This is a genomic window from Rhizobium sp. ZX09 (assembly GCF_017357485.1).
GTDB classification, from domain to species: domain Bacteria; phylum Pseudomonadota; class Alphaproteobacteria; order Rhizobiales; family Rhizobiaceae; genus Agrobacterium; species Agrobacterium pusense.
This window is the reverse complement of sequence record NZ_CP031363.1, coordinates 2,080,879-2,137,413: the sequence shown is the minus strand read 5'-3', so window position 1 is coordinate 2,137,413 and position 56,535 is coordinate 2,080,879. Positions and strand designations below refer to the sequence as shown.

Sequence of the window (56,535 nt, the reverse complement as noted above, 5' to 3'; positions counted from 1 at the left end):
TGGCCGACGCCGGCGACGGCTCCCGGCTGGTGAGCCATCGCCACTTCCTGCACCTTTTCCAGAATGCGGGCGGCGGCAAGGCCGGCATTAACGCGCATGGCCATCGGGGTGGAGCCGGTATGGGCTTCCTTGCCGGTCAGCGTCACTTCCAGCCACCACAGGCCCTGGCAATGGGTGACGACGCCGATCTGCTTGTTTTCGGCCTCCAGAATGGGGCCCTGTTCGATGTGATATTCGAAATAGGCATGCATCTTGCGCGCGCCGACCTCTTCCTCACCCAGCCAGCCGATGCGTTTCAGCTCCTCGCCATAGGTTTTGCCGTCGGTATCCGTGCGGCTATAGGCGTAATCGAGATCGTGAATGCCGGCGAAGACCCCCGACGCCAGCATGGCAGGCGCAAAGCGGGCGCCTTCCTCGTTCGACCAGTTGGTGACGACAATGGGGTGTTTCGTGCGGATATTGAGGTCGTTCAGGCTGCGCACGACTTCCAGACCAGCCAGCACGCCAAGCACGCCGTCATATTTGCCGCCGGTCGGCTGGGTATCGAGATGGCTGCCGATATAAACGGGGAGCGCGTCCGGGTCCTCGCCGGCGCGGGTGGCGAACATGGTGCCCATGCGGTCGACGCCCATCGTCAGGCCTGCCGCTTCGCACCAGCGCTGAAAAAGGCGGCGGCCTTCCGCATCCTCATCCGTCAACGTGCGGCGATTATTGCCGCCGGCAATGCCGGGGCCAATCTTCGCCATATCCATCAGACTATCCCACAGACGGTCGCCATTGACCGTCAAGTTCTTACCCGCCGTCATGAAGTGTCGTCCTCACCTGTTTTGTTTTTATCAAAGCAAAGCTTGTGCCGTTCCCTTTTTTGCCGGTTAAGATAACAGCCATTGCCTTGTGGCGGCGATGATGGATAAATTGACCGGCTGGTAAACATTGCAAATTCGCGATGGCGTCAGCAAGGGAATTTGTGACGAAACGCAGTAATTTTGCCTAAGCTATGAACGTCGATTATTTTTTAAGCATACTGTAGCGGCAATTGCATTGAAAAGAAACAGAGAGCTGAGAATGGCCATACCGCGCGCAGCGAAAACACAGAAGCGGACCCGCATTCAGGAGGAAAAGCAGGAAGCGATTCTTGAAGCCGCGCTCAGTGTTTTTTCCACGAATGGGTTCCGCGGCTCCACCATCGACCAGATTGCGGAAGCGGCCGGCATGTCAAAGCCGAATGTGCTTTATTACTTCCGCACCAAGGAGGCGATGCATCGTGCGCTGATCGAGCGGGTGCTGGACACGTGGCTCGACCCGCTGCGCGCTTTCGATGCCGAGGGTAATCCTGAAAGCGAGATCCGCTCCTATATTCGTCGCAAGCTGGAAATGTCGCGCGATTTCCCGCGCGAAAGCCGGCTGTTTGCGAACGAAATACTGCAGGGCGCGCCGCATATCGAGGATGAACTGAAGGGCCCGTTGAAACAGCTGGTGGATGAGAAGGCCGAGGTGATCCGCGCCTGGGTGAAGGCCGGGCGGATGGCCAAATGTGACCCTTACCACCTCATTTTCTCGATCTGGTCGACCACCCAGCACTATGCCGATTTCGATGTACAGGTGCGGGCGGTTCTGGGCGACAAGAATGGCGGCGAGGGACGTTTCGAAGACGCGGCCCGCCATCTGGAACAGCTTTTCATGGGCGGGTTGCGGATAAACGGCTGATCGGCCTGCTTCTCGCGATTATGTGATAAGCCCTCCGCATAAAAACATGAGGAAATTTATCACCTTTATACTTTACTCCAAAACTCATCTTTATTATGGTGCCGGCATCCCGAACGTCGGGGCCCGATATCGGGGTATCAAAAACCAACCGGCAGGTGAGGGAATGGCACGCAAGGAAAAGAAGAAGGCCGAACGTGGCGGTAAGCAGGGCAAAGGCGCTCCCCAGACCGAGCGGGACGTGGCCGAACAGCAGCTTTCCGGTCCGAAAAGCTTTCTTTATGTCGGCGGCCGTGACTGTCAGGTTGCCCATCTTCGCCAGATCGCCAGCAATTTCGGCGCCGAACTGATCCACCACGATGGCGGCCTGCGTGAGGCGGTTTCGCGCATCGATACCGTGCTTCCTTCCGTCGACTGCGTTTTCTGCCCGATCGACTGTATCAGCCACGATGCGTGTCTGCGGGTGAAGTCCGGTTGCAAGAAATTCGGCAAGACGTTCATTCCGCTGCGCAATGGCAGCAAATCCAGTCTGGAGCGGGCGCTTCAGACGATGAATGAACGGAGCCCCAGCGATGAGCGACGAGCGCAATAATTTTCCCGACGAGCACCGCACGGCGGACAGACCGTGTGGTGTGGAACTGCACAAGATGGCCGAACAGGCGAGCGATCCGGCCACGACGGAATTTTATGACATCATCGGCGAACGCGAAAGACGCAGCCGCGTTGCCGGAAGCGGCGGCAATGTGGTGACCTTTCCTCATCAGCGCGCCCGCCAGCCGGGTGAAACGACGGCCTTTCAAACAGGTGTGGCGGCTGAAAAAGGCCGCAACATTCTGCCGTTTCGCTGGACGCGTGGTTAGCGTTAAATCCTTGCCGAGAGGGCAAGATGGCGCCAGGTGTGAGGGAGCTCCGCTCGCACTCCGGGTCACGATGCAGATGCCCTAAAACAATCAGCCTTTAGGCTTCAAAAACGCTCCCGCGCACAACACCAGCCAACCCGCGATCATGCCGATGCCGCCCAGCGGCGCAGCGTATGGAAACAGGCTATGGCCGGAAAAATGCCTGATAACGAGATCGCCGGCGAAGATCGCCGTGCCGAGACCGAGGATCAAGCCCGCCGGAATGGCGGTCCTGATGCGATCCGCACCGATATGGAGCGCGATAAGAACCGGCGCATGCGCCAGCGCCATGGCGGAGGCATTACCGAGCATATAGGTTTCGCCGGTATGGGTGGCAGCGGCGGCAAGCATGACGCCGGCAGCACCCAGCAGGCTGCCCAGCAACAGAATGAAGGCCCGTAATCTGGCCCCGGGCACGGTCGCTATGGTCGCGTTCTGCGTGGTCATTGGCTGTCCGCCTCCCGGTTCTGCATGTGAAAGGCGAGCCTCTCGATCGGGGGCCATATGATCTCGCGCAGCTTCGGATTTTCGATCGTCTCCTCCATGGCGCGGCGGAAGCAGAGCAGCCATTCATCCCGCTCGGCAGGGCCGATGGGGGCGACGAAATGGCGGCGGCGCAGCATCGGGTGGCCGTGCTTCTCGACGTAGACCGGCGGTCCGCCAAGATATTCGGTCAGGTAATCGTAGAACTTCGCTTCGCTGCCTGAAAGATCGGCCGGGTGGATGGCGCGGCAGCGGGCTGCTTCCGGCAGGGTATCCATCAGTTGATAGAAGCGCCGGGTGAGCGCCCTGACGGTCGCATCGCCACCGATCGCTTCATAAAGGGTAATGGTTTCGCCGCTCATAATCCGCCTCTCGTGGCCCTCCGGCTCTTATCGCTCCGTGGAGCCGGAAGAGCAACAGGCACGGGCAGGGTGCGACATTTGGGACAGATTAAAAAGGGCAGATGCCGGGCTTGCCCGGCATCATCCAAAAATCATCCAAAATTTCGGATAAGGTCGAGCCCCTTGCTCAAAAGCGTCTCGGCCTCATCCTGATTGGCAGCTTCGACGTAGCAGCGCATTTCCGGCGCGTTACCGGAGGGGCGGAAGTGGATGGTGCTGCCGTCGCTCAATGACACGCGCAGGCCGTCGATGTCGCTCAGGCCTTTCACCGTGCCAACCGGGGCGAGGAAGGCTTCGAGATTGGTGCGCGAGGCGCGCAGATGCGCCATCAGGGCGGCGCTCTTTTCCTGCGCGAAATTTTCCAGGCGGTCGGCGGCGGCGACCGGAAGGTTATAGGCGGCGGCGATTTGCGACAGCGGTTTTTTCTGCTCCGACGAAAGAAGCAGCACGGCAAGAACGGGCAGGAAGCTGTCACGCGTGGGCAGCGGCGAGAGGGGCCTGCCGTTGAGCGTGAAGGAAGAGGCCGTCAGCAGGCCGCCATTCGCCTCGAAGCCCATCACGCCGTTCTTGCCGGCTGAAAGGGCGTCTGCCATACCGGCAATGACGAAAGGCGAGCCAACCTTCGTACGAACGACCTCAAAGGAACCATTGGCCTCGATGCCGGAATTGGACGTTACAGGGGTGACAACGACGCCTGCGCCAAGGAAATTGGCGGTGATGAGGCCAATGAGGTCGCCGCGCAGCGGTACGCCCCTTTCATCGGCCAGAAGGGGGCGGTCACCGTCGCCATCGGCGGAAACAATGGCGTCGAGACTGTGCTCAGGAGCCCATTTTTTGAGAAGCGAAAGCGTCTCCGGCGAGACCGCCTCCGTATCGACGGGGATGAAGGTCTCCGAGCGGCCGAGCGGAACGACATCGGCGCCGTAATGGGCGAGAACGTCGACAAAGAGATCGCGCGCCACCGTGCTATGCTGGTAAACACCGATCTTGAGGCCTGAGAGAGCCTTTTCCGGCAACAGCGCGATGTTGCGTTCGTAGAATAGTTCGGCTGCGATGGCGGAATGGTCTTCGGCAGTCGCCGATTCGTCGCTGATGCCTTCCGCTTCGATTTCGGCGGCGAGGGCTGCGATGGCCGTCTCGTCCTGCTTGTCGATTTCGCCATCCGGGCGGTAGAACTTGATGCCGTTGCGGTCGGCCGGGATGTGGGAGCCCGTGATCATCAGCGCGCCCGCCTTCAGCGACAGAGCATAAAGCGCCAGAGCCGGGGTGGGCACCGTGCCGCAATCGAACGGCGTGAGGCCTGCCTTTTTCAATGCCGCGATGCAGGTGGCGGACACATCGGGGCTCGAATCGCGGAAATCGCGGCCAACGAGAATGGGGTCGCCCGCCTTTGCCTGGCCCGATGTGAGAAGGTGCCTCGCAAATGCCGTGGCATAAACGGCCGACGCTTTTCCTTTCAGATCGACGGAGAGGCCACGAAGGCCGCTCGTTCCAAATTTCAGGCTCATTCTCAACTCCGCTTCCGTAAAATCTTTGAGGGCCAAATGGATAGTTCAAAAATGTAACGCTTGAAAGAACCGTATCGATCCATTCACGTCAATCCTCCCCTTCCCTGGAGGCCGCGAATAGGCGATGATGACGGCAATGATGCGGGTAACCTAAAATTCACCCGTCATATTTAAACTTGTCCGTCGATAGCGGCTATGGCGACGATGAGGATCATCGGTTGCCGGCTTTTTTTGGTTCGTTCGAGTTGGATTGGCTGATGTACAGGCTTCAAAAGGCGGGACATAAGCAGGTACGTCCGCTCGATGAAAAAACGGCGCCGGCCGCGAAAACTCATGGTTCCCTGCTGGATGATCTGGTGGATGACGACGAGGTTTTCGAGCGCACGGTGCTGAAAGAGCATCTCGAGCCGAAACCGGCCGCGGCTGCCGTCGAGCCCGCTCCGGCCGCGAGACCGGTGAAGGCGTCGTCGCCCAGCGGAAGTCTGGCCGCAGCATTGCCGGGCCTCAGCCATATCGACAGGATCGGCGTTGACGACGTCCTCATCTGGCTTCGCAGGGGCATCGTCTGGATCGTTCTGGCAATCATTCTCTGCGTCGCGGCTGCGCTCAGCTATGCGTATATGACGCCGCCACGCTACACGGCCTATACGGATATCGTCGTCAATCCCTCCAATCTCAACGTTGTCAACGACGGCGTGTTCTCGCCGAACCAGCAGCGTGACACGCAGATTCTCGAAGTCGAAAGCAAGCTGCGCACGATCACGTCGCGCAACGTGCTGGCGCGGGTGGTGGAGGAACTGAAGCTCGATCAGGATCCGGAATTCATCAGCCCGCCGCCGCTCGCCCGGCTGAAGGCGATGTTTTCATCCAGGCCGGAAGATGGCGACAACCGGCTCGGTGCACTCCGCTCCCTCGGCGACCGGGTCGCAGCGGAACGCGACCCACGCTCCTTCGTGGTGACGCTTTCCGTCTGGACCAATGATGCGGACAAATCCGTGACGGTCTCAAAGGCCATCGTGAAGGCGTTTGAAACCGAGCTGTTCCAGACGACCTCCGACAGCAGCCAGCGTGTCGTCGACGATCTCAGGAAGCGGCTTGAGGAAATGCGCGAGAATGTTACTGCGGCTGAAAAGCGGGTGGCCGATTTCCGTCGCGAAAACGGCCTGCAGGAGAATAATGGCCAGCTTGTCAGCAACCTGGCCTCCGGTGAGCTCAATGCACAGGTTCTCGCGGCCCAGCAGCGCGTCATCCAGGAAGAATCCCGGCTGAAGCAGATGGAGGCGGCAATCGCGCAGAACCGCACGCAAAGCGATGCGATTTTCGATAGCCAGACCATGAACACGATCCGGGCGCAATACAGCACCCTGCAGCAGCAGATCGGAGCCATGACGCTGACCTACGGCGCGCGTCATCCGCGGCTGGCGACTGCAGGTGCGGAACGGGCCATGCTGGAACGCGGCATGGCCGACGAGGCGCGGCGCATTCTGCAGGCAGCCAAGACAAATGTCGCCGAAGCGCGCTCCTCGCTCGATGCGCTGCGACTGAAAGCCGTGGCGGAGCGTGCCAATGTCTTTACCGATAACGAAGCGCAGGTGCGGCTGAGGGATCTTGAGCGCGACGCCCGCTCGGCAGCGGCGATCTATGAGACCTATCTTACCCGGTCACGCCAGCTCGCCGAACAGCAATCGATCGATTCCACCAATGTCCGCGTTATTTCGCAGCCGGTTGCGCCGAACTCCAGAAGCTGGCCGCCGGGCAAGCTGGTCTTCCTCGTCGCTGGCGGCGCGGGCGGCCTGTTTCTCGGCCTCGCCATTGCAATCGCACTCGGGCTGTGGGGTTATCTGCGCCGGGACGATCATGCGGAAGCCGCGGCGCGTTAAATCTGGGACCCCGCGCCGACTTATTCTTCCGAGATCAGGCCATCATAAACTTCAAGGAGAGCGGCGGCGATGGCCGCACCCAGCGCATTGCCGGCATCGCGAATGCCTGCCTCGTCGCCATCACGGACGGAAACGGCGAGATCGGACGCCTCGTTGGCAACGATTTCCTTCGCACGTTCTATTGCCCAGAGGCCGAAATCGCCGCGGTTGTCGATTGAAATGGTTTCCATGGCCGGGACCTTTGTCATTGATGTTTCCGTCCATTAAACCATCGGACGCCAAACGGGAATAGGCGAGGGGAAGGTCATTCAACCAGCGGGCGTGCAATTTCCCCGCCTCAAGCGGAGGATTTATAAAAATATTAATGATAGTTCTTCGTAGTGTTTGAAGCCTTCTATTTTATGCATATGCGTGCCCATAACAATGAAACGATGCCTATCTTGGACGCCGGACAGATTATGACAGGGAGAGAGATGCCGCAGACGGAGGAGACTGGTCATTCCTGGCCGGTCATTTCTCTTGCGTCCCTACCCATTACTGACGCAACCATCGATGAAACCGCGCGGGATTTCATCCTGCGTGCAACGACGGAGCGTACGCCGGGTGCAAGGCCGTTTTATTCGACATCCGCAAACGGTCAGGTCATCGCGCTCTGCCACCACGACCGCGAATTCGACGCCATGCTGCGGCAGGCGGACCAGATTCACGCCGATGGCATGTCGCTGGTGATCTTCTCCCGCAAGTTCTGTGCCCGGGCCTTGAGAGAACGGGTTGCAACGACGGATCTCGTCCATGCGGTGGCCAAGCGCGCCGAAGAGACGGGCAGCCGGTTTTATTTCCTCGGCGGTTCCGAAGAGGTGAACTGTGCGGCGGTCGAGGAAATGCAGAGGCTTTATCCGCGCCTCGTCTTTTCGGGACGCCATAATGGTTATTTCAGTCCGGGTCGCGGGGACGAAATCATTGCCGATATTGTCGCCTCGAAGACCGATATTCTTTGGGTCGGCTTCGGCATTCCGCTGGAGCAGCGCTTCGTTTCGCGCAATCTGGACAGGCTTTCCGGCGTCGCCGTGATCAAGACCTGCGGCGGCCTTTTTGATTTCATTGCCGGCAAGAACAGCCGGGCGCCGCAGTGGATGCAGGATATGGGGCTGGAATGGCTCTACCGGGCGATGCTTGAGCCGAAGCGTCTTGGAAAACGTTACCTGCTGACCAATCCGATCGCCATATATTCGCTGCTGAAGTATCGCTTTGGCGCTTCGGGGCAGAACCGCTAGATCATTGCGCCGTCTTGCCCGATAAATGTAAGGTTTTTCTAACTTATTGAATCAGCGCGCTACGGCGCCGAAACCCGTTGCAACTGCGAACGGGTGCGCTACACTGCACAAATATTACAAATTTATTCGAATCAGAGATATTTCGAGGCCACCAATGGTGATTACGTCCATTTCTCTTTTCATATATGGAATTGGCACCGTTACCTCTCTCGCCATGACCTATATTGAAGGCGCCCGCCGCGACAAGAGCTGGGATTTTTATCGGGTAACCGGCATTGTCCTTTGTTTTTTCTGGCCGGTGCTCGTACCGCTTCTCGTACTTGCGACGGCCTTTTCGTCTTTCGGTTTGCAGAAACGGCCCGCGAACCCGATGTCGTTCGGCAGGCAAAAGACACTGGGTTAAACGTGACGGTAAGATCGGGCGTCAGCTCTTCTTCGCCGGCGCCTTATAGGGGGTGAGCGTGATGCCGAGGCTCGCCATCACCCGGCCCACGGACATGAGGGGCGGATGGGTGGCGGGCAGCAGCGAACCGGTTTTCAGCAATGCGGAAACGGCGCGGAAGAGCGACAGGCACAGGCTGACGGCATTTTTGGCGGCGAGCAGCAGTCCGCCCTTCAGGCCGGGGCGGCGGGCGCGATCGATGCTGTAATTGATGATGCCGGTCCGGAGCGAGCGCTCCATGATCCAGCGCGGCACCATGCGGCTTTCCGGCACGTATTCGATGATGAGGGCGTTCGCATTCCAGGCGAATTTGAAGCCGGCCTTGCGGCAGCGTGTGAAGAAATCCATGTCGCCGCCGCCGAGGAAGTTGAACCGCACGTCGAATTCCGGCTTCGGCAATGTTTCGAACACTCGCCGTGAAATCAGGCAATTGCCCGAGCCGTGGATCTGGTCGACCGGACCGGTCGGTGCTTCTATGGAACCGAACAGCGGATGCGAAAGAACCGCCCTGGAAGCCGGGGCGTCGAATTCGCGGTTGACGGGTCCGCCGACGATATCGGCGTCGAAGGATTTCGCCGCCGAGACCATTTGCCCAAGCCAGACGGGGGAGGCGGCCTCGTCGTCATCGATCATCAGAAACCATTGCGCCGAAGGATAGCTCTGCCGGGCGGTGCGGAACGCCGTGTTGATGGCGTAACAATTGCCCTGTGTCGGTTCTACCAGGGCCAGCCCGGCCATGTCGTTTTCGGCAAAAAAGGCGCGCGCAACAGCAAGACCCTGCTGGCCTGCACCATCATTATCGACCACGACGACCGCGAAGGGAAAATCGACCTTCTGAGTTGCAAGCGATGCAAGTGTCTTCTTCAGGCCTTCCGGCCGGCGGAAACTGGGGATGCACACCACCGCTTCCGGCATGATCTCGGACATGGAAACTCCTAAATTCCGGCAAGTGCTGCGGCGGAAAAAACGACGGCCCGGAGGCTCTGGCGCGGGCGATGGATGACGGTGTCGGCCAGTGCCGAAAAGGCTTCCCGGTAACGGCGGGCACGAAACGCCTGGGCAACGGTATAGGCGTTCATATGGTTTTCGGATTTGCGGCGAAGCCGTCCGAGCTCCTGCGGGGGTATGGCTGCGACGATGGCGGGATCGGAAAACACGGCTTCGATTGCCGGTTCGCAATCGCGGAAGGTCAAGAGCCGGTTCATCATAACGCTCGTCCGGTGAACCCGATAATCGAGGACGTGGCGGCCGGGAAGATAAACAAAGCGGCCCGCGGCGGCTAGCCTGCACCAGCCGTACCAGTCTTCCGCATACCGCAGGGTCTCGTCGAAGCCGCCGAAATCCTGGAAGATTCGGGTTCTGACCAGCATGATGCCGCCATTGACGATGAAGTTTCCGCCGAGCAGCGGCCGAAGGATGAAGCCGTCAGGCTTTTCGCGGCGACGGATGAGGTTGCGACGGCCGATCTTTGCACCGTTTTCATCGATACGCTCGTAATCGCCATAAACGGCAACGACATCCGGGCCGGTGACGCCGGCGCAAAGCGCCGCGACGGCGCCAGGCTTCAGGCGGTCATCGGCATCGAGAAATATCGTCCACTCGCCACGTGCCTGCGAAAGACCGAAATTGCGAACCGCGGAAACGCCCTGCCGTCCCTGCGGCCGGGCAAGCAGTTTAACGCGCGGATCGGAAAAACCCTGCACCTTTTGCGCCGTGCTATCAGTGGAACCGTCATCAACCACCAGCACCTCGCAGACGGTTTTGCCCTGAAGCAATGCGCTTTCGATCGCTTCCACGATGTAACGCTCGCCATTGCGAACGGGGATGACAATCGAAACGGATATCAAGCTTTAAACTCCGTGAGGCATGGGCCAAGAATTCGCATGGCGAAGTTACTACCGGATTAAGCGGCGCTGGCCAATTATGACGTGGTATAGCGGCGGTTAACCTTGCAAATCTTTAATATCCTTTTGGCATGATCAGAATGTTATGTTTTGAGAATGGAGCGTGCCGGGTCCATCCGGATGTGCGGAAACGCTCCGACATTTTGGGCTGCGCATCGTTGCTGGCGAAAATCGATCCCGGTTTTCCCTCGATGCGCCGGGGTTGTGGAGGCGGATGAATGCGGATCGGGCGGCGGAATTTTCTGGGCGGTGCGGCAAGCGCGGGCCTTTTGCACGCCGTGACCGGCACAGCCTCTGCCGCGCAGAAAAAAACCTCGACCAAAACCGCCCCTTACGGCGCGGCCATTTATCTGCCTGACCTCACCGCCGATAGCCGCATCGGTGAGGCGATCGTGAAATATTGCTCGCGCATCACCCCCGTGACTGAAATGAAATGGGAGGTCATGCGGCCATCGGAAGCGGTGTTCGATTTTGCGCCCGCCGATGCACTCGCCAGCTTCGCGCGCCAGCACAAGCTTTCCATGCATGGCCATCCGCTGATCTGGTACGCCTCAAATGCCCCCTGGATTGCCGGCATCGGTGGCAGCGGCAAGGTCGAGAAGCTGATGGAAACCCATATCGTCAAGGTGATGGAGCGTTACGGGGATGTGGTCCATAGCTGGGACGTGGTGAACGAACCGATCCCGGATGTTCCCGGCAATGTGCGCGCCCGGCGTGACGCCTGGTATTACGGCGCCGGGCCGGACGCCATCAAGAAGGCCTTCGATATCGCCCATCAGGTCGATCCGAAAGCGCAGCTAGTTCTCAATGAATATGACGTGGAATTCGCGGTCGAAAAATCGCCGGCCAAGCGCGAGGCGTTCCGCAATCTCATTCTCGAGCTTCTGGAAAAAGGGGCGCCCATCAACGCCATCGGTCTGCAGGGGCACCTGCGCGGCGGCTGGCCGATCGCCAAGGACGAGCTTGCCGCCTTCGTGACGGAAATGCGCGGTTACGGCCTTGCCGTTCTGGTGACGGAGCTTGATGTGATGGACCAGACGCTGCCCGGTCCGGAAGCGGAACGCGATTTGCTGATCAACGGTCAGGTCCGGGATTTTCTTGAGGCGGCCTCGGCCGGCGGCCCGCTTTCCTCGATCACCACATGGGGTATTTCGGACCAGTATACCTGGATCCGCTGGGCCTATCCGCGTCGCGACGGCACGGCGAACCGGCCGTTGCCGCTCGACTGGAGCTTCAACGAAAAACCCATGATGGCCATCATCAATGAATTCCGGAACCGTGGTGCGTGACTATGAATGCTGAAATGCCGCTTCCTCCCGTCCAGAAAGCGCTGCAGGTCAATCTGCATCCCTTCGACGCTCCGCATGCCGCATTGACGTTGCCGCATCAGCTACGGGTCTGGGGCGGACAGGTGGACCGCATTCTGCTGACGGTCGATACCGGCCAGGTGGGGGCCGGTCGCTACAAGGGCAAAGGCTTCGAAGCGTCGCGCAAACGACTTTTCGACATGCTGGAGGAAATGCAGATCAACTATCCGCATCTCGTCGTCGATATCGTCGATTACAGTGATGAGGCGCGCAAGGCGGTGTCCGAGACCTTCTTTTCCCGGTCGGCGGTTCCCTATCCCGCCAAGGCTTTCGACGGCGGTCCTTTCCACGTCTATTTCCACGGTCTTAAACGGGCCAACGCCCGTTACGTACTGCACATGGACAGCGACATGATGTTTGGCGGCGGCAGCCAGAGCTGGTTTTCCGAGGCGATCGCGCTGCAGAAAGCCAATCCGGATGCGCTGTGCATCACGCCGTTTTCCGGGCCGCCGACAGTGCGGGGCGATCTCGATATTTCCCGCCATGTCGGCATGCCCGGCGTGAAGAACATTCCTGAGCCGCGCAAGTTGCCGTCGCGTATTCCCACCTGGCGCTTCGCCACCGTTTCCACACGTCTTTTCATGATCGACATGGAACGCTTCGCCAAGCGGATCGGTTCGCTGGAACTACTCAGGCCCGATGTCAAACGGCGCATCCGCTCCTATGCCTATAATCAGCAGCCCATCTCGATGCCTGCTGAGGAGGTGTTGAGCACCAACATGATGCGCCGCGGCGTCTACAGGCTGGATTTTCTCGGTACGGGTAAAGGCATGTATTCACTGCACCCGCCTTATCGCTCGCCGGAATTCTATTCGGCGCTCGCTTCCATCGTCGAGCGGATCGAAAAGGGCGATATACCCGAAGGTCAGCTCGGCGATTTCGATATCAACGGATCGATGGTGGACTGGACCAGCGCGCTGGCGGCCAAGACACGCTCCAAACGTTACGCGAAGGCCCTGCGCCATCTGATATCGGCCAATGTGGGGCGTTTTACCAAGGCTTGAGGCGGCGGCCCGGCTGGTGCCGGTCTGCGCGGGGCCTCAATAATCGGTGATGAGTTTGCTCCAGCTCTCCGAGCATAGTCCGCCTATATAGATATCCCCGGCCAGCGCCCTTTCCCTCAGCAGATCGTCCCGGGTGGCCATGCAGAAATATCCGTCATGGCGGAAGCTCATGTGGTTCTGGCGGTAAAGCGCGTTGATCAGAAAGGGCTGCGCCATGCCAGTGACATGGGCGTAATTCTCACCGTCAAAATGGTGGAACAGTGTGTTGAGGACATCGTTTTCGCGGCCGGCATCACAGACGAGATTGAGCACATAGGCGGTTCGCGCCGGCTGGCCGAAAAACAGGGCGGCTCCCATGACATGACCTTCGGCCGTCTCGATCGCCAGGCTTTTCAGTTCGCCCAGGCTCTCATTCGTCCTGCTCATGCCGATCAGCCAGTGAAATTCGTCATGGGACCATTCCGGGCGGACGGAAAAACGCTCGATCATCGGCAGCGCTGCGCGGCGGAAGGTTTCGAAATCCACTTCTTTTACCCTGGCGCCCGGAGCCTGCTGCGGCCTTAGGCCTTTTTTCCATTTGCGCAGGACGCCGTCCACGAAGCCGAGCGCCGCCAGGGCAAGCGTTGTCTTGGCCAGTTTCGAACGGCGCGGCATGCGCAGTGCGATGGTTGAGAAGGGCTTCAGCGCCTTGTGCCATTGCAGGCTTTCGATGGGCAGCATGTTGCCGCCGGTCGCAACCCAATGGTCGGCGCTGACAGGCGAGGCTGTATCCGAAAACAGCATGTCGTGTTTCGATGCCCGCATGCCGCGGGACAGACGCGCGGCCCCGAGTGCGCCAAGTTTTCCATCCGACGCGAAAGCACAGAGCAGGCGCGCCGTGACGGTTCTTCCATTGGCGACAAACCGCATGGGCACGGCCAGAATGACGCTTGTCACACCATTCTCTCCCGCATCGTAAACCACGCTGCCGTAATCCGGATCAAAAACGGGGCTGCTGAAGAACAACGTCTCTACATAGGAACGAAAATCGAAGCTCGTCGTGGGCCCTGTCTTCCTGAATGCGCTGTTCAACACCCGCTCGACAGCCGGCACGTCGTCCCTGCGCATGGGGCGGACGCCGGTTGAGCTTTGCGGCGCCGGGCATCGCGTCAACTGACCGTTATCGCTATCGTCCGTCCTGGTGTGCCTCGGAACGTCCACCCTGGGTCTCCAGCCTATGCGCATTTACGAAATCAACCGAAAGATATATCTTGAGTTGTTAATATACGCTAAATAGAGTATCTGCTGGCTGCGTGAGTATACCTCCGGCATGCGAAGACGGTTCTCTTGTCGTGCAAGTAAAGTCGGACTTTCCGGGCAGGAATTTCGTGGTAAATATTAAGGAAATCAGCGCATTAAATTTTCGATGCGAAGTTAACGCCTGAGAGCCGTTCTTCAGGGCGCAGCTTCTTTCCCGGCAGTCCTACTCCGTTTCTCACTCTTTGACCTCGTTCCGGAAGCGCAGCCGGAAATGACGGAATTACTATTCTTCCGTGCATTATATATAACTAAAAAATAGGATTTTGGGAGGATATTCGGGTAACCGGATGAAGCATCGGACGGGATGCCGAGGCGGTGGAAAGAGGAAGAGAAAAACCCCTTATGGATGCACCGCATGACGGACAGGGGCGTGGCTACTGGCGGGACGCATTGTTTTATGTGACGTTCCTGTACTTCACAGTCGGTTTTTCGCCCTATATCTCGCTCTCCTCCACCTATCTGGGCTCCGCCATGGCGGCCGGGTCCAACCTGCTCAACCAGCTCACCGCAGTCATCCTGCTCTGCAGTTTTGTGGCATTCATGGCCAGGGAGCGCTCGTTCTCCATCATCCTTGCGCCGCGCCTGCTGACAGCGGCAATTTTCGGCTGGTTTGCCTTGACCTCGCTTCTCGGTGAAGCACCATCGTTTTCGCTACGTCGGCTTGTCATGTGCGCCATCATCTGCGTGCTCGCCGGCGGGTTCCTGCAGCTGCCGCGCACCGAGCGGCATTTCACCACGCTGCTCGCCACCTGCGTCCTCATCATATTGTTCCTGTGTTATTTCGGCGTCGTCGCCCTGCCTTCGCGGTCCATTCACCTGGCAAGCGATGCGCTGGAGCCGCTGCTGGCCGGCAACTGGCGCGGGGTCTTCCAGCACAAGAACGAGGCCGCATCGGTCATGGCGGTGCTGATCATCGTGTCGATTTATCTTTGCAGGCGCTGGTCCTTCATCGGCGGCCTCTCGGTGCTGCTGCTTTCGGTTTTCTTCCTGGTCAAGACAGGTGGCAAGACGGTGCTCGGCCTGATGCCGATCATCGTGGCAACCGGCTGGTTCATCGTTCGCTGGCCCCGGTGGCGTTATATGGTCGTGACCCTGCTTCTTTTGTTCTGCGCGGCCGTGACCGTGGGCACCACGGTAGACCCGGTGTTTTCACAGATGCTGACGAAAATGGGCATCGACGCCAGCTTTACGGGCCGAACCGATATCTGGGCTGTCGCCATCGATTACATCCGCAAAAGCCCGATCCTCGGATATGGCTACCAGGCCTTCTGGCGCAGCGATACGCTGATGTCGAGCTTCACCGAGGACAATAGCTGGGCGACCACCGCGCCGGCTTCCCATAGCGGCTATTTCGACCTGCTGCTGGAAGGTGGCGTTCCGGGGCTGGTTCTGGTGCTGATATGGATTTATCTGCTGCCGCTCCATAATCTCGGCAAAATGGACAGCGCCACGCGCAACAGTCCGTTGACGCGGCTTTATGTCGGCGTCTGGCTTTACGTCCTGCTATACGGCTTTCTGGAAACGCTGTTTCTTCTGAGCGCGGGTTTCGTCTGGTTTTTCCTGCTCGTCGCGATGATGGGCCTGCATCTGCAGGCCCATGCCAGCCTCGTCGAGGAAGAGGCGGAGCGGGAACCCGGCCAGTCCGGCGGCCCCGTGCGCAGTGCAGCGAAGCCGGGCGGGCCGCCTGCCGCACAACCGCAGGTCCTGCATTCCCGTTGACGGTTCGAGATGCGCCGCCACCGCCGGCCGCGCTGCGTCGGGTAATGATGCAAGATCACTGCTCCATACTGGTTCCGTCATTTGATATCGCGGGCAGCAGCTGCACCGCGAATCCCTGTCGGAACCTGCAATTTTTCGGCGTGAAGAAATTATAAAGTTTTTTATCATAATTATTTTGCGACAAAAGGAATCGCGAGCAGCCCATTGATCGGCTCTGCTCAGCTTTTCCTCAAGATGCGGCCTGGCGCCTGGCCTTTCAGGGGCGCCATGCCACGGGGGGAGACGACCTGTGCGTATTGCAGGGACAGGCCCGGACTTTCTTCGGCGTATGCATGATGCAGAGGCAATCCCAGCCGATGATGCGGCTATCGAAGCCCTGATGACCGGGGTCCTCGACGTGCCATGCCAGCCTTGCCGAACACCTCCTGTGGCACGGGGAAGGAGCGGTTTTTTCATGACGTGAGGTTTCCGTGTCCTTTCTCCAGAACGCCAGCATCCGCACAAAAATTCTTTCCCTCATTCTGCCGATCTGCATCGTCGGTCTTGGCGCCACCGGCTTCATGTCCGACCGCTACAAGCACGCGGACACGGCCTATTCCGATTTTATCGCCAAAGACAACGCCGCCCTGGTGGAGCTTGCCCGGGCAAACCGAAACCTGCAGTCCATGGCCTATGGTGCGTATCAGATCATGGTTTATGACGCCAATAGCCCCGACTTTAAAATCGTGAAGCAGGAATATGCGGTGGACAGGGCAGAGGTGGTAACGCGGCTGGACGATGTCAAAGCCATTTTTCCGGAAGAGACAGCAGCACTCGACAGGCTGTTGCGAGACGTCAAGGCCATTATCGCCATCACGGACAAGGCCGTGGAATTCGGTTCGGCCAACCGCAACCAGGAATCCGCTGCGGAGCTTCTGAGGGCTGACGTTGCCATGCGCGCTACGGGCGCCGACATCGCCAATCTTCTTGACAGGCTTGCCAAGGGTGTCGTCAAGGGAAGCGACGACCTGACCGATCAGACCAATTCGACCATCCTCACCTCGCTGATGGCTGTCGGCGTTGCTTTCGCGGCCGGCATTATTCTGGCGCTTTTCGTGGCTTCGCGCGGCATCACCACGCCGATTGCCCGCCTGCGCGAGCGCATGGTCTCGCTGGCCGCCGGTGAAACGACGGCGGAAATCGACGGAATGGCACGCAAAGACGAAGTCGGCCAGATGGCGCAGGCGGTTCAGGTTTTCCGTGAAAATGCCATCGAGCGCATTCGTCTCGAGCGGGAAACCGAAGCGAACCGCAGCCTGTCGGAACAGGACCGGATCGACCGTGAGCAGCAGAAGGCGAAGGAAGCGGCCGACGTCAAATTCGCCGTCGACAACCTCGCTGCCGGTCTCTCGAAACTCTCCGACGGCGATGTCTCCTACCGCATCCGCGAGCCGTTCACGACAACGCTCGATACCGTGCGCAACGATTTCAACACATCGGCGGAAAAGCTGCAGGCAGCCCTGACCCGTGTTGCGCAGAACGCCAACGGCATTGGCGCGGGGGCAAACGAAATCAAATCGGCCGCCGACGATCTGGCGAGACGTACCGAACAGCAAGCGGCGGCCGTGGAGGAAACCGCTGCGGCCCTGGAGGAGATAACCACGACCGTGCAGGATTCCACCAAACGCGCGCAGGAGGCGGGCCTGATCGTCAGTCGCGCCAAGGCGGGCGCGGAACAATCTGGCGAAGTGGTGCGCCGCGCCGTGGTCGCCATGGAGCAGATCGCCAATTCTGCCAATGAAATCAGCAATATCATCGGGGTGATCGATGAGATCGCCTTCCAGACAAACCTGCTTGCCCTGAATGCCGGCGTGGAGGCCGCCCGCGCCGGTGAGGCCGGCAAGGGCTTCGCCGTCGTGGCCCAGGAGGTGCGCGAGCTTGCGCAACGCTCCGCCCATGCTGCCAAGGAGATCAAGGCGCTGATCACCACCTCGAACGATCAGGTGCAGCAGGGCGTGCAGCTGGTGGGTGACACCGGCAAGGCGCTGGTGACGATCGTATCGGAAGTGCAGGAAATCAACCGCCACGTGGTTTCCATCGTGGAGGCTGCGCAGGAGCAGTCCTCGGGCCTGCAGCAGATCAACACCGCGGTCAACCAGATGGATCAGGACACCCAGAAAAACGCGGCGATGGTCGAAGAAACCAATGCCGCAAGCCACAGCCTGGCCAAGGAGGTGGCCTCTCTCAACCAGTTGCTGTCGCAATTCCGCCTCGGCGACAGCGCCTATCAGCCGCAGAGCCAGCCCGCGCCGGTGCGCACCGCCGCCGGCGGCGAAAGACCGGTAGCCTCACCCGTGCGTGCGCTCGGCCACAAGCTCGCTGCCGCCTTCGCGGGCAATGCCGCCGTCGACAGATCGAGAGATGAATGGCGTGAGTTTTGATCCTGCGACTTCATTCGCCTAAAACCAGCGCCCGGTGCTTCGACCACCGGGCGGCTTTTTGCCTCTGGGTTGTCGAAGAACGGATAGCTTATCTCAGACCACCACTGATCCGCCGCCGCCAGCCTCGCCCATCGCCTTCAATGCTTCAGTAATATCGATCGGGACGGAGTCTAACGGCGTTTTCGGGGAGGACTGTTGCGACGCGCAATTGTCAAGCACGCTGCCTAGGGGATGCGGCAACGCCATAGGCTTCCGTCAAAAAACGAAGAGTGGCAATCCGGGGTGATACGTTCTGCGTAAAATGGCGCACCCGACAGGATTCGAACCTGTGACCTTTGGAATCGGAATTGGGAGACTATGGTTGTAAGTCCTTGATATTGCTTCTTCCAGTTCTCGGGTGCGCTACGACTGTGCTAAGTTACATACCTCGAGCTATTCGCGAAAAGCAGTGATAATGCTGCGTTCTGGGGGTGAGTTCTTTCCGTTCTTTGACAACGACTCGTCTCCTACGGATGCCTTTCGCGGTTTCAAGTCGCTGTGTAGATGCCACTCATCATCGGCAACTATGTTGAAATCTCTGAGTGGGGCCTCATCGTCTCTCGCAATCTGCCCGATGTGGGAATTGAGGTAGCCGATGAATGCCTTGTCGGCATCTGAGGCAATAGAATTCCGGCCCAGTTCGATCGCAACGCGTGTCGTCACGCCACTACCCGCAAAGAAGTCGAGTACCGTTGAGCCGGGATATGACATGGATTTTACAATTCGCTCAATCACGGCCTTCGGTTTCTGCGTAGGATGCCCGACACGCTCCTTGGAGTTTCCATTCAGACGTGGAATTTTCCAGACGTTTGTCGGGTTTATGCCCTTCTCTAAATTCTCCGGGTTGAGGCGTTTGTCTTTCTTGTAGGCTGCCAGTGTGGCTGGGTCGAGCTTTTGTCGTACAGCGTCGAGATCAAAGTAATACTTATCGGATTTTGCAAACCACGCTATTTCCTCGTGCCGATTTGCAAAGAAACGCTGTGCGCCCATTCCATTTGGGTAATTCCAGATAATCAGGTTCGCCAATAGCATGGCGCTGTTGCGCCTCATCCAAGCGATGAGGCTTAACAGGTCCCCCGACCCTGCCTCGCCTTGGTACTGAAGGCCACCGAAGAGAACGAAGTTGCCCGTAGGCGTGAGGACGCGCTCAACCTCTCTGATCCACTGTGCGGCCCAGTCCACATAGTCGGTCATGTCGTCCCAAGTAGCCACATTGATGTTGTAGGGTGGATCGCAAACAACCAACTGAATCGATTTGCTCGGTATTCGACGGAGTGTTTCCAAGCAGTCGCTTACCGCGACGAAATGCTTTGTATCGCAGATGTTATCCTCTTTGATCTGAGACACAGACGAATGCTTTCGACCGTTTTTTTTCAAGCTGTTCATGCCGATGTGGCCGGCATTACGGTGTGATCGATTAGACATCAGGTTCCGATCTCAAATACTTCGTTAATGTGATAGGCTTCGGTTAGAAACGTAGTTCCAAACAGCTCGCGAAGCGATGCCTTTTCTGCCGGTTCAAGAGATGGGGCATGCGCGTTCCACTCCCCGATAACCGTCCTTATCGTTGTGGTGCTTGCAGCTACGGAGCCAGCATCCGCCGCAATAAGGTCTCCCGAGAGAGCAAGGCTTTGTAGATTTATTGTCCTCGGGGTTTGCGTGAGCACACCACAACTTTCCAATATGTTCAACAAGAAGGGGCAACGGTGCCTTGCGGCTTCTTCAGTCGCGGGCTCGATGCCCATCTCGTCACAAAAGTCCAATACCGGCTGGAAATCGAAGAAGCCATCATAGATATCGGCTTTTGGGATCGAGGCGATACGGTATTCAAAGTATAGGTATTGCAGCATCTGCTTCGCAGCAGGCATGTTTAGGAATATCTTTGTGTATAGTTTTCGAAGATCTTCAGATTGTGGTAATGCTGAGGCTATAAGCTGATTGTAAAACGGCGCCCTGTGCGGAGTTTCGCTTGAGTATGTACCGTCTTCGTTCGCTGATATTTGAATGTCGGCAACATTTATGAAAGGTTCGAACAGATCCCATAGCCTCTGGCCATCTTGCGTCAGTTCAGGGATAAAGTTTGCGGGATTCTCAGCGAGGCGGATATCAGTAAGAAGTCCAATTTCGATAGCGGCAAGAATTTTATACTTGACCTGTCGCCGATACCCCGCAATGCGTCCTGCCCCAAATCCTCCGGCTAATTTGATATAGTCATCTGCAAAGGCGCTGCCGTCTCTTCCATTGGCGAAATAGTATAGAATGGACAGCAGGTGGCCTAAGTGCGTACCTTGCGGATAATGAAAACTGGCCTCCGTCGCACGCTGGAGTTGGCTGGTTTGTGGTGCAGACAGCCCACCAAAGCGGGCTACGCGACTTGAGACAACATTGCTGCGCTCGGCCGCCCAGCGAACTTTTACGAGCGGCTTTAGCCGCGCGCCTGTCAGATTGCGTTCGCCACGCACTGCTGCCCCTTCGGCACCTTCTCCGGGGTCGGCTGGAAGGACAATTCTTTGTAGGGCGAGAATTCCCGAAGTGGTCAACTCGTCTATGTCTTGCTGGCTGCTTACAAGGCTGATGCCGGGTTGTTGTCCGGTTAGCCATTGATCTATCTGCTGCGCAATACCAGCGAGGACTTCATCGTTGTCCCCATCGTCGGTATCCAGAATAATTCCGGCTTCAATGTTAAGCCCCGAAAGTCCAGGCCCGGTAAGGTTCGAAGAGCCGATGTATGCGCTTTGACGCCCGTTGGCGAATTTGAAATGATACACCTTGGGATGAAACAGTGAGGTGTCAAACGCAGCTATGCCGATGGCTGCATGTTCTCGAGGAAGAACCAATGCGTCTTTCAACATTCGCACATGATCAGCCAGAGTCGCTCCCCGGTTTGAACCGATTACGAACCGAGAGACACCGTTGTTCTCGGCGCACTTCTTGAGAGCTGGCAGCAAAAGGGAACTGCCTTCAAATGTGTAGTAGCCCGTTTGGCAACGAACTTCATCGATGCCCGCCGCTACGGCCTCATTCATCCATTTCGCCACCGTTTGGTTGGCGTCTCTAATTCTCGAATCGATGTATCTCATTCTCCCATAAGTCAGGACCTGTGCCATCTTGACAAGCTCAGACCGTTGCTCCAGCTCAAGGTAAGTGTGCAAAACGAAAATTATAGACGTTGTGACCTTCGGCTGCGCGCCATTGCTTTGGCCGACCACCTTGGCATCGCGCTTTCCGCAAGCTCCGCGAAATCGTGCCTCGATATGCGTACAACTGATTGCTGCAATCGAGGAATCACGTGACAGCCAGACATGCCAAGACAAGCCCGCTGAAAGCATCGGCGAGAGATTTGACGCTCGGTGTCGCCGTTCCGCTTGTGGGTGTCTGCGTGATGATCGCGTGTTGGGCCCTGTACGTGGAGCTATCGGGAGTTCCACCGTATATCCTTCCGGGACCGGGCACCGTTGCTGCGGCGCTCACCAAGGATTGGTATATTTTGCTGGCGGCGCTATGGGTGACCGCCCAGACCACCTTTGTGGCGCTATTCCTCGCCGTTGTCGGAGGAGGAAGTGCGGCAGTGGTCTTGGCACAATCCCGATGGATAGAAACCCTCCTGTCGCCGGTCATGGTGACGCTTCAAGTAACGCCAATTGTCGCGATAGCACCGCTGATCCTGATTTACGCGCCGACGCCGTGGACTGCGCAATTAATATGCGCGTTCCTCGTTACCTTCTATCCGATCATGCTGAATACGCTGCAAGGCTTGAAGAGTGCCGATCGAAATCATGCTGATCTGATGAAGACGTATAGCGCGTCCCGTTGGCAGACCCTCATTTATCTAAAACTACCTTCGGCACTACCGAGCTTCTTCGCTGGTCTCAGAATCGGAGGCGGGTTGGCGTTAGTGGCAGCTGTTGTCGGAGAGTTCGCGGCAGGGCAGGCCGGTAACAACGCGGGCTTGGCCTTTCGACTGCTGGAAGCGCAATACCGGCTGAATATGCCGCGCCTCTTCGCTTCGCTCGTCTTGCTCGCTATGCTCGGAGCGATCATCTACGGCCTCACTTCCACGCTGTCCAAGCTTGCCCTTCGTCATTGGCATGAGAGTGAGCAGAAATAGCCGCTGCGTAGCCTACGCAAATCAGAACCTCACAAAACGCACATTTTCTGACGTTTGCGCTCTGGATGGCGCTGACGCCTTGATCCCATAGAGCAATTTTCAACCTGCCAACAACGCTCGCCCTTCCTGCTCATCGGCAACATAACGAACGGCATGGAAATGCTTTTTTTTGTGAGGTTCTGATGAAACAAGCGCGCGTTTTGACGGATGCCGAATATAAACGGCTGCTGGCCGTGGTGGCACAGATGAAGCATGCGGGGCGAAATAGGCTTGCGTTGATGCTGTCGCATCTCGCAGGGTTGCGCGTAGGTGAGATTGCTGCCCTGACGGTGCGCGATGTTCTCGACAGCGACGGGAAGGTTCGCGAGCAACTGCGGCTGCGGGCCGAGATCACCAAGGGCGGTCATGCTCGCGTGGTCTTCCTGAATGAGAAGCTACGCCGGGAGATCGAGCGTCATAGAGAGGACTGGTCAGAAAATCGGGATGCCGATGCACCTCTAATGTTGACGCAGAAGCGGACGGCGTTTTCCGCAAACACGCTCTGCCAATTGATGGGACAATTATATAAGAGCGCCGGTCTCGACGGGGCGACCTCGCATAGCGGTCGCCGCTGGTTCATCACCCGGCTTGCTCATTCCGGCGTTAGTCCAAAGGTCATCATGACGCTCGCGGGGCACCGGAACCTGACGACCACACAACGCTACATTGATGTTCGCGACGAGATGATGAAGGCGGCAGTCGATTTGCTTTGACCGCCGCCCATTCTGGCACGGCAAAAGTTCGCTCAACGAACTTTTCTGAGGAACACTATAGGGGCTTGGCGACCTCGATCCGTTTCGGTTTGTCGCGCCAGCAGGCGGTCTCGAAGTCCCTTTTGTCGAGGGAATGGGAACCGGCCTTCATGCGTAATCCGAACTGACCGAATCTCGCGACGAGCTGTTCATGTCCCTCGCGCATCTTTTCCGTCCGGTCATCATCACCGTTTGCGAACGTGCTTTCGCCCGACAGCTCTTCCAGAACCATGTTCCACGAGGTCATGGTCGAGTAGCCGAGTGAGATGGCTTGCAACACGAGATAGGTGTCTTCGCCATGTGTGCGGAAGCTGGAATCGGGAAGTAACGGTTTCCGCCCCTCTTTCTCGAAGTTTCGGACAACGATCATGCTGCCTTTCAGGTCCGTGCTCTTCTTGAAGACGTGATTGTTCGTATACGGATTTCCTGGGGCATTCAGCTCCTTGCTGAAAGGAGCCTTCCTCCCATAGATCGGGGCAAAGACATCAACGCCGCCATAGGCATCTTTTCCGTTCGCTGCCATTTCCGCAAACAGGCGGTAGCTGCTGTTATGGTTTTCGTCCTGCATCAGCACTGCGTCGTCATCCATGATGATGCCCCAATCGAAATCGCTGGCATATAGCTGCTTAAGGCAGTCGATGCGGTTTTCGATCAGGATGCGAGGACCGACGCGCTCAATGTCGGCGCCATGCTCGGCAAGCAGACCAAGCTCCTTGCTCGCGGCAATTTCTTCGTCGGTCCAATTGGACGCAATGACGTGAACCGGAATATCCGTCATCCGCCGCCACCATTCGAGTTGCCATTCGAAATCGAATTTTCGGTCGGCTCGGTGTTCGGCGTCGTCAGGTAAGAAACTCGTCATGAAGGCACCGAATGCGCGGCCGCTGGAGGACGGCGTGGCCGGAAACGTCGTTTTTGCCCGCCTGTTCTTTTCGATCAACGCATAGTTTCGGGGGCGATGATTGGGAGCGGCTGTAGCACGCGTAGCAGTGCTTGCAGGAGCCGATTTCGCTTTCGTTTTGCCAGAAGATCCGCCTGGGCTTCCCGATTGCGTTGAACCTTTCGATCCCTGCGGCGGCGTTTGCGGTGCAGGCGGCGTTGGTACGGTTGCCGGAACGAACGGTTCGCAAATCTGCGTCGGGTCCGTCTTCCTGCCGATGATCAACGGCGATCTGTATTCGACGGTATCGCCATTGACAAAGGTATGTTCGATGCAAAATGCAGCGTCTTCGACTTCGCCATGCGCGATGTACCCGCCAATGTCTTCACCATAGGCCAAGAACGAATTCCAGACAGCCTGCGCGTCGGCAAGCAAAAGCTCGTTTTGAGGCAACGTGGTTGCCGCGGCCTTGAACACAACAGACGGATAGTTGGTGTTCATCATGCCCGACGTCTGTTCGAAACCGAGTTCGATATGCTTGCCGTCAAACACCCACTGGAATCGCTTTGGTCGCGAAAGGGGCATCGTCCTTTGCGCGTTCGCCTTATGAAACAGGGTCATCGCGATATCGAGACTTTTGCTGTCGCGCTGCATCGCGTCCAGCGACATCGTGAAATGCCGTGTGCGCAATCCGAGTTTGCGACCCTGCCGAAGCTTTCTATCTGCGTAGTCAGACACCGGCAACAATGTCAGACGCATGGGGGATTTAGCGTTGTCGGCCAAGATCAGCCCACAATTATCCTCGCGGATTGTCCAGGCAGTGTCCTGCTGGAACTGCTGCCGGAAGATATCGGCATCGGCCAGATCGAGAATGAACTGTCCCTTGCCGTTCAATTCGGGCAGCGCATGGGCCAGCGTGACGGTGGCATGCGTGAAGCTGTAGGCGTCGGAGAGAAAGCGGAGTTTTGTAACAGGGCCGTTGCCGGCATCCTCGTTCCAGATGGCAATGTATTGCAACTGACCTGCCGATGACGATTTGCAGGTGCCGGAAATCAGATCGACGGCGCGATACAGAGAGAACATCGGCTTGTCAGCAAGCGGATGAGTGGTGACGGCCCTGTCACCTATCGCTTCCAACAGGTACTTTTCGATTGTCGCATCGCTGTCGTCTTCCCGGATATCGACAAGAAAGGTTTGGCCACCCTGCGAAAACAGCATCGACCGATGAAAACCATCCGGCAGGCTAACACCCGGCAAGGCGTTTTTTACAATCGGCTTGCGCTTCAATTCTTCCGATATCGTATTCAACCGGATCGAGCGAAGCTTTTCGGCCTTGGCTGTCGCCGGTCGCGCAAAGTGCTGGACGGCAAGAATGTAACAGCCCGACACGCCGCCGTTGCTGACGAGCCAATCGACAAATTGCTGATCGCCGATTGTTTCTGCCGCGAGAGCGAGAACATTGCTCATTTGGCTGCGCCACGATTTGCTCCACTCACCGGAGAAGGCCAGATCGACAAGGGCATTGTAGGGATTGGCTTTCGTTACCTTGTTACAGGCTTTTCCGTGATCGCTAAGGAAGCTTTCGAATGCCTGCGCGTCTTGGCGGATACTTTCACCGAGTTCGAAAATCTTGTCCAACGCGACATGCAGCAGGTTTTCTGTCTTGCTCTCGTGCTGCTCGAATGCGGCGGCGGCACTTTTGATCGTGGCGAACTGTGCTTCGTAATAATTTTGGTCGCGAATTGTTTGTTTTTTAACCGCTATTCCCACTGGATGCCTCACGCATTTTAATCAACGTGGCGCAATCAGACGATGCAATCCTTAAAATTTGCAGACGATCCCAATGCGAAAATCCTTTGACGGACGACATGTTTAACAAGCCCTCAAAATACGCCATCTACACCCCCGCGATCAGTCAGGAATTCGCGAAGCTCGGATATTCGCAGCACCTCAAGCGCAGCTTTGCGTTTCTGGAAACCGACCTGAACTTTCTCGACCCGAAAAGCGGTCTGTTTCACTACCCCTATGCGCTCTACAGTGCGGGTCAGGCCGCAAAGACGGCGAACTCGGCGCTCGAAGACAACATCGTGAAGTTGCGCGACCGGAAGGCGACCACTGTCATCGGTGATAGCGGCGGTTTCCAGATACAGGGCAACAGGATCAAGTTCACTGGCGATCCGACATGCGAACGCATGTTGCGCTGGCTGGAAACACATTCCGACTATTCGATGTCGCTGGACTTCCCAACCGGCGGCATCACGCCCGGCAATGTCGCCATGCATGCCGAACGGCTGATAGCTGAGGGCCATAATCTCGATACGATGTGCGCGGTAAACGGTCTGTCACTGGATTTTAATGCCTGCCTGAAACAGTCTTTGCTCAACCTGGATTATTTCGTGCAAAATCGAGAACCGGGGGCCACGGAACTCCTTAACGTCCTTCAGGGCCGCAACGAGGCGGAAAGCAAGGCATGGTATGAGGCCGTGAAGGGTTATGGCCTCGAAGGCTGGGCATTTGCAGGTGCTCACCAGAACTCCTTTTCGTTGCTGCTCAACCGCCTCCACGACATGCGCAACGATGGCCTGCTGCAAACCGCGAAGTGGATACACATATTGGGCATTTCCACGCCCTCTATCGCCTACCTGTTCAACGCGCTGCAACGCTGCGTGACCGAAATCAATCCCGATCTCCAGATCACGTTCGACACGGCAGGCCCGTTTATTTCTGCTGCGAAGTTTCAGGCGCTGATGACCCACCGGCTGGATAAGGCCGGATGGACGTTCTCGACGGTATCCATGCCGAAAGAAGGCAGCCCCTCGGATACCCGCACGCTGAATGAGCTTGCATGGGAAATTGCACAACGTCGCCCGAGGGCAAAGCGGGGCAGTAAAACCATGCACGACGAACAAACCCTCTACGCGATCCCTGCGTCAACGACGGTCGGCGCGCGGGTAAAGATCAGCGAAATTTGCGCGGGGTCGGGCGGCTCGTCCGATCTCGACAATGACAGCATCATGATCCTCATGAACCATAACGCCGAAGCCTATGTCCGTGTGTTTCAGCAGGTGAACAGGATTTTCGATAATCCCGAGGAATACGAGAATGAAGTCCCCGTAACCCTGAAAGGGCTTCGGTTTGCCATCGAGGATATATGGGCCGATCCACAATCCAAGACGACCGCTTGGGCGTCATTTCTCGACACGCTGGCCGCGGCGTGATCGACAGTGCCCTCATAGATGCGGCATGGTATGTGTCGTGCAGTCTGGTGGATTGTAGCGTAGCGATCACGAGGCGTCGCCAATATCAGACGCAAAACCGAGACATGACTGGGGGCGCGCGACACCGCGCCTCTGGAAAAATTTTCCTCGAAATCCCCACATGCCAAGGAAATTTGAAAGATCGTTCTGCGTCTGGAGGCGACGGCATTCTTTTATTGAAATACTGACCGCGCTGAGAACTCTCTGGCTATGTGAGGTGGGAAACGGTGGAGATCAAGGAAACGGCAGATTTATGGGTCCTGCGCGAAAAGAAACGTTTGAGGATTCCCGACGTCAAGCAGTATGCGGCGGAGTATGCTTTGAAAATAGATGCGGAAATTATGGAGACCGGGCTGGAGATTGATGGCCCGTGGCTGTTCATATCCCGCAACCTGCCGAAGGACAGCAAAACTTTCTTCGATTGGGAAATATGCCGCCCGGTAAAGAAGCCCGAGCGCTACGAGGGAAAGCTGGAGCTTGTTCATCTGGAGCCGATCATGGTGGCGACTAAAGTGCACCAAGGCTCGCTACGAACACTTTTCACGAAGGGGTATGCCCCCCTTGTCGCCGAAATGGATATGTCCCGTTATATCTACTCAGGAGAGAGTCGTGAGATATATCACGGCTGGAACGGTCCCGGGTCTCCATATCACAACATCGAAATCCAGTTTGGCTTAGCGCGTTGAACGTTTCGCAATATCTGAATTTCGTGGCAAAATCGCCTGAACTGAAAAATCAGGGAAATACATGGTCGCGAAAGGTTGAGTTTCGCGACCGATTTTTGCGACGCCTTCCGTATGGGTTACGACTTCCTCAAGGACAGTCCAACGCCCTTGCAGGAAAAGCGGGTATCGAAGGCCTTGGTGTAGTCGGTGTCGGTCTTCAGCAAATTCACCTTCACCAACTCGTCGGCAAGCCATTTATAACGCTCAGCGGTGAGGCAACCGATGCCCTTGTCCAGCGCATCGCCCGAATCGACAATCCCGTATTGCTTCATCTTGTCGATAGCGTATTCGATCTGGCCATCTGTCATTTCGGGGTTGGTTGCTTTAATCAGCGCATTGGCGGCTGCATTGTCCCCGTATAGGTAGTTGTACCAGCCCTCAATCGAGGCATCGACAAACCGCTGCACGAGATCGGGATTGCTGTCGATGAGGCTCTGTTTAACCGTGATCGTGGTCGCATAGGGCTTGTAGCCGCTGTCAGCGAGCAGGAAAATCTTCGGCTCTCTGCCGGTCTGCTTTTGGATCTCATAAGGTTCAGCGGTGATCAGGCCTTGTTGGGCGGAATTCTTGTCGGCGAGAAACGGCGCAGGGCTGAAAGTGTAAGGCCTGTACTGATCATCACGAAAGCCGCCGAAATTGGCCTTCATCCATTCGAAATACGCACCGAACCCGCCTTGTGTCATGAAAATCGTTTCGAGTTTGGCGAGGTCTTCAAACTTCTCAACGCCACTGTCGGGATGGGCCAAAATGACCTGAGCGTTTTTCTGGTAGAACGCGGCGACATCAACGAGCGGTATACCTTGCTCAATGCCGACAAGCTGCTCCTGCTGGGTGCCCAAATAGAAGTCGAGCTTGCCTGTTAGCAGCAGGGCGCGGTTTTGTGCTCCCGGCCCGCCCTGTTGAATTTCGATATCGAGGCCGTATTTGGTATAAGTGCCGTCAGCGACGGCCTGATAAAAGCCGCCATGATCAGCCTCGGCGAGCCAATCGGTGCCGAAGCGGACTTTATCGAGAGAATAGGCAGGCGAGGCGATGGAGACCGTCGAAATCGCAAGCGCGGCAACAATCGCTGCCTTGCCGGATGAGATATGCGCGTTCATTGGAAATTCCTGATACGGAAAGATGCGGAAGATAAACGCGGCGATTGTATTAGGTGGCTGTTGGCCAAAAGTTAAGATCGGTGTCGGCGAACATCGGTTATTGCCCGGCGATCGATTTCGCTGGCGAGCTTTTGCTGGAATTCAAGCAGCGCTGGATAGTTGTCCAAGCGCATTCGCTTCAGTCGCCATGAAATTCCGCAAAGCGTGGCAAGCCCCGGCTCTCGGTCGACGGCGATGAGATGCGAATAGTAGCGCGGGCTACGGCCAAGCCATATTCGCGAAAATTCCATCTGCGAACTGGTCAACCCATCCGCCCGTAATGCCTCGTAGATGTCTTTGATTTTCATTCTGCTATCTCCTTGAAACAAATATTTATTTCCAAGAAGGCACGGCGCTAAAATGGTGCTGGATAAATAGCACGTTATTTCAGCAGGGGATTTTCAATGAAGACAAGGATGGAACAGCTACAGGCAGATATGATGACGAAGGGTGTCTTCACCCGTCACGAACGCCGCCAAATGAAATATCTGACAAAGGCCAACGAAGCTCAACGCCAATATGTGAAAGCGGCACTTCCGGCGAACCATCTGGCCCGACGCTGGATGGAAACCTGTGGCGAGGTCGATGATTACGGCAACATCGATTATTGCGGTGTCCCGCTTTGTCCGCGCTGCCATATGCGGGAACGCGCAGTGCAAACGGGAAAGGCCATCAAGAAGATATTCTGCGATGCAGCGAACGAGGAGCTTGCTTTTGCAACGATCCTGCTGCCGCCGCAACTGGACTTCACCGGTATGACCGATCTCGTGGAGAATGAAAAACGTCGTCTTCGCACCTTTATCGATCGTCAGCGCAAGAAGGATTCTCGCTGGGACGATTTTCAATTGCTGGGCTGGTGGGAAGTCGACCGCATGAGCTTTGGTGATTTCGAGACCTGTGGTCGCAACACACGACTGGCTTTGGATGCGCTGGGCTTTCCGTTGATGGAAGCCCCGGACAAAACAATCTGGCGTCCGCATCTTCATGCAATTGTCCGCAAGGGCATATTGACCACGGAAGAAATCGCCAGCGCCTTACGCAAGGAAACCCATACGGCAAAATATCAGGTGGATATCCAGCCATTTCGCGCATATCGCGATGCCGGCGACAATATTCAGAATATCGTCCGCTATTGCCTGAAATTCCGCATCGAGTGCGACTACAAGCGGCCAGATGCTCAGGACTTCATTGAGGCAGAACAAGCCGATGAGGCAAAGCCAACCGAACGCAATTGGTGGCCAGCCGAAGATATCCGCGCATATGTGGACTGGCTATGTCTGGAGCGATCCGGCTTTCAATCGCTTCGCGTTGTCATCGGGCAAGCCAAGGGAAAATCGGTCAATGACGTTCAACGTGTCGCATCTTCGAGCATTTCAATCGGTGAAGAGATTGAAGACGGGGAATTATCGTTAAATGCGATGCCCGACCGTTCTCGTGCTCGAAATCATATTGATGAGATGAAAGTAAATTCCGTTGTATCGGATATGAATGGGATTTTCGTTGTCGAAGACAATCGCGGTGTTTCAAGGAGTAATGCGGGTATCTGGGATGTGGGAAATGGCGTAACGCGTTTTGTGTATAATAATATTGTACAGGATACGAACTGGACTGGTAGGGGCTTCGATACGCCCTTGATTGCGCCGGAAGCCGAAACGGCTCTTGGTGATCTATTGGCTGTCAGCAAGACATCCAGATACGCGGGAAACGTCATCAGTCTGTCCGAGCGTCTGCGCAGCATGGTCGCCGTCAAGCCAGCCAATGGCGATCAGAGGAGCGGTGTAACACAGCGATGAAAAAGTTCGCTCCCTAAACTTTTTCTGCGACGTTCGCGGCAGTGTCGGAGAACGAGTAATCTTCGTAGATGGTGCGGTCCCGTAACATTGGTAGCATGGGGGTTTCCCGGCGTGCCTGTTCCAACATGCTGCGAACCGCTTTCGATGGGGGCGGGCTGACAAGTTGAGGCACATGGCCGGTCAGTGGCAGACTGAATAGCTCTGGCTCTTCAACAATCCCTCCGGTGATGGCCGCAGCTTCCAAATACGCGCTGATTGGCGTGGAAGCCGAGAATGTTTCGTCGCGAACGAATTCGATGCCGAGCATCGGGCGCAACGCCATGATATCGGAAATCCACAGCGGCTGAAATACCGGTCCGCCATCGGTGAGATTATGCAGTGCATCGACGGCATGGCCGCAAACGCGGCTTCGGGTCAGCAGCATAACAGTACTGCCGTTGGGGTCATAGAGGCGGGCGACCGGCGGAAAATTTCCATCCTGTCGCGTATGCCATTGAAAACGGCGCAGCAGGGTTTTCGGGAACATCTGCCGGTATCGTCCGGGCAGGTCCATTTCGTGGACGGTGACGTTTTTGCCCTCGGTCAGTGCAAACAGCATGATCGCCCGCCACGACAGCGCCGACAGATAGTTACGCTGCTGCATTTCTCCGTCGATTTCATATCGCAGGTTTAGCGACGTGCCTTTTCTCTTGATCTTGTAGAACCGTTCGGACTCGACATGCAGGTCGGTCGTAAACAGCAAGGCCAGATCCGTTTGCAACTGCGTAGGCTGGTCTTGGTGATCGCTATCTGAATGGTCTCGCATCTGGTCTCCGCTCGATTTTGGCGGAAGCAAATTTCCAGATGGTGCAAAGGGCGAGCGAAGAATTGGGCAAAATTATCCGGCTGGATGAACGCGGGCACGAGGCAAAAGTAACCCACTGCAATGCCGCCTTGCGCAGGAAATGGGCGAGACATAATGTTCCGGGGAACTGCCGCTATACTCCAGTTGGAAAGAAGTTCATGATCCCGGAAAGTTCAGGTGCGACACCTTTCGGCATATTCTTGTTGGCGGACGAGTACCTTGCCGCTTCCCGGGCCTCGCTCGTCAAAACAAGGCACGCTTTGACATATGGCCCGACACGTCTTCTGGCTTACCATTCATGTGAACTGTTCCTGAAAACCTACATGCGGTCGCACGGAATGCTGATCGCAGATTTGCGCACATTCCAGCATGATCTCCCCGCGATGCTGGCCGCTGCAACCAAGATGGGATTGCGGCCGAAGAAAGGCATGCTGAAAGCTTTCAAAGTTCTCGAAGAAAACAACGACTATGTACGGGTGCGGTATTCCCTCAAGACGGATGCCGTCCGTGTCCACGCGCAAAACGCGATAGCCCTCGCGGAAAAGGCAAGGGAGAGTGTCCGCATAGCACTCAACTTTGACGAATTTGGTAATCCCAGAGGCGAACTCTGGAACTGTCCTTTACCAGCAGATCACCCGGTATCAAGAGCGATGATTATTGCACCAGATGCGTAAGCGTTACTGAAATTGCGAACGCCAGAATAGCCGCCAGTGCGACGATCAGAACAAACGCTCCGCTGGATAAGCGGTCAATCCATGGCGCGCGTTTGAAATCTTCGACCAGAACTTTCAGCTTTGGTCTTGGATCACCCCATTTAATCCGTCTGAACTTATAGACGTTCTTTGCCATGACACTGAAGCTATGATGGATGCTTTAAATCCCGTTTAACAGGCAGGGCAATTTCGTGTTGCCAGCCATATCGTCCAGAAGCACAGAAGGGTCAAGGAATGCGGACAAGAGCAAAAACGCAGTGTGGCAGTGGGGAACACCACCCGCGCGTCCGCGACGCTCTTTGACAGCGCTCCTGTATCGCAGGAACGCACGAAGGACATGGGATCATTTGATCCCATGTCCTTCGGATGCGTACCCGGTAAAAAAACTGCGCTGTTTATGCGGACTTGCGCAGCATCTTGCCGCATTCGACGGCGGCGGCGGTCAACTGTGCGTCAAGCTCACCAGCACGCACTGCCTCGACCAGCGTATCGATGACCTTCGGCAGTGCCGAAAGCTCCCCGGCCTCGATGGCGTTCTTGTCCTTGGCGAATTCGATGGGCTTGCCGGCATAGCGGATCGCGAAGAACACCTTGCCGTTGCCATCGGTGAACCAGCCCTGACGAACGCGCTTGGGAGCTTCGACCTCGACACGAACACCTTCGGCATTCTTCTTGCGCACGATATGCGTCGGCGTGAACGCCTGCCCGGCGATCTTCGCCTCGGCCATCTGCTTCTGCTCGGCCAGCGCCGCAATCATCTTTTCCCGCGAACGCTGCACCGGATCGGCGGCAGCGCGAACCGGGACTGCGGAGGTGAGCTTGAGGGCCTTGAGGTGCGACATGCTGTGATCCTTCCCGAAACTGTTGAACGTGTTTCCCGAATACAGCCGTTTGGCAAAAGGGCGAGCGGAGAGTGTTTTCGGGCAGGTGGCAACACGGTCATGCCCTTTGTTGGGCAGCAGTTCCGGTGGATCAACCCGTAGCAGTTATCTGAATAACTGCAGGATCCCTTCTGCGCTGGTATTCGCGATTGATAGCGATTGGGTTGCAAGCTGTTCCTGCGTCTGTAATGCTTTCAGCCGAGTGGACGCCTCATTCATGTCAGCATCGACAAGGCGCCCAATACCCTTTTCGATACTGTCCATGAGCGTATCCGCGAAATTGGTCTGAATATCGATGCGTGTCTTGATCGCGCCCATTGTCGATGCGCTTGAAATGGCCCGACCCAGCATATACTCCACCCCGTCGATGTATTCATCGATCGTGAAGGTGTCTGTGGTGACATCCACTTCGGCCAGATCGAAATCGAGCGTCCAGGGGATGTTGGTTCGCACGTTGGAGACGTTAAACTGCACGGCCTTGTTGCCCGCTTCCGGATACATGGCGGGATCGGCCGTGAACACGATAACACCTGGATATTCCCAGTCGTTGGAGATGGCGGTCACGCCGGTGCCAGCGGTCACGTAGGCCAGTACTGTTGCAAAGTCGTCGCGGTCGCCGACGTGTCCGTCGGTGGTACCGAGCGCAGCATCAACCGATGCCTTATCAATCCTCACCGTCTGCACGGCGCCTCCATTCACCTGGACGTCGAAAAGGATTTCTGCCGTTCCGCGCAAGTCAAAGGGCTCCGTGAAGGTGACCACTCCCTTGGGGATCATGTTGTCGTGATTCAGCCCGGGTGGCGGCGCATCTTCGAGGCCTAATCCGAAGCCTGCAGGATGGACCCCTCCGAAATCCGACGTAACACCGATTACATCGATACTCGAACCTATGTGGGCAGATGTTTCAGCTGAACCGAGCTCGAAGCGCGTGGCGCCGACGCCAAATCCGGTAAAGGCAGGAGGCACTATCGACCATGCTGGCACGCTATTGGCGGTAAATACCCACTGCAGCACTTTGCCCATGTCAAACGCGTCGTTGATCGTGCCGTCCGTCGTGCTCAGCGCGGCATCGACGATGGTCTTGTCTATCCGAAGATTTGAGAACGTCGCACCCGCATCTGCTCCGAACGCGTCCACCACGACGGAGAACTCGATGTAGTCGGTTGCACCGAAGGTCGCAGGGCCGGTGAAGTCGTGTATCTCGTGACCGTTGTGCGCGTAGGCGTTCATACTCGCATCGGCAAACCCTCCAATGTCGCCGACACCGCTGACGTCCTTCTGCAGGATGCCCCCGCCGCCGGCGTTCAGCATGCTGGTGGTCTTCAGGTCGACGTTCATCTTCTTAACAGCAACGGAGCCGCTATCTGATCGCACGAACGAGGAGACCACTGAGGAGGTCAGGGCAGCCGCTTCGGAAAGATGAGCGGGTTCATCAGTCTTTAGCCAGTTAACGCCACTGAAACTGGATGACGAAACGACGTTCTCTGCTTGGGCATTAAGTTGCGCAAGCTCTTCTTGGATCTTGGACCTGTCGACCCCTTCCTCTGTAGCCGCTACGAGACGCGCCTTGAATTTCTCGAGGATTTCCACGATCGCCTCAGTGCCGGCGTAGGCCGTATCTACTTTGGCCGCACCTAATCCAAGTGCATCATGGACGGCTGCGGTCGCCATGTTATCTGATCGCATAGTTGTGGCAATAGACCAATAAGCAGCGTTATCTGACGCCCTTTGTACCCGCAGCCCTGAGCTTACCTGCCGTTGTGTGTCGGCCATGCTCGCGCCGATTGTTCGCAGGGTTTGCAGCGCGGCCATGGCTGCGATATTCGTCAAGATGCTGGTCATGGTAACCGTCCGAGCCCATGCGCTGGCTTGCAGTCCGCGTCAACGGTCTGCTTTGAGCCAGCAATGAAAGGACACTTCTACGGTTAACCACAAAGGGTGCCCGCCATAATGGCGGGACCGTCACCCTAAGAACGAGGCTACTCTTACCTCAGGGCTGCCCGACGGGAATCGAGCATTTTCATCAACGTTATTGCATTAAAGAGGATTAACGGGAAGTTAACGACGATGAAATCTACGGAGCACTGGCGGGCGGCAACTTCGGTATGATGCTCGAAACCAATTCGAACTCCGGCTCGAAGCGAGCGATAATCTCAGCAAACTTTTTCTCGATTTCGTCTGCGCTGCGAATATCGCTGACAGCGATTGAGTTCTCACGCAAGAATCGTGAATAGAGGTGCCCCTTGTCAGAGGCTCCGACCGGGAACTGAATTCGTTCCAAGCCTTTCGCAGATGCCGCCACCCTGATCGCCTCGATAATCCCCTTTCGAACTTTATGGTCTGAAACAGGGCCGACTTCCGCATGCAGCTTGAGGTGCGCCGTCGTTCCGTCATCGGCGGCCCGTATCTCTACCCAAGCAATTAGCGGATAGCCTGCCCACCAGTTTTCGCAGCCGGACCATGCTCCCTTGGTTTTATCCAGTTCTTCTCGCCACCGCGCAGGCAGAAAACTCACAAGGCTTTTCTCATGGCTTGAATATTTGAATTCATGCTTGCCGATCCTGACTGTCTTCCCGCACTCGGGTTTGTCACCAAACAAACGAAAAACAGCGGTTGCAAAACCCGAGCCGGGGCGATCCCTCTTGATGAGATCCAGCACTTTCTTTTGATCACGAAAAAGCTGTCGGGCCAGATCGTGCGTTTCAGAGCGTTCTTTGCTCATTTCAGTAAGCGCGACCTCCCGTCAGGCGTTTCTGCATCCGTCAGCCGAATTCGCGTAATGCTTCGGCTTGCGGGAATAGGTTGAGAAGACGCGGCGCAAATCGCCGCTTTCTACATTGAGATTACTGCGGCCTGCTCGGTTAACAAGATACAAATTTTCGCCGAGTGCAAAAACACTTGACGGGACGCCGACTTAGCTGTTTACACCCCGCTCGCCTCGCGCTCGAACCTCACCGCCTCTGGTGTTAGCGGTCCGACGCAAAGGAGGCGGTCATGCAGGACGATTTTCCCGGCAATCAACATTCATCGGGTCCGGTGCGGGCCTATTCCTACGTGCGTATGAGCACCCGTAAGCAGCTTCGCGGCGATAGCTTGCGTCGGCAGCTTGAGCGATCGAAAGCCTTTGCGAACGAACACTCTCTGCTTCTGGATGACAGCTTGCAGGACTTGGTTGTCAGCGCATGGAAGGGCAGGAACTTCAAGACCGGTGCACTCGGTCGGTTTCTGTCCATGGTAGAAAGTGGCGAAATCCCCAAGGGCAGCTATCTGCTGATCGAAAGTCTCGACCGGCTATCGCGGGAGGCCGTGCCGGATGCGTTGACATTGTTCATGGCGATCATCAATGCGGGCATCGTCATCGTGACGCTCGGCGAGGACCGGCAGATTTACAGCCGCGATAGGCTCAATGGTGACTGGACGAAACTCATCATCGGACTTGCGGTAATGTCGCGCGGCCATGAGGAGAGTCAGACGAAAAGCGAACGCATCAAGGCGGTTGCCAAGCGCAAACGGGAGCAGGCCCGCGAAGGCAAAGGCCATATTACCGGATTATCACCCGCATGGATTGACGCCCGACGGATCGATGCGAACCGATACGAGTTCACACTGAATCATCAGGCAGAAGCGGTGAAGGCAATCTACGAAATGGCAACGCGCGGTCTCGGCGCGACGGTAATCGCACGCAAGCTCAATGCGGATGGCGTTCCGGCCTTCAAGAGCAAGGACGGCTGGTATCAGAGCATCATCAAGGCGTTGCTTTTCTCGGCATGATGTCATCGGCACATTCCAGCCCCATCGCATGGAGGACGGCAAGCGTGTACCGGATGGCGACGCAATCGAGAACTATTTCCCCGCCGCCATCGACAAGGACTTGTTCCTGCGCGTGCAGGCGATGCGCAGCAATCCCGGCAGACCGGGCCGCAAAGGCGAAGCGTTCGCTAATCTCTTCACCGGCCTGTGCCATTGCGCCCACTGCGGCGGGCCGATGACAATGAAGCTCAGTCGTGTGAAGGGTAACGAGAACGGGCGCTATCTCGTCTGTGCCAACTATGTGCGGGGGCACCGTTGCACCGAAGGCAAGCGGCATTTCCGGTACAAGCCGTTGGAGGCAGTCATCCTCGATCACGTCAAGGAGATAAATCTCGCGGAAACGCTGCAAGCGTCAAGGTTCGATGACACTCAGCGGGAGCTTGATGAGGCCATTGCCGGGTTGACGCTGCAACTGGATGGGCTGCGCAGCAAGGAGCAGCGGCTGGCTCAGGCCATTGAAGACGACAACGAGCCGCCGGAGGCTATTCTCAATCTGCTCAGGACGAGGCAGAGCGAACGGCAAACGGTCGAGGCAGAGTTACGGCATCAACAGACAGAACGCCAGCGCCAATCAATCCGACACGATAACTCTGCCAACATGGCCGACCGTATCGCAATGCTTCGATTGGCGTGGGAAAAAGCGGAAGAAGCCACGCGCTACGAGCTACGCTCAGAAGCCCACACCGCGATAAGGGAGCTTATCACCGAGATCAGTTTCGACAGCATCAGTTATTCGGCGGTCGTGGTCATAGAAAACGGCGTGTCCGCCTACAGGGTGAAAGACGGAATGATTAGCGCACTGTTCCGGGCATTTGCGGCGTGAATATCGGTGGGCGTCCCCATGCGAAAAGTTCGTTCGCACGAACTTTTCCGCCTGAAATGTCGCAAAAGTCGCGAAGTCATCCGCCGCAGGGCTCGGCCTATCCGGCTCGTTTCTCGGCGTACCGCTTTACGATTTGTTGCTCCGTGGACCCGTCCTTGCTTCCGCGCTTCAACTCTTCGATGCGCTTTTCGAGAAGCTTGATTTCAGCGTAGGCATCATCATCGAGCAGGACAGGCTCATTGGCATATTCCTCCTGTCCGGGCCGTAGGAAGTCTTTGATCTGCTCGGTGTTCACCTGTGCATAATGCTTGTCGATCATCGCGAGTGACGTGCGGGTATTGCGTGCAACGTGGTGAACGGAAACGTTGTTGGCGAGCATCTGCGAGATATAGAAGTGCCGGAATGAATATGACGTGCGACGAACGCCGCGATTGTCCTTCTCCAACCCCGCCGCAATCAGCAAGGCGTTGAGGCTCTTCTTGAATGACAGGATGCGGTTGCCTTTCTCATCCACAAAAACCGGATCGTCGTCCCGCGGCTCGCGGCCCATGTCGTTGACGAACAGGTTCCAAAGCATACCGAGCGCCGACAGTGCGCCATAGAGCGGCACGGTGCTGCCATGCTTGCTCTTGCCATGAACCGCCAAACGCGCATCCTGTTGATGCAACGGCAGATGGCGTGTTTCGCGGAAAAGAGAAATGTCACCCCATGTGAGGTTCTTGGCCTCTGTCGGGCGCAGGCCGGAATTGGCCATCAGTTCGATATAGGCATGCAGCCGAACGCGGTCAGCGCGAATGCCCTCGGTAACGGCCTTTTGCGTCCAGACGCGCCCATCCTTCGCCTTGATGACCTTGAGCTTCGAATGATGCTCGTTGATCCGTTCGGTACTTTTGGTGATGAGCTTCTCGTATTCCTCCGGTTTGAAGCCGGGGCGGCGATTGTCGGGCTTCTTCCTTGCGTCGACCGTGGGGAGTTCCAAAGGTTTGCAATATCCCCATCGCGCTGCCTGCCGAAAAAGCTCGCGAATGATGACCATTTCGCCTTTCATGGTTGCCAACGCTGCGACTTTACGCGGTGCTGCGCGAGTGAAAACACGACCATCTTCTCGCTCGCAGCGGATTTTTTCGATCTTCGATCCCGGTCCGGTCGTCCAATAGGTCTTTCGCCATTCCAAATACCGTTCGACATCAACGGTCGTGATGAGGTCGATGGCCTTGTCCGCGAAGTAGGCGACGGGAAAGCGCCGAATGATCGGGGGCCAGAATGTCGGGTGATAATGGCTGCGTTCGCCGCGCTCCGCTTCCGCGCACACTTTTTCGATAAACTCCTCGGCAACCTGACAGAAGGGATGCTGAACCAGCGACAGGCCTTGTTTATGCCGATACTTTTGCTCGTGGTAGATCTCGTTCGCGCGCTGGAGAGCAGAATCATAGTCAGCGATGCCGAGCGACTTCTTGATCTGCCTGCCGCCGAGCGAAAAGCGCATGGACCAATTGCGGGTGCCTTCGCGCTGGAAAAGCGTGAAAGGGGTATTCGGCGATTCGGTACGCTGCAACATAACCTGGGCTCCAACGGAGTTACTTCGGTCGGAGCGCTGCGCTGAAACTGCGCTAACTCCGTGTCCGAGCCCCGGGACGCTACATTGAAATCATTGAGAAATTCCGAACGGCATGCGCTGCTGAGCTAAGACTGAGCTAACATATTTCCGTTGCGCGCGAGGGCAAGCGAAAGCTGATATGTCAATAAAATCAATTAGTTCAGTGGCGCACCCGGTAGGATTCGAACCTACGACCTTTGGAATCGGAATCCAACACTCTATCCAGCTGAGCTACGGGTGCAGCGGTCACGCTTGAATCGCGTGCAGCGGTTGGTTCATACCCTAGCTTTCTTTCCGCATCAATGACTAAAAATCCAAGATTTGCGAAACCTTGCCAGTTTTCGAGACCGCAGGGTGAAGAGGGTCGGAAGTGGGGGCTTGCGGGTTTTTGGCGACTTTGCGCGCGGGGCTGCGTCGTTTGGCGTCCCAGGTCTCGCGGAAATCGATTTCACTTATAAGTAGTAGCTTGTCACGGGTCCCGCATGCAGTTTCAGCATGTTCATCCGTCGTGGGCCGGAGTGCCCGTATGCCTGCCAGACAAGGGTGGCCCCGCGGTTCCGGCCCCTCAAAATTGGCGGGTAAATAGTCATGCTTTCGGCGCAGATTTTGTCGCCAGATGGCGGGCTACATTGGGTTTCCGGCCATTAACTGTCAAATTCTTATACAATATTAGTATCATCTACATTTATTTAGGATACAGTTTCGTGACATTGTCAGTTATGATTTTGGCAGGGTAAAGGACGAATCAGGCGGGGGATCGGATGGCTTTGCGATTGGCACATAGCAACGGGCCGCGGACGGAAAAGGTCGAAAGCGGCAGCGCGCAAACGACGCATCTCACCGCGATCGATTACGGTTTGCTGACGACTGCGATCAGCTACCATTTGCGGCACTCGCAACTTGCCGTGGCAAACGGTTTTTCCGATGTGCTGGCGGAGCAGGCATTGCGGCCGGCCGATTTTTCCGTTCTCGTCATCGTTGGCGGAAATCCGGGTCTTAAACAAAGCGATGTGGCCGAGGCGCTCGGCATCCAGCGGGCCAATTTCGTTGCCATCGTCGACAGCATGGAAGAGAAAGGTCTGCTCGTCCGCCGCAGGTCGGAAGAGGACAGGCGCGTTCATTTCCTCGACATGACGGCCGAGGGTAGCCGTCTTCTCGAGCGCCTTTCCGATGTCTGGCGCGACCGCGAGGAAAAGCTGATCGACCGTATCGGCGGCAAGAAGGCCCGCGACCAATTGCTGGCGCTGCTCGGCCGCCTGCGCGACTGACGTCTGTCGCCGGTGTTTCCCCATCGGCAATGCTGGGCGGAAGGGGCGGCGGATTTCATCCGTGGTGGCACGGCACCCCCGGTTTCCGGTGATCTCCATCACGGCAGCCTGATATCCCTCGGTCCGATTTGCGTTGCAATTTGTCTGCGAAACGGTCAAGACGCATGGAATCCCCGTGCCATGCGGTGCCCGCGCGGCAGCGAGCGACTGACCGGAAAAGCCAGAGACGGAAACACCATGCTGAATATCGATACGAGTCATCCGCTTTATCGTCCCCTGTGGGTGCGGTTGCTCATCGTCGGTTTCTGTGTGGCATGGGCTGTCATCGAATTCGTCAATCGCGAGTTTTTCTGGGGAACCGTCGTGGGCGGCATAGGCGTCTATGCGGCCTATGAACTGTTGGTAAAATTCAAACCCGCAAGCGACGGCGACAAGGGTGGGGACGGGGCGGTTGCGCCCGCCGCCGAAAATCCACCCACCGATAAGGACGATGCCGGCTGACGCGTCGCGATTTTCCGTTCATCGCCTGTCTTGAGCTGCCCGCCTCTTACCGGAAATGCTCTCGCATCCGAAGCATGCGGAGCGCCTGGTCGATCAGGAGATTGGCTGCCGTCATGCGCAGTGTCGCATTGTGCCGGAACTGCGGTTTCACCCGGTCGGGATGATTGAGGCGGGCGAAGGCGCGGCGCTTTTCCGCGAGCGTTGCCGCAGTGTCGGTCTCCTGGATCGCCAGTTCCGCCGAAACATCGGCAAGTGAGGTCTTTTCGAGGTGGGCCGGCATCGGTTCCGGTTCGCTCTCCGGTTCCGGCTGGGGTTCCGCCGGTGGCGCGGGGTCTTCCAGGAAGGCGAGATAAGCGTCGAGATTGCCGTTCGCAGCCGCCGGCGCTTCGATATGCGTATCGACAACGAAGCCTGAGCTGAAGCCGGCAATGCGGTGATCCGCGGGCGGGGGCGGCTCTGCGCCTTCGTCTTCTTTCTCCTGCTCCAGTCTTTCGACGACAGACTGGAAAACGGATTGTCCGAAGAGCATACGGCTGTTCCTTCGCCGGTCACGATTTCCGGCCCTTGTAGCGGATGAAGGTGGCGTCTGGCTTGCCGCCGTCACTGGGCAGTCAGCTTGCGGCTTTCATCCAGCACCAGATCGTAAAGCAGGCGGGCGCTGGGCGGCAGGACGCGCCCCTTGGTGGTGATGATGCTGTAGGGCTTGACGACCAGTTCGAAATCCGTCGGCAATATGCGGGTCCGGCCGATATCGGCCCGCTGGCCGGCCACGAATTCGGCCATGTCCTGCGCAATCGGCGCAATGGCATCGGTGTTGCAGACAAGCGCAAGCGTGAGAACCACGGATGGCGTGTTGATGACGTTGCGCGGCATGGCGACGCCGTGGGTAAGGAAGACATCCTCCATGGTGCGCCGCAAAAGCGCGCCAGGGGGCTGGAACACCCAGTCGTAACCGGAAAGATCCTGCAGGGTGACGGGATCGCCGCCCAGAAGCGGGTGGCCTTCGCGCACCACCAGACAGGCGCGCTCAATGCCGATTTCGTGGATGGAGAACAGGCCTGGATCAAAGTCATCCGGTATGCGGCCGATGATGAAATCGTGGCGCGCAGCCAGCAATTCCCGCGCCAGCACGTTGCTGCTCTCCACCTGAACATTGATTTCAATGCCGGGATAGGTGTCCATGGCCCGTCTTATGGCGGGAACCACGAGGCTGATGGCGGGCGCGGTCACCGCGCCGATGAAAACGGATCCGCCGCTGCCGGACTTCATCTGATTGAGTTCGCGACTCGCCTCACGCAGCTCCAGCAATATGGTGCGCGCCCGTCGCGCCAGCGCCTCGCCGAACTTCGTCAGAACCACACCGCGCGATGCTCTCTGACAGAGCGGCGATTTGACGATCGCTTCCATTTCCGAGAGCATGCGCGAGGCCGCCGGCTGCGTCATGTTCATGGCGGCGGCAGCCGCGCTGACCTGCCCGTGCTCCTCGATCATGACCAGCATGCGCAGGTGGCTCATCTTCAATCCGGCCCGCAGCAACGGGTTGTCTTCAAAGACAAAAAGGGCATCCGTTGTTTGCGCCTGCTCATACACTTTCTGGTTGCTCATTCGCGATTTTATACCCCTCATCGGTTTTTGTATCGATTTAATATATCATAATTGATATATGGAAACTGATTTATTCTATTTGACAGTTATATGGATTCAGAACAATTTGCGGAATGCCGGGGAGGAGCGGCAGCTGTTCCATTTCGCAATTGCGAAAAGGGAGCGAGCAGGGCGCGGCTTCTTCCTCTGACGGCATGAATTTCCTGGTGCACCGCAACATGCGGGTCCAGAGAAGGGCTCAAGGGAGAGAGTTAATGAAGTCCATTATTTCGCTGATGGCAGCTTGTGCCATCGGTGCTGCGTCTTTCGCAGTGCCGGCTTTCGCACAGGACAAGGGCGCTGTTGGCATCGCCATGCCGACCAAGTCTTCCGCGCGCTGGATCGATGACGGCAACAACATCGTCAAGCAGCTTCAGGAAGCTGGTTACACGACCGACCTGCAGTATGCCGACGACGATATTCCGAACCAGCTTTCCCAGATCGAAAACATGGTCACCAAGGGCGTCAAGGTCCTCGTGATCGCCTCGATCGACGGCACCACGCTGTCGGACGTGCTGAAGCAGGCCGGCGAGCAGGGCATCAAGGTCATCGCTTATGACCGCCTGATCCGCAACAGCGGCGACGTCAGCTACTACGCCACCTTCGACAACTTCCAGGTTGGCGTTCTGCAGGCGACTTCGATCGTCGACAAGCTCGGTCTGAAGGATGGCAAGGGTCCGTTCAACATCGAACTCTTCGGCGGCTCCCCTGATGATAACAACGCCTTCTTCTTCTACGACGGCGCTATGTCTGTTCTCCAGCCTTACATCGACAGCGGCAAGCTCGTCGTGAAGTCCGGCCAGACCGGCATGGACAAGGTCGGCACGCTCCGCTGGGATCCGGCAACGGCCCAGGCCCGCATGGACAACCTTCTCTCGGCCTACTACACCGACGCCAAGGTTGACGCCGTTCTGTCGCCTTATGACGGTCTTTCCATCGGCATCATCTCCTCGCTGAAGGGCGTTGGTTATGGCACGAAGGATCAGCCGCTGCCGGTCGTTTCCGGTCAGGACGCTGAAATCCCGTCCGTGAAGTCGATCATTGCCGGCGAACAGTATTCCACCATCTTCAAGGACACCCGCGAACTCGCGAAGGTTACCGTGAACATGGTGAATGCCGTTATGCAGGGCAAGGAGCCTGAAGTGAACGACACCAAGACCTATGAAAATGGCGTCAAGGTTGTTCCGTCCTACCTGCTGAAGCCGGTTGCAGTAACCAAGGAGAACTACAAGCAGGTTCTCGTCGATGGCGGTTACTACAAGGAAGACCAGCTGAAATAAGCCTGATACACATGCGGGGATGGCTTGGCGTCATCCCCGTTTTTCCATAAAAATAAAAACGCCGGAATTAATCGGGCGCTGGATTGCGATATGGCCAATACCATTCTCGAAATGCGGAACATCACCAAGACGTTTCCGGGCGTGAAAGCGCTTGAGAACGTCAACCTCAAGGTTAAGGAAGGTGAGATCCACGCACTCGTCGGTGAGAACGGCGCGGGAAAGTCGACCTTGATGAAGGTCCTTTCCGGTGTTTACCCCGCCGGCACCTATGAGGGCGAAATCCACTATGAAGGCGCCGTGCGAAACTTTCGCGCCATCAACGACAGTGAAGATATTGGTATCATCATCATTCACCAGGAACTGGCGCTCGTGCCGCTCCTGTCGATTGCGGAAAACATCTTCCTTGGCAACGAGGTCGCCTCGAACGGCGTGATCAGCTGGCAGGAGACCTTCAACCGTACCCGCGAACTTCTGAAGAAAGTGGGCCTGAAGGAATCACCGGAGACGCTGATCACCGATATTGGCGTCGGCAAGCAGCAGCTGGTCGAAATCGCCAAGGCGCTGTCGAAAAGCGTGAAGCTGCTTATCCTTGATGAGCCGACCGCTTCGCTGAACGAAAGCGATTCCGAGGCGCTGTTGAACCTGCTGATGGAATTCCGCAAGCAGGGCATGACCTCGATCATCATCACCCACAAGCTGAATGAAGTGCGCAAGGTGGCCGACCAGATCACCGTGCTGCGCGACGGCATGACGGTGAAGACGCTCGACTGTCACAAGGAAGAAATCAGCGAGGACGTCATCATCCGCAACATGGTGGGCCGCGATCTCGAAGATCGTTATCCGCCGCGCGACGTGCCGATCGGCGAAACCATTCTCGAAGTGAAGAACTGGAACGCCTATCACCAGCAGCACCGCGACCGCCAGGTTCTGCATGATATCAACGTCACCGTGCGCAAGGGCGAAGTCGTCGGTATTGCTGGCCTGATGGGGGCAGGGCGCACCGAATTTGCGATGAGCGTGTTCGGCAAGTCCTATGGCCACAAGATCACCGGTGAAGTGCTGATCAACGGCAAGCCAGTTGACGTCAGCACCGTGCGCAAGGCAATCGATGCCGGTCTTGCCTATGTCACGGAGGACCGCAAACATCTCGGTCTCGTGCTCAACGACAACATCCTGCACAATACCACACTCGCCAATCTTGCCGGCGTCTCGAATGCCAGCATCATCGACGACATCAAGGAAATGAAGGTGGCGAGCGATTTCCGCACGCGCCTGCGCATCCGCTCGTCGGGCATCTTTCAGGAAACGGTCAACCTTTCGGGCGGCAACCAGCAGAAGGTTGTGCTCTCCAAATGGCTGTTCTCCAACCCTGATGTCCTGATCCTCGATGAACCGACCCGCGGTATCGATGTCGGCGCGAAATATGAAATCTACACCATCATCAACCAGCTCGCTGCCGATGGTAAAGGCGTTCTGATGATCTCATCGGAAATGCCCGAACTGCTCGGCAATTGCGACCGCATCTACGTCATGAACGAAGGCCGCATCGTCGCTGAATTGCCGAAGGGAGAGGCGAGCCAGGAAAGCATCATGCGCGCTATCATGCGCTCAGGGGAGAAGAACTCATGAGTTCGGCAAACACAACAAACGAAGAAAGTAACGTCGTCTCGGTCACATCCTATATTCGCTCCAATATCCGCGAATATGGCATGCTGATCGCGCTCGTCGCCATCATGGTTTTCTTCCAGTTCTACACCGGCGGCATCCTGTTCCGCCCCGTGAACCTGACCAACCTCATCCTGCAGAACTCGTTCATCGTCATCATGGCGCTGGGCATGCTGCTTGTCATCGTGGCCGGGCATATCGACCTTTCGGTCGGTTCCATCGTCGCCTTCGTCGGCGCGATCGCGGCCATATTGACCGTGCAATGGGGCATGAACCCCTTTCTGGCGGCACTGATTTGTCTCGTCATCGGCGGCATCATCGGTGCGGCCCAGGGTTACTGGATCGCCTATCACCGCATCCCGTCCTTCATCGTGACGCTGGCGGGCATGCTGGTGTTCCGCGGCCTGACGCTCTTCGTGCTCGGCGGCAAGAACATCGGTCCGTTCCCGACCGATTTCCAGATTATCAGCACCGGCTTCCTACCCGATATCGGCGGCATTGAAGGTCTCAACACCACCTCAATGATCCTGACGGTGCTGATTACCGTCGTGCTGTTCTATCTGGCATGGCGTCGCCGTGTCGTGAATGTGAAGCATGGCATCGATGTCGAGCCTTTCGGTTTCTTCATCGCCCAGAACCTGCTGATTTCGGCCGCGATCCTGTTTCTTGGCTACCAGCTTTCCACCTATCGCGGCCTGCCGAACGTGCTGATCGTGATGCTTGCTCTCGTTGCGCTCTACAGCTTCGTGACGCGTCGCACGACGATCGGCCGTCGCATTTACGCCATGGGCGGCAATGAAAAGGCGACCAAGCTTTCGGGTATCAACACCGAACGCCTGAGCTTCCTGACCTTCGTCAACATGGGCGTTCTGGCTGGTCTCGCCGGCATGATCATCGCGACCCGCCTCAACTCGGCAACGCCGAAGGCCGGCGTGGGCTTCGAGCTTGACGTGATCGCGGCCTGCTTCATCGGTGGTGCTTCGGCATCCGGCGGCGTTGGCAAGATCACCGGCGCGGTCATTGGCGCCTTCATCATGGGTGTCATGAACAACGGCATGTCGATCGTCGGTCTCGGCATCGACTTCCAGCAGATGGTCAAGGGCCTCGTGCTGCTCGCCGCCGTGTTCTTCGACGTCTACAACAAGAACAAGGGCTGATCGGCTCACCCCTATCGCAGTCCAAAAAGTGGCCGGTTTCCGGCCACTTTCATAAGATGCAGGCGCAAGGCGCCGCGTAGAAGAGATAAAGGCGCACTGCGCCGGAGGAAGGAAATCCCGTGCTCATTTCACAGATTAAAGATGCCAGCGGCAACATCACCGTAGCGGTTCGCGAAGAAGGCGGAGAGGCACGCGCAGTCAAGGGCGCAGAGTCCGTTTATGCGATTGCCATGGAAGCCGCCAATGGCGGCAAGAACCTTGCAGATATCATTTCCGCGCATGGTCTGGGCGATGCCGTCGATCTTGAAAAGGCTTATGCCGAAGGTCGCTTCCTGCCGCCGATCACCCATCCCGATCCGGCTCATCTGCATCTGACCGGCACTGGCCTTACCCATCTCGGTTCGGCCGCGACCCGCGACAGCATGCACAAGAAAACCACGGAAGCCGCCGAGGAAAGCCTGACGGACTCCATGAAGATGTTCCGCATGGGTCTGGAAAACGGCAAGCCGAAGGCCGGTGAAAAGGGCGTTCAGCCCGAGTGGTTCTACAAGGGCAACGGCCATGTGGCGGCAGCGCCCGGTGCGGCGCTCACCTCGCCTTCGTTTGCGCTGGATGGCGGCGAAGAGCCTGAGATGGCAGGCATCTACGTGATTTCCGACAAGGGTGAAGCGGTGCGTATCGGCTTTGCCGTCTCGAACGAGTTTTCCGATCACGTCACCGAGCGGATCAACTATCTCTACCTCGCCCATTCCAAGCTGCGCCCGGCAAGCTTCGGCCCGGAAATTCGCGTCGGAGCTCCGCCGTCCGATATTCGCGGCACCTCGCGCATCCGCCGCGGCGATAAGGTCATCTTCGAAAAGCCGTTCGTATCGGGTGAAGACAACATGTCCCATACCTTCGCGAACCTCGAATATCACCACTTCAAATACGGCCTGTTCCGTGCGCCTGGCGATGTGCATGTGCACATGTTCGGCACGGCAACGCTTTCCTTCGCCGAAGGTATCAAGCCGGAAGAGGGCGACGTCTTCGAAATCGAAGCTGCCGGTTTCGGCCTGCCGCTGAAGAACCCGCTGGCGGTCGATGCGGAAGAAGAGATCGTGGTTCGGCAGATCTGATCTGCGGGCGATCTTTGGGAATGATAGAGGGAGCAATTGCTCCCTCTATTCGTCATACCGGCCCTGAGCCGGTATCCAGCCAGCCCGAGTCTTTGGGCTGAAAAGAGCCTTTTCTCCGCGCAGACGCGCGTCGGCTGGTTTCCGGCTCAAGGCCGGAATGACGCAGGTCATATTGTCTGCGTCAACTGATCACGAGCAAATGTCGCTATCGCTATCGCGAGGCAAAATCCTGCAGATGCGAAACATCCGCCAGTGAAACGACGGCGCGGTTCTGCCAGTAATCGTCTTCCTTCAAATGGGTGATGCTGCCGGAGCGCGCCGGAAAGCTGACATAACCGGCGCTGTCGATCGGCATCTTGATCCATGCCGCGATGACGAAGGTCAGGGCGAAGCCATGGGTCACGATGATCTGCGTGGCACAGGGCCGCGCGATGATCATGTTTACGGCTCGATACACCCTTTCAGCAAATTCGCGTCTCGTCTCGCCATCGGCAATACCGCCACGATGGTCAAGGCGATTATGGTGTGGTGCCGGGATTTGACGCTCATCAAGCCATTGCTGCGGCATGCCTTCGGCCTCACCGTAGCTCATTTCCCTGAGGCCACGCATGGTCTCCATTGGCTGCCCGAAGCGTTCCGCGATGATTTCTGCGGTCTGCGAGGCGCGAAGCAGGTCGGAGGTGAAGATTTCCACGGGCTCACCACCGACCAGCGTCGCCAGTCTGCCAGCCGCCGCCCTGGCATCGGTCCTGCCGTGCGGCGTCAGTTCGGTATCATACCAGCCGCCGACCCGGTTCTCGACATGGTGGACCGACTGAGGATGAGTTACGACATAGATGGTCTTCACGGTGGTGTCCTGCTTCTTTGCGGTCAGCCCTGTTCAAATCCCCAGAGCTTGCCTTCTCCCACTTCCACCGAGTTCCCGGAGGGGTCGCGGATATAGACGGAATAGCTATCATTCGGCCAGCGGTGATAGTGCTCGATAGGAATCCCGAGCGTTTCGAAGTGCGCTTTCCAGCCGTCTACCTCCGATTTGTCCCTTGCGTAAAAGCAGAAGTGGCCTTCACCTGCCGTGCCATGGCGAGGGATGGGAATATCGGGATCGGCCTTGCGCGACTTCTCGGGGTCGAAAACCAGCAGTACCTGCTGCCCGCATCTGAAAAAGACGAAGCTTCCGGGCACCTTGCGGATGATCTCCAGCCCGAAGACATCGCGGTAAAAAGCCTCGGCGGCTTCGAGATCATTCACATAGATCGCGGTTTCCATGATGGCTGTTGGCGGTTGCATGGTGCCTCCTATGGTCGAGATGTGGTCAGGAATGATGGGTAGGCGGCGGGCGGCGTCATGTCTTGTAGGTCAGCACCGTAAGATCGTGCTTGCCGACGCCCCGTTCGAGGATGGTCCAGCCGCAGTTGAGGTAATAGTCCTCAAGACTTGCCTCGCAGCAGAGGTAGCACGTCTCGTGACCGAGTTCGGCGGCCCTTTTTGTTGCGGCCTGCATCAACGCGCGCGCCACGCCAGAGCGTCGGCGGTCTTCTTCCACCCACAGGGCCGCGACCCAGGGAAGATAGTGCGGGCGCTCCTCGAGATCGCAATGAATGAGAAAAGCGGAGCCGACATAGGCGTCGCCATCATGGGCGACGAAACCGGTGGGGAGGGCGTGAGGATTTGTCATCTCTTTCAGGTGCTCGAGGACATCGCCCACCTTGAGGCCGCTATCCTGCCACCACGCCGTCCAGACCCTTTCTGCTATGATGGGTCCATGCGACTGGCAGTCGCGATAGTCGGAAATGCTGTACAATGCCGTCTCCCGGCCGGTTTTGTCCCAAAAGGATAAACCGGATCATGCTTTCAATTGAGAACGGCGATTAAAACGGGTGCTGCGCCTTTTTGCAACCGTCAACCTGTCGCGGTTGGTCAGTGCTTTTTGGCCATGACATGCAGCCAGTCTGTCGGCAGCTTGTCGTAACCGCTTCCCTGCCGGGCTTCGATCTCTACGCCCGTCCAGTCATAGTGCCCGTAAAGCTCCTCCAGCCATGACCCGGACGGATAATTGTAATAGCGGCCGAACGTATCGCGTCCTTCAGCCTCTCCGGCCTTGAAGCTCGCATAAAAGACGCCGCCCTGTTTCAGTGCCGTGTGGATGCGGCCGATGATGCCGCGCAGGGCAGGGCGTGGCACGTGCAGCAGGCAGGCATTGGCCCAGACGCCGTGATAGCGCCCGACCTCATCGATATTTTCGAACAGCAATGTCCTGACAGGAATGCCGAGTCGGGCTTCCGCAGCCTTCGCTATATCGGGCGTTCCATCGGTGGGATGCACGTCGAAACCGGCTGCCAGCATATATTCGCTGTCCTGCCCGCCGCCGCATCCTAGCTCGAGAATGCTGGCGCCTTTTTCCAACTGCGACAGGAATGTCTTGAGATGCGGGCGGTCCGCCGCCTGTCCGCGGGTGGTATAGGCGGTTGCGTTGTCAGTATAGAAACCGATCGTATCGTCGTCTCTGGCGGCCATGATCTCAGCTCTGGGACTGGCTCTGGCTCTGCGATTGCTGCACGGTAACTGAAACGCTCAGCGTCTCACCGGCCGGGCCGATGCGCATGCCAGATATAGGCGCGCAATCGCGATAGCAGAGACCGGATGCGATGCGGACATAACGGTCATCGGGGCAGATATTGTTGGCGGCGTCGAAGCCGACCCATCCAAGGCCCTGCAGATGCACCTCGGCCCAGGCGTGGGTAGCGGTTTGTTCCTCCACCGCCTCCATCATCAGATAACCGGATACATAACGGGCAGGCAGGCCCATCTGCCGGGCAGCGGAAATGAGAATATGGGCGTGGTCCTGACAGACGCCCCTGCCAGCCTCCAGTGCCGCTTCGGCCGTGGTTTCGATGTCGGTGGAGCCGGGAACATACTCCACCTTGCCGTGAATGTTTTCCATGAGATTGTGGAGGCGGGCAAGCTCGCTCTCGCCGACGCTCACCTTCACCAGTTCGCGTACCAGCTTTCCCGGTTTGGTCCGCGGCGTTTCCCGCAGGAAGAGCCAGAGCGGCGCGTTGCCGATGTGGTGACCGAACACGCCGGCCTTGTCCTGCGTGTTCACCGTGCCGCTCGCCACCACTTTGACCCGCTGCTGTGGGCCTTCCGTTTCCACCAGCGCGACGCGATTGCCGAAATGGTCGTCATAGGTCACTTCGACGGTCGCGCCATCGACCGAGACATCCCAGTCCTCCACCGTCTGGCTCGGGCCGGTCTGCGGTGTCAGGCGCAGCCGCTGCAAGGCATAGGGCATCGGCTCGTCATAGACATATTCCGTCGTATGGGTGATTTTCAGACGCATAAGCTGTCCCCGTCTACGCGCTCATTGATAGAAGCGGTAGCCTTCCGTGATTTCCTGTCCCAGTTGCCCGTTCCGATGGACGAATCTTTCCAGAAACTCGTGCAGGCCCTCGTCCATGACCCGGGCGATGGTGGTCGCGCGCAGACTGTCGCGGATGCTTTCCGCCGTATCGTGTGCCTTGTGCCGCTCGCTGTAGTCCTCGGCGATGTAATTGAGGTTGCTGGCGATCTTCTCGTAACAATAGGCAAGCGAACGCGGCATGCGTCCATTAAGAATGAGGAAGTCGGCGATGTTGGCCGGTTTGTATTCCGCATCATAGACCCAGCCATAGGAACGGTGGGCCGAAACCGAGCGCAGAATGGATTCCCATTGCGCATTGTCGAGCGATGAGCCGACATGCGCCACAGCTGGCAGCAGCACGTAATATTTGACGTCGAGAATGCGCGCCGTATTGTCGGCGCGTTCGATGAAGGTGCCGATACGGGAGAAATTGTAGAGATCGTTGCGCAGCATTGAACCGTGGAAGGCGCCGCGCACCAGACCGGCACGGTGTTTGATCACGTCGATGGTCTGCGGCAGTTCCGCATGGTTGAGCTTGCGGCCGAGGATGTTCTTCAGCTCGATCCAGAATTCGTTGGTGGCTTCCCATGTCTCGCGCGTCAACGCCGTGCGCACCATGCGGGCATTGTTGCGCCCCGCTTCGATGCAGGACATGACGCTGGATGGGTTCGATTTCTCGCGAAGAAGATAATCGATAGCATTTGCCGCCGTCACCTTTTCGCGTGTTTCGAGGAATTCCTCATGCACGCCCGCGCTTTGCAGCACGCCGTCCCAATCCTCGTCGCCGCTGCCTGAGCGCGTCAGTGAAACGCGCAGGCCCGCATCGATGAGCCGGGCGATGTTTTCAGCGCGCTCGATATACCGGAACATCCAGTAGAGCCCGTTTGCCGTTCTGCCCAGCATGGCTTAATCCTCCAGTACCCACGTATCCTTGGTGCCGCCGCCCTGGCTGGAATTGACCACCAGCGAGCCCTGCTTGAGCGCAACGCGGGTCAGGCCGCCGGGAATGATCTGCACCTTGTCCGAAACAAGGACATAAGGACGCAGATCGACATGGCGCGGCGCGATGCCGTTCTTGACCATGATCGGCACGGTGGAGAGCGACAGCGTCGGCTGTGCAATGTAGTTGGAGGGGCGTGCTCTCAGCTTTTCGGCAAACAGCGCCCGTTCCTTTTTCGATGCGGTGGGGCCGACCAGCATGCCGTAACCGCCTGAACCGTGGACCTCCTTGACGACGAGATCGGCAAGGTTGTCGAGAACGTATTTCAGGCTGTCCGGCTCGGAACAGCGCCAGGTCGGCACGTTTTCCAGGAGCGGCTTGCGGCCGGTATAAAATTCGACGATCTCGGGCATGTAGGAATAGATCGCCTTGTCGTCGGAAATGCCGGTGCCGGGGGCGTTGGCGATGGTGATGTTGCCGGCGCGATAGACATCCATGATGCCGGGAACGCCAAGCGCCGAATCCGGCCGAAAAGTCAGCGGGTCGAGGAAGTCGTCGTCGACGCGGCGGTAGAGAACGTCGATGGCCTCATAACCGCGTGTCGTGCGCATCTTCACCTTGCCGTCCATGACGCGAAGGTCGGAACCTTCCACCAGTTCCACACCCATCATGTCGGCGAGGAACGAGTGCTCGTAGTAGGCGGAATTATAGATGCCGGGGGTCAGCACCGCGACGCGCGGCTTGCCGGTGCAGCCCGGAGGGGCGAGCGAGGCAAGCGACTGGCGCAGCAGATAGGGGTAATCCTCCACCCGTCGCACGCGGTTTTCATGGAAAAGTTCCGGGAACATCTGCATCATCGTTTCGCGGTTTTCCAGCATGTAGCTGACACCTGACGGTGTGCGGGCATTGTCTTCCAGAACATAGAACTGGTCTTCGCCGGTGCGGACGATATCCGTGCCGACGATATGGGTGTAGACCCCGCCAGGCGGCGTGAAGCCGATCATTTCCGGCAGGAAGGCTTCGTTCTTTTCGATGATCTCACGGGGGATGCGCCCGGCGCGGATGATTTCCTGTTTGTGGTAGATATCGTCGAGGAAAGCATTGAGGGCGAGAACACGCTGTTCGATGCCCTGGGCCAGTTTGCGCCACTCACGGCCGGAGATGATGCGCGGGATAATATCGAAGGGTATCAGTTTTTCTGAACTATCGGCGTGGCCATAGACTGCGAAAGTAATGCCGGTTTTTCTGAAGATGTTTTCCGCGTCTTTTGATTTCTGGATCAGGTGCGCCCTGTCCTGCCGGCTGTACCATTCGTTATAGTTTTCATATGGGCTTCGCGGCGTGTTGTCCGCATTTATCATTTCGTCAAATGCCAACTTCGATGTCCCCTTTTTTGCCATATGAATACAACGACAAATGCAATGCAAGAACTATGCAGGCCTCCCCGAGAAGATTTTTTGTCGCCCTAGAGTTTTAAAAAAGAAGCGTTTTTTCGGCTTCCGCCTATAAATGCGGCATCGGCAAATTGGTTGCGGGGCGACGAGCGGTGTAAGCGGGCGGTGGCGCTGTTTGCGCCGTGGGCGAATGCATAAATTTTGTTCGCTCGCTTTCGGTTGATGAATGTCCGGCGTCACATCAGAAAATCTGAAAGATGTGATCACCAAAACGCCTTTGACCTTTTGCCGGGATGCGGATACCGCCATGCTGAACACCCGGCTCGACTATTCGCCGGTTTGCGTGAAGCCGCAGAAACATCAATTCGCCGTCTGTTCCGCACCGGTAGCGGACATCATGCTACACAGAGGATGCGCCCATGTCGCTCGACCGTTTGGCTCCGGCCATCTTCGTCTTTCTCTGGTCGACGGGCTGGGTCACCGCCAAATATGCGGTCTATTATACCGGGCCGCTGACCTTCCTCTGTCTGCGCTATCTTCTGGCGGGCGTTTTGCTGTGGGCGATCTGCCGCTTTTCGTCCATCCAGTGGCCCGAAAGTCGTGTCGGTATCTTCCGGGCGATCCTGTCAGGCGTCTTCCTCCACGGTCTTTATCTCGGCATGATCTGGTGGGCGATAGGGCAGGGCGTGCCGGCGGCGATCGGCGGCATTATCGCCGGCCTGCAGCCGCTGATGACGGCGGTGGCCGCCCGTTTCATGATCGGCGAAAGGATCTCGCCGCTGCAGCGCGCCGGCCTGCTCATCGGCTTTGCCGGCATCGCCATCGCGGTGCTGCCGAAGGTCATGGCCGCGGGTGCTGGCGGGCTGTCGGTGCCGCTTTACGCCGTGGCGGTGAATGTGCTGGGCATGACCTCGGTCACCTATGGCACGCTCTACCAGAAGAAGTACGTGCATGGCGGCAACATCATGGCGGTGGCAACGCTGCAATATGTCGGTGCGCTGCTGGTAACGGTTCCCTTCGCGCTTCTGCTGGAAGATGGGCATGTAGACTGGAGCCTCGGCCTTGCCGCCACGCTCGCCTGGTCTGTCGGCGCGATTTCCATCGGGGCCGTGGCGCTGCTTCTTTATCTGATCCGGCGCGGCCAGGTTTCGCGCGCCGCTTCGCTGATCTATCTCGTGCCGCCGCTTGCCGCGGTGGAAGCCGCCCTGCTTTTCGGCGAGACGCTGACGCCTGCGATGATTGCAGGTACGGTTCTGGCGGTGACAGGCGTTTATCTCGCCAATCGCAAACCTGCCGCATCGGTTGCGGCTGGTTAATTACTGCAACCTCATATTAGGGGTTTGTTAACCATAAAATTATACCTCTCGTTAATCACATGATTTGGCGGGGGTTACATGTCTATTTCACGTCGTGGTGTTCTGTTTGGATTGCCGCTGTTTCTGGCTGGCTGCGCAAACACCGGCATCGGCCAGCACAGGCTGGATTACGCGGCGAAGCCGGAGGAAAAATTCCCGCTTCCCGCTATGCATCTCGATAAGGTGAAGCCCGAACTGCGCCGGCAGGAGGTGGCCTATGATACGCGCCATCCGGCTGGAACGGTGGTTGTGGATACGCCGGCGCGGCGGCTTTATTATGTTCTCGGCGACGGTCGCGCAATGCGCTACGGCGTCGGTGTAGGCCGCCAGGGTCTTGTCCTGAAGGGTGACGCCTATATCGGTCGCAAGGCGGAATGGCCATCCTGGACACCAACCGCGAACATGATGCGCCGCGATCCGCGCAATCTGAAATTCGCAGCCGGTATGCCCGGCGGCCCGAACAATCCGCTTGGCGCCCGCGCGCTCTATCTTTATCGCGGCGGCAACGACACCATGTTCCGCCTGCATGGCACCAACCAGCCGCAGTCCATCGGCCACGCCATGTCGAGCGGCTGCATCCGCATGCTGAACCACGACATCATCGATCTCTATAGCCGCGTGCCTGTCGGTTCGAAGGTGGTGGTGCTGCAGGCGTGAGGCGGGACGGTTTTTCCGCCTGTTGCGATCGAAAAAATGTCTGAAGCCCTGAGTTGATTTTTCTGTAAGAAAGTCAATTTTCTATGGTGAAATCAACTATTTGTAGAAAATGGCGTTTTGAGTATTTTAGGTAGTTCTGCAATATCGGAAACGTGATTTCCGCTATTTCGGAGGTGTATCCATAAACGTGCCATCGCGCTCTTATCGGCGCTTCACCACTTCAACGGGGACACATCAACATGGCAATTTTCGATTCTCTCTCACGCTATCGCCCACAGGCACTCGGGGCGCTGCGCATCATGACGGCGCTGCTTTTCATTTCGCATGGAACGCAGAAACTGTTCGGTTTTCCGGCATCGCAGATGGAAGGTTCCCTGCCGACGATGCTGCTGGTGGCGGCGATTCTGGAATTCGTCGGCGGCATTCTCGTGCTGATCGGTCTTTTCACGCGTCCG

55 protein-coding genes and 2 tRNA genes (2 of these 57 cut by a window edge) are annotated in these 56,535 nt (G+C 57.3%); 27 read left to right on the top strand and 30 right to left on the bottom strand.

The annotated features are described in order from the left end of the window. Nucleotides 1-806, bottom strand: partial view of a Zn-dependent hydrolase gene (locus BTN45_RS10685; protein WP_207587671.1) — the 5' portion only. The gene continues 442 nt to the left of window position 1, outside the view; only the first 806 of its 1,248 coding nucleotides appear in the window; it begins with the start codon at nucleotides 804-806; the stop codon falls past the left edge of the window. Between the two features lie 259 nt (nucleotides 807-1,065). On the opposite strand from BTN45_RS10685, the gene rutR reads away from it, so the two are divergent. From rutR to BTN45_RS10670, 3 genes are all read left to right on the top strand, one after another. Beyond that, a complete protein-coding gene (gene rutR / locus BTN45_RS10680; protein WP_004443251.1) occupies nucleotides 1,066-1,707 on the top strand; it encodes an HTH-type transcriptional regulator RutR in 642 nt (213 codons plus the stop codon). A gap of 163 nt (nucleotides 1,708-1,870) precedes the next feature. Then, a complete protein-coding gene (locus tag BTN45_RS10675) occupies nucleotides 1,871-2,296 on the top strand; it encodes a DUF2325 domain-containing protein (protein ID WP_022556790.1) in 426 nt (141 codons plus the stop codon). Next, on the top strand, nucleotides 2,277-2,564 hold the full coding sequence (locus BTN45_RS10670; RefSeq protein WP_004443246.1) for a hypothetical protein: 288 nt from the start codon (nucleotides 2,277-2,279) through the stop codon (nucleotides 2,562-2,564). Before BTN45_RS10675 ends, BTN45_RS10670 begins: the two co-directional genes overlap by 20 nt. A 90-nt stretch (nucleotides 2,565-2,654) precedes the next feature. Here the strand turns inward: BTN45_RS10670 and BTN45_RS10665 are convergent, their stop codons facing one another. The 3 genes from BTN45_RS10665 to uppO all read right to left on the bottom strand — a co-directional run bounded on the left by BTN45_RS10665 (nucleotide 2,655) and on the right by uppO (nucleotide 4,995). Beyond that, nucleotides 2,655-3,050, bottom strand: coding sequence for a DUF423 domain-containing protein (locus BTN45_RS10665; RefSeq protein ID WP_004443245.1), 396 nt, complete (start codon nucleotides 3,048-3,050; stop codon nucleotides 2,655-2,657). Continuing rightward, nucleotides 3,047-3,448 carry a group II truncated hemoglobin gene (locus BTN45_RS10660; RefSeq protein WP_207587669.1) on the bottom strand — a complete coding sequence of 134 codons (402 nt, stop codon included), beginning with the start codon at nucleotides 3,446-3,448 and terminating at the stop codon, nucleotides 3,047-3,049. Before BTN45_RS10660 ends, BTN45_RS10665 begins: the two co-directional genes overlap by 4 nt. Before the next feature lie 131 nt (nucleotides 3,449-3,579). Beyond that, nucleotides 3,580-4,995, bottom strand: a complete 1,416-nt coding sequence (gene uppO, locus BTN45_RS10655; RefSeq protein WP_207587667.1) for a polysaccharide biosynthesis phosphomannomutase UppO — start codon at nucleotides 4,993-4,995, stop codon at nucleotides 3,580-3,582. Nucleotides 4,996-5,252: 257 nt separating this feature from the next. Here uppO and uppM point away from each other — a divergent pair, with 257 nt between their 5' ends. Beyond that, nucleotides 5,253-6,875, top strand: a complete 1,623-nt coding sequence (gene uppM, locus BTN45_RS10650) for a polysaccharide biosynthesis protein UppM (RefSeq protein ID WP_045532332.1) — start codon at nucleotides 5,253-5,255, stop codon at nucleotides 6,873-6,875. Nucleotides 6,876-6,895: 20 nt separating this feature from the next. On the opposite strand, the gene BTN45_RS10645 is transcribed toward uppM, so the two are convergent. After that, nucleotides 6,896-7,105, bottom strand: coding sequence for a hypothetical protein (locus BTN45_RS10645; protein ID WP_003491679.1), 210 nt, complete (start codon nucleotides 7,103-7,105; stop codon nucleotides 6,896-6,898). 243 nt (nucleotides 7,106-7,348) lie between these two features. Between BTN45_RS10645 and uppL the strand changes: the two genes are divergently transcribed. Together uppL and BTN45_RS10635 are read left to right on the top strand one after the other, a co-directional pair. After that, the gene (uppL, locus tag BTN45_RS10640; RefSeq protein ID WP_207589725.1) at nucleotides 7,349-8,149 is read left to right on the top strand and encodes a polysaccharide biosynthesis UDP-hexose transferase UppL; all 801 of its coding nucleotides are present in this window, start codon (nucleotides 7,349-7,351) and stop codon (nucleotides 8,147-8,149) included. A 154-nt stretch (nucleotides 8,150-8,303) separates the two neighbouring features. Next, a complete protein-coding gene (locus BTN45_RS10635) occupies nucleotides 8,304-8,552 on the top strand; it encodes a hypothetical protein (RefSeq protein WP_004443233.1) in 249 nt (82 codons plus the stop codon). Between the two features lie 21 nt (nucleotides 8,553-8,573). On the opposite strand, the gene uppJ is transcribed toward BTN45_RS10635, so the two are convergent. Beyond that, on the bottom strand, nucleotides 8,574-9,518 hold the full coding sequence (gene uppJ / locus BTN45_RS10630; RefSeq protein ID WP_207587665.1) for a polysaccharide biosynthesis UDP-hexose transferase UppJ: 945 nt from the start codon (nucleotides 9,516-9,518) through the stop codon (nucleotides 8,574-8,576). Nucleotides 9,519-9,526: 8 nt separating this feature from the next. Further along, on the bottom strand, nucleotides 9,527-10,438 hold the full coding sequence (uppH, locus tag BTN45_RS10625) for a polysaccharide biosynthesis endo-1,4-beta-xylanase UppH (RefSeq protein WP_207587663.1): 912 nt from the start codon (nucleotides 10,436-10,438) through the stop codon (nucleotides 9,527-9,529). A 275-nt stretch (nucleotides 10,439-10,713) separates the two neighbouring features. On the opposite strand from uppH, the gene uppI reads away from it, so the two are divergent. Next, entirely contained in the window at nucleotides 10,714-11,784 is a 1,071-nt protein-coding gene (gene uppI / locus BTN45_RS10620; RefSeq protein ID WP_112556916.1) for a polysaccharide biosynthesis UDP-hexose transferase UppI, read from the top strand. Nucleotides 11,785-11,786: 2 nt separating this feature from the next. Further along, the gene (uppG, locus tag BTN45_RS10615; protein ID WP_172874348.1) at nucleotides 11,787-12,866 is read left to right on the top strand and encodes a polysaccharide biosynthesis glycosyltransferase UppG; all 1,080 of its coding nucleotides are present in this window, start codon (nucleotides 11,787-11,789) and stop codon (nucleotides 12,864-12,866) included. 36 nt (nucleotides 12,867-12,902) lie between these two features. On the opposite strand, the gene BTN45_RS10610 is transcribed toward uppG, so the two are convergent. Continuing rightward, nucleotides 12,903-13,973: a GNAT family N-acetyltransferase gene (locus BTN45_RS10610; protein WP_207587661.1), complete on the bottom strand. Its 1,071-nt coding sequence runs from the start codon at nucleotides 13,971-13,973 to the stop codon at nucleotides 12,903-12,905. Between the two features lie 534 nt (nucleotides 13,974-14,507). Here BTN45_RS10610 and uppW point away from each other — a divergent pair. Both uppW and BTN45_RS10600 read left to right on the top strand, forming a co-directional pair. Next, entirely contained in the window at nucleotides 14,508-15,884 is a 1,377-nt protein-coding gene (gene uppW, locus BTN45_RS10605; RefSeq protein WP_112766887.1) for a Wzy-type polysaccharide biosynthesis protein UppW, read from the top strand. Nucleotides 15,885-16,354: 470 nt separating this feature from the next. Beyond that, the gene (locus BTN45_RS10600; RefSeq protein WP_207587658.1) at nucleotides 16,355-18,304 is read left to right on the top strand and encodes a methyl-accepting chemotaxis protein; all 1,950 of its coding nucleotides are present in this window, start codon (nucleotides 16,355-16,357) and stop codon (nucleotides 18,302-18,304) included. 302 nt (nucleotides 18,305-18,606) lie between these two features. On the opposite strand, the gene BTN45_RS10595 is transcribed toward BTN45_RS10600, so the two are convergent. The 3 genes from BTN45_RS10595 to BTN45_RS10585 form a co-directional block, all read right to left on the bottom strand. Further along, nucleotides 18,607-18,705 (bottom strand) — tRNA-OTHER (locus BTN45_RS10595). 31 nt (nucleotides 18,706-18,736) lie between these two features. Next, complete coding sequence (locus BTN45_RS10590; RefSeq protein WP_207587655.1) at nucleotides 18,737-19,729, bottom strand: site-specific DNA-methyltransferase; 993 nt, start codon at nucleotides 19,727-19,729, stop codon at nucleotides 18,737-18,739. Nucleotides 19,730-19,767: 38 nt separating this feature from the next. Then, a complete protein-coding gene (locus BTN45_RS10585; protein ID WP_207587653.1) occupies nucleotides 19,768-21,423 on the bottom strand; it encodes a restriction endonuclease PLD domain-containing protein in 1,656 nt (551 codons plus the stop codon). A 209-nt stretch (nucleotides 21,424-21,632) separates the two neighbouring features. Here BTN45_RS10585 and BTN45_RS10580 point away from each other — a divergent pair, with 209 nt between their 5' ends. After that, a complete protein-coding gene (locus BTN45_RS10580; RefSeq protein ID WP_246751640.1) occupies nucleotides 21,633-22,451 on the top strand; it encodes an ABC transporter permease in 819 nt (272 codons plus the stop codon). 182 nt (nucleotides 22,452-22,633) lie between these two features. Beyond that, entirely contained in the window at nucleotides 22,634-23,203 is a 570-nt protein-coding gene (locus tag BTN45_RS10575) for a site-specific integrase (protein WP_207587651.1), read from the top strand. A 55-nt stretch (nucleotides 23,204-23,258) separates the two neighbouring features. Here the strand turns inward: BTN45_RS10575 and BTN45_RS10570 are convergent, their stop codons facing one another. After that, a complete protein-coding gene (locus tag BTN45_RS10570; RefSeq protein ID WP_207587649.1) occupies nucleotides 23,259-25,892 on the bottom strand; it encodes a hypothetical protein in 2,634 nt (877 codons plus the stop codon). A gap of 98 nt (nucleotides 25,893-25,990) precedes the next feature. Between BTN45_RS10570 and BTN45_RS10565 the strand changes: the two genes are divergently transcribed. After that, complete coding sequence (locus BTN45_RS10565; protein WP_207587647.1) at nucleotides 25,991-27,340, top strand: hypothetical protein; 1,350 nt, start codon at nucleotides 25,991-25,993, stop codon at nucleotides 27,338-27,340. Nucleotides 27,341-27,606: 266 nt separating this feature from the next. Then, nucleotides 27,607-28,065 (top strand): hypothetical protein, encoded by a 459-nt coding sequence (locus BTN45_RS10560; RefSeq protein ID WP_207587645.1) that lies wholly within the window; start codon nucleotides 27,607-27,609, stop codon nucleotides 28,063-28,065. 116 nt (nucleotides 28,066-28,181) lie between these two features. Here the strand turns inward: BTN45_RS10560 and BTN45_RS10555 are convergent, their stop codons facing one another. Together BTN45_RS10555 and BTN45_RS10550 are read right to left on the bottom strand one after the other, a co-directional pair. Continuing rightward, the gene (locus BTN45_RS10555) at nucleotides 28,182-29,204 is read right to left on the bottom strand and encodes an ABC transporter substrate-binding protein (RefSeq protein WP_207587643.1); all 1,023 of its coding nucleotides are present in this window, start codon (nucleotides 29,202-29,204) and stop codon (nucleotides 28,182-28,184) included. Nucleotides 29,205-29,275: 71 nt separating this feature from the next. Beyond that, on the bottom strand, nucleotides 29,276-29,551 hold the full coding sequence (locus BTN45_RS10550) for a DUF6626 family protein (protein ID WP_207587641.1): 276 nt from the start codon (nucleotides 29,549-29,551) through the stop codon (nucleotides 29,276-29,278). Between the two features lie 96 nt (nucleotides 29,552-29,647). Between BTN45_RS10550 and BTN45_RS10545 the strand changes: the two genes are divergently transcribed. Next, nucleotides 29,648-31,036, top strand: a complete 1,389-nt coding sequence (locus BTN45_RS10545) for a hypothetical protein (RefSeq protein WP_207587639.1) — start codon at nucleotides 29,648-29,650, stop codon at nucleotides 31,034-31,036. A 13-nt stretch (nucleotides 31,037-31,049) separates the two neighbouring features. Here BTN45_RS10545 and BTN45_RS10540 read toward each other — a convergent pair whose 3' ends face one another. Then, entirely contained in the window at nucleotides 31,050-31,841 is a 792-nt protein-coding gene (locus BTN45_RS10540; protein WP_207587637.1) for a DUF2958 domain-containing protein, read from the bottom strand. A 17-nt stretch (nucleotides 31,842-31,858) separates the two neighbouring features. Between BTN45_RS10540 and BTN45_RS10535 the strand changes: the two genes are divergently transcribed. Continuing rightward, nucleotides 31,859-32,554 (top strand): hypothetical protein, encoded by a 696-nt coding sequence (locus BTN45_RS10535; protein WP_207587629.1) that lies wholly within the window; start codon nucleotides 31,859-31,861, stop codon nucleotides 32,552-32,554. Here the strand turns inward: BTN45_RS10535 and BTN45_RS10530 are convergent. The 4 genes from BTN45_RS10530 to BTN45_RS10515 form a co-directional block, all read right to left on the bottom strand. Next, nucleotides 32,535-32,729 (bottom strand): hypothetical protein, encoded by a 195-nt coding sequence (locus BTN45_RS10530; RefSeq protein ID WP_146617401.1) that lies wholly within the window; start codon nucleotides 32,727-32,729, stop codon nucleotides 32,535-32,537. The genes BTN45_RS10535 and BTN45_RS10530 overlap by 20 nt on opposite strands. A gap of 259 nt (nucleotides 32,730-32,988) precedes the next feature. Continuing rightward, nucleotides 32,989-33,435: a DUF6641 family protein gene (locus BTN45_RS10525; protein ID WP_207587627.1), complete on the bottom strand. Its 447-nt coding sequence runs from the start codon at nucleotides 33,433-33,435 to the stop codon at nucleotides 32,989-32,991. Between the two features lie 144 nt (nucleotides 33,436-33,579). Next, nucleotides 33,580-35,316 (bottom strand): flagellin, encoded by a 1,737-nt coding sequence (locus BTN45_RS10520; RefSeq protein WP_207587625.1) that lies wholly within the window; start codon nucleotides 35,314-35,316, stop codon nucleotides 33,580-33,582. A 232-nt stretch (nucleotides 35,317-35,548) separates the two neighbouring features. Next, nucleotides 35,549-36,196 (bottom strand): hypothetical protein, encoded by a 648-nt coding sequence (locus BTN45_RS10515; RefSeq protein WP_207587623.1) that lies wholly within the window; start codon nucleotides 36,194-36,196, stop codon nucleotides 35,549-35,551. A 272-nt stretch (nucleotides 36,197-36,468) separates the two neighbouring features. Between BTN45_RS10515 and BTN45_RS10510 the strand changes: the two genes are divergently transcribed. Next, nucleotides 36,469-37,245 carry a recombinase family protein gene (locus BTN45_RS10510; protein ID WP_207587621.1) on the top strand — a complete coding sequence of 259 codons (777 nt, stop codon included), beginning with the start codon at nucleotides 36,469-36,471 and terminating at the stop codon, nucleotides 37,243-37,245. 28 nt (nucleotides 37,246-37,273) lie between these two features. Beyond that, nucleotides 37,274-38,107, top strand: a complete 834-nt coding sequence (locus BTN45_RS10505; RefSeq protein ID WP_207587619.1) for a zinc ribbon domain-containing protein — start codon at nucleotides 37,274-37,276, stop codon at nucleotides 38,105-38,107. A gap of 97 nt (nucleotides 38,108-38,204) precedes the next feature. Here the strand turns inward: BTN45_RS10505 and BTN45_RS10500 are convergent, their stop codons facing one another. Then, complete coding sequence (locus tag BTN45_RS10500; RefSeq protein ID WP_207587617.1) at nucleotides 38,205-39,665, bottom strand: site-specific integrase; 1,461 nt, start codon at nucleotides 39,663-39,665, stop codon at nucleotides 38,205-38,207. A gap of 203 nt (nucleotides 39,666-39,868) precedes the next feature. Further along, a tRNA-Arg gene (locus tag BTN45_RS10495) sits at nucleotides 39,869-39,945 on the bottom strand. A 520-nt stretch (nucleotides 39,946-40,465) separates the two neighbouring features. Between BTN45_RS10495 and BTN45_RS10490 the strand changes: the two genes are divergently transcribed. Together BTN45_RS10490 and BTN45_RS10485 are read left to right on the top strand one after the other, a co-directional pair. Beyond that, complete coding sequence (locus BTN45_RS10490; protein ID WP_112766649.1) at nucleotides 40,466-40,972, top strand: MarR family winged helix-turn-helix transcriptional regulator; 507 nt, start codon at nucleotides 40,466-40,468, stop codon at nucleotides 40,970-40,972. A gap of 237 nt (nucleotides 40,973-41,209) precedes the next feature. After that, complete coding sequence (locus BTN45_RS10485; protein ID WP_006699583.1) at nucleotides 41,210-41,473, top strand: hypothetical protein; 264 nt, start codon at nucleotides 41,210-41,212, stop codon at nucleotides 41,471-41,473. Nucleotides 41,474-41,519: 46 nt separating this feature from the next. Here the strand turns inward: BTN45_RS10485 and BTN45_RS10480 are convergent, their stop codons facing one another. Then, nucleotides 41,520-42,002, bottom strand: coding sequence for a hypothetical protein (locus BTN45_RS10480; RefSeq protein WP_112766648.1), 483 nt, complete (start codon nucleotides 42,000-42,002; stop codon nucleotides 41,520-41,522). Between the two features lie 71 nt (nucleotides 42,003-42,073). Next, nucleotides 42,074-43,078 carry a LysR family transcriptional regulator gene (locus tag BTN45_RS10475; protein ID WP_004443150.1) on the bottom strand — a complete coding sequence of 335 codons (1,005 nt, stop codon included), beginning with the start codon at nucleotides 43,076-43,078 and terminating at the stop codon, nucleotides 42,074-42,076. 254 nt (nucleotides 43,079-43,332) lie between these two features. Between BTN45_RS10475 and chvE the strand changes: the two genes are divergently transcribed. The 4 genes from chvE to araD1 all read left to right on the top strand — a co-directional run bounded on the left by chvE (nucleotide 43,333) and on the right by araD1 (nucleotide 48,334). After that, on the top strand, nucleotides 43,333-44,397 hold the full coding sequence (gene chvE, locus BTN45_RS10470; RefSeq protein WP_004443148.1) for a sugar ABC transporter substrate-binding protein ChvE: 1,065 nt from the start codon (nucleotides 43,333-43,335) through the stop codon (nucleotides 44,395-44,397). Between the two features lie 90 nt (nucleotides 44,398-44,487). Continuing rightward, the gene (gene gguA / locus BTN45_RS10465; protein ID WP_022556773.1) at nucleotides 44,488-46,026 is read left to right on the top strand and encodes a sugar ABC transporter ATP-binding protein GguA; all 1,539 of its coding nucleotides are present in this window, start codon (nucleotides 44,488-44,490) and stop codon (nucleotides 46,024-46,026) included. Continuing rightward, on the top strand, nucleotides 46,023-47,219 hold the full coding sequence (gene gguB / locus BTN45_RS10460) for a sugar ABC transporter permease GguB (RefSeq protein ID WP_004443145.1): 1,197 nt from the start codon (nucleotides 46,023-46,025) through the stop codon (nucleotides 47,217-47,219). Before gguA ends, gguB begins: the two co-directional genes overlap by 4 nt. 119 nt (nucleotides 47,220-47,338) lie before the next feature. Continuing rightward, entirely contained in the window at nucleotides 47,339-48,334 is a 996-nt protein-coding gene (gene araD1, locus BTN45_RS10455) for a 2-keto-3-deoxy-L-arabinonate dehydratase AraD1 (protein ID WP_207587615.1), read from the top strand. A gap of 211 nt (nucleotides 48,335-48,545) precedes the next feature. Here araD1 and BTN45_RS10450 read toward each other — a convergent pair whose 3' ends face one another. The 7 genes from BTN45_RS10450 to BTN45_RS10420 all read right to left on the bottom strand — a co-directional run bounded on the left by BTN45_RS10450 (nucleotide 48,546) and on the right by BTN45_RS10420 (nucleotide 54,050). Next, nucleotides 48,546-49,181: a histidine phosphatase family protein gene (locus BTN45_RS10450; protein WP_207587613.1), complete on the bottom strand. Its 636-nt coding sequence runs from the start codon at nucleotides 49,179-49,181 to the stop codon at nucleotides 48,546-48,548. 23 nt (nucleotides 49,182-49,204) lie between these two features. Continuing rightward, nucleotides 49,205-49,621, bottom strand: a complete 417-nt coding sequence (locus BTN45_RS10445; protein WP_207587611.1) for a VOC family protein — start codon at nucleotides 49,619-49,621, stop codon at nucleotides 49,205-49,207. A 55-nt stretch (nucleotides 49,622-49,676) separates the two neighbouring features. Further along, entirely contained in the window at nucleotides 49,677-50,135 is a 459-nt protein-coding gene (locus BTN45_RS10440) for a GNAT family N-acetyltransferase (protein ID WP_035210644.1), read from the bottom strand. A 116-nt stretch (nucleotides 50,136-50,251) separates the two neighbouring features. Continuing rightward, complete coding sequence (locus BTN45_RS10435) at nucleotides 50,252-50,848, bottom strand: class I SAM-dependent methyltransferase (protein WP_207587600.1); 597 nt, start codon at nucleotides 50,846-50,848, stop codon at nucleotides 50,252-50,254. 4 nt (nucleotides 50,849-50,852) lie between these two features. Next, nucleotides 50,853-51,674, bottom strand: coding sequence for a transglutaminase family protein (locus tag BTN45_RS10430; RefSeq protein WP_004443136.1), 822 nt, complete (start codon nucleotides 51,672-51,674; stop codon nucleotides 50,853-50,855). Between the two features lie 21 nt (nucleotides 51,675-51,695). Then, nucleotides 51,696-52,637, bottom strand: coding sequence for an alpha-E domain-containing protein (locus BTN45_RS10425; RefSeq protein WP_004443135.1), 942 nt, complete (start codon nucleotides 52,635-52,637; stop codon nucleotides 51,696-51,698). Between the two features lie 3 nt (nucleotides 52,638-52,640). Further along, a complete protein-coding gene (locus BTN45_RS10420) occupies nucleotides 52,641-54,050 on the bottom strand; it encodes a circularly permuted type 2 ATP-grasp protein (protein ID WP_022556767.1) in 1,410 nt (469 codons plus the stop codon). Nucleotides 54,051-54,487: 437 nt separating this feature from the next. On the opposite strand from BTN45_RS10420, the gene BTN45_RS10415 reads away from it, so the two are divergent. The 3 genes from BTN45_RS10415 to BTN45_RS10405 form a co-directional block, all read left to right on the top strand. Next, nucleotides 54,488-55,384 carry a DMT family transporter gene (locus tag BTN45_RS10415; protein ID WP_045532131.1) on the top strand — a complete coding sequence of 299 codons (897 nt, stop codon included), beginning with the start codon at nucleotides 54,488-54,490 and terminating at the stop codon, nucleotides 55,382-55,384. A 78-nt stretch (nucleotides 55,385-55,462) separates the two neighbouring features. Further along, the gene (locus tag BTN45_RS10410) at nucleotides 55,463-56,080 is read left to right on the top strand and encodes a L,D-transpeptidase (RefSeq protein WP_207587598.1); all 618 of its coding nucleotides are present in this window, start codon (nucleotides 55,463-55,465) and stop codon (nucleotides 56,078-56,080) included. A gap of 239 nt (nucleotides 56,081-56,319) precedes the next feature. Continuing rightward, a protein-coding gene (locus tag BTN45_RS10405) for a DoxX family protein (RefSeq protein ID WP_004443130.1) crosses the window boundary here: on the top strand, nucleotides 56,320-56,535 show its 5' portion. Its footprint extends 174 nt past the window's final position; only the first 216 of its 390 coding nucleotides appear in the window; the start codon lies at nucleotides 56,320-56,322; the stop codon falls past the right edge of the window.

Bases quoted from the DNA above. Each gene is read 5' to 3' on its own strand.
- rutR (WP_004443251.1), top strand. From the start codon at position 1,066: ATGGCCATACCGCGCGCAGCGAAAACACAGAAGCGGACCCGCATTCAG.
- BTN45_RS10675 (WP_022556790.1), top strand. From the start codon at position 1,871: ATGGCACGCAAGGAAAAGAAGAAGGCCGAACGTGGCGGTAAGCAGGGC.
- BTN45_RS10670 (WP_004443246.1), top strand. From the start codon at position 2,277: ATGAGCGACGAGCGCAATAATTTTCCCGACGAGCACCGCACGGCGGAC.
- BTN45_RS10665 (WP_004443245.1), bottom strand. From the start codon at position 3,050: ATGACCACGCAGAACGCGACCATAGCGACCGTGCCCGGGGCCAGATTA.
- BTN45_RS10660 (WP_207587669.1), bottom strand. From the start codon at position 3,448: ATGAGCGGCGAAACCATTACCCTTTATGAAGCGATCGGTGGCGATGCG.
- uppO (WP_207587667.1), bottom strand. From the start codon at position 4,995: ATGAGCCTGAAATTTGGAACGAGCGGCCTTCGTGGCCTCTCCGTCGAT.
- uppM (WP_045532332.1), top strand. From the start codon at position 5,253: ATGTACAGGCTTCAAAAGGCGGGACATAAGCAGGTACGTCCGCTCGAT.
- BTN45_RS10645 (WP_003491679.1), bottom strand. From the start codon at position 7,105: ATGGAAACCATTTCAATCGACAACCGCGGCGATTTCGGCCTCTGGGCA.
- uppL (WP_207589725.1), top strand. From the start codon at position 7,349: ATGCCGCAGACGGAGGAGACTGGTCATTCCTGGCCGGTCATTTCTCTT.
- BTN45_RS10635 (WP_004443233.1), top strand. From the start codon at position 8,304: ATGGTGATTACGTCCATTTCTCTTTTCATATATGGAATTGGCACCGTT.
- uppJ (WP_207587665.1), bottom strand. From the start codon at position 9,518: ATGTCCGAGATCATGCCGGAAGCGGTGGTGTGCATCCCCAGTTTCCGC.
- uppI (WP_112556916.1), top strand. From the start codon at position 10,714: ATGCGGATCGGGCGGCGGAATTTTCTGGGCGGTGCGGCAAGCGCGGGC.
- uppG (WP_172874348.1), top strand. From the start codon at position 11,787: ATGAATGCTGAAATGCCGCTTCCTCCCGTCCAGAAAGCGCTGCAGGTC.
- BTN45_RS10610 (WP_207587661.1), bottom strand. From the start codon at position 13,973: ATGCGCAGGGACGACGTGCCGGCTGTCGAGCGGGTGTTGAACAGCGCA.
- uppW (WP_112766887.1), top strand. From the start codon at position 14,508: ATGGATGCACCGCATGACGGACAGGGGCGTGGCTACTGGCGGGACGCA.
- BTN45_RS10590 (WP_207587655.1), bottom strand. From the start codon at position 19,729: ATGAACAGCTTGAAAAAAAACGGTCGAAAGCATTCGTCTGTGTCTCAG.
- BTN45_RS10585 (WP_207587653.1), bottom strand. From the start codon at position 21,423: ATGAGATACATCGATTCGAGAATTAGAGACGCCAACCAAACGGTGGCG.
- BTN45_RS10575 (WP_207587651.1), top strand. From the start codon at position 22,634: ATGAAACAAGCGCGCGTTTTGACGGATGCCGAATATAAACGGCTGCTG.
- BTN45_RS10565 (WP_207587647.1), top strand. From the start codon at position 25,991: ATGTTTAACAAGCCCTCAAAATACGCCATCTACACCCCCGCGATCAGT.
- BTN45_RS10555 (WP_207587643.1), bottom strand. From the start codon at position 29,204: ATGAACGCGCATATCTCATCCGGCAAGGCAGCGATTGTTGCCGCGCTT.
- BTN45_RS10550 (WP_207587641.1), bottom strand. From the start codon at position 29,551: ATGAAAATCAAAGACATCTACGAGGCATTACGGGCGGATGGGTTGACC.
- BTN45_RS10545 (WP_207587639.1), top strand. From the start codon at position 29,648: ATGAAGACAAGGATGGAACAGCTACAGGCAGATATGATGACGAAGGGT.
- BTN45_RS10540 (WP_207587637.1), bottom strand. From the start codon at position 31,841: ATGCGAGACCATTCAGATAGCGATCACCAAGACCAGCCTACGCAGTTG.
- BTN45_RS10530 (WP_146617401.1), bottom strand. From the start codon at position 32,729: ATGGCAAAGAACGTCTATAAGTTCAGACGGATTAAATGGGGTGATCCA.
- BTN45_RS10525 (WP_207587627.1), bottom strand. From the start codon at position 33,435: ATGTCGCACCTCAAGGCCCTCAAGCTCACCTCCGCAGTCCCGGTTCGC.
- BTN45_RS10520 (WP_207587625.1), bottom strand. From the start codon at position 35,316: ATGACCAGCATCTTGACGAATATCGCAGCCATGGCCGCGCTGCAAACC.
- BTN45_RS10515 (WP_207587623.1), bottom strand. From the start codon at position 36,196: ATGAGCAAAGAACGCTCTGAAACGCACGATCTGGCCCGACAGCTTTTT.
- BTN45_RS10510 (WP_207587621.1), top strand. From the start codon at position 36,469: ATGCAGGACGATTTTCCCGGCAATCAACATTCATCGGGTCCGGTGCGG.
- BTN45_RS10505 (WP_207587619.1), top strand. From the start codon at position 37,274: ATGGAGGACGGCAAGCGTGTACCGGATGGCGACGCAATCGAGAACTAT.
- BTN45_RS10500 (WP_207587617.1), bottom strand. From the start codon at position 39,665: ATGTTGCAGCGTACCGAATCGCCGAATACCCCTTTCACGCTTTTCCAG.
- BTN45_RS10490 (WP_112766649.1), top strand. From the start codon at position 40,466: ATGGCTTTGCGATTGGCACATAGCAACGGGCCGCGGACGGAAAAGGTC.
- BTN45_RS10485 (WP_006699583.1), top strand. From the start codon at position 41,210: ATGCTGAATATCGATACGAGTCATCCGCTTTATCGTCCCCTGTGGGTG.
- BTN45_RS10480 (WP_112766648.1), bottom strand. From the start codon at position 42,002: ATGCTCTTCGGACAATCCGTTTTCCAGTCTGTCGTCGAAAGACTGGAG.
- BTN45_RS10475 (WP_004443150.1), bottom strand. From the start codon at position 43,078: ATGAGCAACCAGAAAGTGTATGAGCAGGCGCAAACAACGGATGCCCTT.
- chvE (WP_004443148.1), top strand. From the start codon at position 43,333: ATGAAGTCCATTATTTCGCTGATGGCAGCTTGTGCCATCGGTGCTGCG.
- gguA (WP_022556773.1), top strand. From the start codon at position 44,488: ATGGCCAATACCATTCTCGAAATGCGGAACATCACCAAGACGTTTCCG.
- gguB (WP_004443145.1), top strand. From the start codon at position 46,023: ATGAGTTCGGCAAACACAACAAACGAAGAAAGTAACGTCGTCTCGGTC.
- BTN45_RS10445 (WP_207587611.1), bottom strand. From the start codon at position 49,621: ATGCAACCGCCAACAGCCATCATGGAAACCGCGATCTATGTGAATGAT.
- BTN45_RS10435 (WP_207587600.1), bottom strand. From the start codon at position 50,848: ATGGCCGCCAGAGACGACGATACGATCGGTTTCTATACTGACAACGCA.
- BTN45_RS10430 (WP_004443136.1), bottom strand. From the start codon at position 51,674: ATGCGTCTGAAAATCACCCATACGACGGAATATGTCTATGACGAGCCG.
- BTN45_RS10425 (WP_004443135.1), bottom strand. From the start codon at position 52,637: ATGCTGGGCAGAACGGCAAACGGGCTCTACTGGATGTTCCGGTATATC.
- BTN45_RS10415 (WP_045532131.1), top strand. From the start codon at position 54,488: ATGTCGCTCGACCGTTTGGCTCCGGCCATCTTCGTCTTTCTCTGGTCG.
- BTN45_RS10410 (WP_207587598.1), top strand. From the start codon at position 55,463: ATGTCTATTTCACGTCGTGGTGTTCTGTTTGGATTGCCGCTGTTTCTG.